The sequence below is a fragment of the Phenylobacterium kunshanense genome (assembly GCF_003254525.1).
GTDB lineage: Bacteria > Pseudomonadota > Alphaproteobacteria > Caulobacterales > Caulobacteraceae > Phenylobacterium > Phenylobacterium kunshanense.
Window position 1 is genome coordinate 1 of sequence record NZ_QFYS01000010.1, and the last position, 55,798, is coordinate 55,798.

Below are 55,798 nucleotides of genomic sequence, written 5' to 3' on the forward strand. Positions count from 1 at the left end.
AACAACGGCTCGATCAGCCGCCACTCCGCCTCGCTCAGATCGTAACGCGCCATACCAAGGCTCCTTTCGGTAGCCTTGAATCAAGCGTCGCCCCACTCAGCAAGGGTTATGAGTACAGACCCTAGGCCTTGCGCTTCTGCGCCAGGGCCGTGCAGCTCGCCGAGCCGAGGGGCCCCTGCTCGTCGTGGACCAGGCACTCGCCGATGGCCACGCCGTCCGTGGCGCCGTGGTTGAACACCTCGAAGCCGATCCACTCGGTCACCGGCTCACGGTGGAGGTATAGTGTTAGGTCGGTATTGATGTAACCGAGGCCCTGATCGCCCGCGTTGGCGAAGGGGCTGGCGAAGTCGGCGGCGACCGCGACCCGGGCGAATGGCGTGAGCGGCTCGCCCTCGACCAGGTCGCGGACTTCGGCCATCCAGATCCTGCGCGGCATCTCGAGCGTGCCGAAGCCGCCTGAGATGGGCTTCACCTTCCACATGCCGCCCATCGGTCCGGCGGGCGACTGCTCGATGGCGTCGGGCTTCGGCGCGTCCCAGGGGTCAGGCCTCCAGACATTGCCGGACGGATTCTCGGTGCGACGCAGGAGCTGGCAGGTGGCGCGGCCGGCGCTCTGGCCGCCCGAGATGAACTCAGCGTCGATCACCTTGATCCGGTAGCCGTCCTTGACCACGCGGGTGACCACCTCGACCGGCGACAGGTCGGGCAGCTTGTACATGTCGACGGTCAGGCGGGCCGGCATGTAGTCGGGCGAACCGAAGCGGCGTTCGATCTCTGCGCCCAGCAGCCCGATGATGACGCGACCGTGCAGACTGTCGGCGACCCAGGGCCCGATGCCCGCGCGGGTGGGGACGAAGAGGTCTCCGTCCTTTCGAAAGAAGGGTTCATTCGGCATGGCGCGGGACCATGCCCGAACCGCTCAAGCTTGGGTAGCCGGAGCCTCGCGTTCGCCTTTCGAGACGATAGCGGTCACCGCCATGTCGCCGGTCACGTTGCCCAGCGTGCGGAAGATGTCGGGCACGACCTCGACCGCCAGCAGGATCGGCAGCAGCTCGATCGGCAATCCCAGGGTGATGCAGATCGGGGCGACGCTGATGATGAAGGAGACCTGGCCGGGCAGGCCCACCGAGCCGATCGCCACCGCCAGCGCCACCAGGACCGCGCCGGAATACTGCAGCATCGTCGGCTCGATGCCGTAGACCTCGGCGATGAACAGGCAGACGGCGAGGTTCACCGCCGGACTGGTGAACCGGAAGATCGCCACCGCCAGGGGCAAGACGAGGCCCGCCACGCGCGCCGGGACGCCGAGGTCGTCGCGCGAGCGCTCGATCATCGCGGGCAAGCACGCGAGAGAGGACTGAGTGGCGAAGGCTGCCACCAGGACCGGCGCCGTGGCCTGGGCCCAGGTCGCCAGAGGGACACGCCCGACGGTCACCGCCAGCACATAGCCGATGACCGTGATGGCGACGCCGGCCGACGACGCGACCACGATGTAGTGACCCAGCACGCCCGCCGCGCCGACGCCCGCGCGCAGACCGACGCCGAGGCCAAGGGCGAAGACACCGATCGGCGCCACGACCAGCACCCATCGCACGATCACGATCATGGCGTCGCCCAGCGCCTGGAAGAGATCGACCAGCGGCCGCCCGCGACCGTCCGGCAGGCGGATGAGCGCGAAGCCCACAAACACTGCGAAGACCACCACCGGCAGGACGGCATCCTCTGTCGCGGCCTTCAGGGGATTGGAGGGCGCGAGGCTGCGCAGCCAGGCGCCGAAGTCCGGCGTGGTGGCCATGTCGGCGGCGGGCGCCTGAGCCCCCGCGCGCAGAGCCGCCGCCGCCGCCTCGCCGACCGGCCAGGCGCCAAGGATTCCGTTCACCAGAAGGATCGACGTCACTGCCGACAGCAGCATCAGCCCCACGAACCAGACCACCGCGCGCACCGCCAGCCGGCCCGTCGAGGCGGCGTCCGACACCTGGGCGATGCCGGTGACCAGCACAGCGAAGATCAGCGGGATCACCGTCATGCGCAGGGCGTTGAGCCAAAGGCCGCCAACGGCCTCCACCCCCTCAACGACGCGCCGCGCGCCGTCGCCGCCGTACGCCGCTGCGAGCGCACCGACGGCAAGACCCAGGGCCAGGGCGATCAGCACCTGAACGCTCAGGGATCGGAGGAATTTCAAGGGCCAGCTCCAAGGCGAAGGACTGGCGATCTGGCCTGCGCCGAGCCGGGTCGGCAAGACCTTAGGTCAGGCGGAGCGTCCCTGATAGCGGACCGCCAGCGACACGGGCGCCGTGCCGTCGGCGCCGCGCAGCCTGTCGGCCACGTCGCTGAGCGCGGTGTCCTGATCGTCGAAGCGCGCGAGCTCATGACCCTCGCGGCGGACGACCCAGGCGTCCTCTTCCTGCACAACCTCGAAACGCATGCGCGGCCACTACGGCCGACCGCCCGACTCAACAATTGCGCGCATCGTCGCAGCGGGTTCACCGGACGCGCGAACGGACCTCCACATCGCAGATGCTGAAGGCGGCGCCGTTCGCGCGCTTGAGCGACTCCACGTGCTCGCGGAAGGCCCGCCCCCGCTCGTCCAGGATCTCGAGGCGCGGACGTTCGCTTTCCGGCAGGTCGGCGGCCACACGCACCTTCAGCATCAGGTCCGGAACCTTCGGGGGCTCGCCCACCGCCAGGCCCTGAACCGCTTCGCCGCCCGCCACGACGCGCCCCACCACCGTGTACTCATGGTCGAGCCGTCGCGCCGCCGCACGCATCACGAAGATCTCCGAGTTGGCGCTGCCCGGGTCTGCCTGTCTGCCCATCCCGACGACGCCAGGACAGTACGCGCCCCAGCCCCGGAGCCGCGGATCTGGTCGCAGGGCCTGTTCGGCCGCGGACACCGCCTGGAACGGCGTCGCGCCGACGAAGCCCTCTCGTGCATCGCTACGCTCCACCACGACCGTGGCCGCCGCCGCCGGAATGCGGAAGCTGAACTCGGGCGGCAGGTCGGGATGGCGGGAGGTTCCGCCGTCCCGGTTATTTGGGTTGCCCGTCTGGGCGACGAAGCCGTCGATCACCCGGTGGAACTGCAGGCCGTCATAGACGCCTTCACGCGCGAGCAGCTTGATCCGCTCCACGCCCTTCGGCGCGAACTCGGGACGCAGCTCGACCACGACGCGCCCCTTGGTGGTCTCTAGGACGAGGGTGTTCTCCGGGTCGAGCGCCCGCCAGTCGGCCGGCGCGGCGCCCATCAGCCCAAGCGCCGCGGCTGCGATCCCAAACGTCCTGAACATGCGTCAGCCTCCTGTCGTCAGAGGGACAGGAGGCCGACGCGGCGGTCAATACTTGCGGCAGAGCAGGTCGCGCAGAACCGACGAGCGGCCGACGATCTGGCCTTCCGGGCCGATCGCCTCGCGGGCGCGCTCGCTGGAGTCGTACCAGACGGCCGAGCCGAGGCCCTGGCGGCGACAGTAGACGTCGGCCCCGCGGTCGCCCGCCGCCACGTCGTACCCGTCCACTGTCGGACGGGGGAAGAAGACGGTGCGCGCTCCCTCGACGCCCCGCGAGCCAACGCCCGGCCGGCTCGGGCCGACGGGGTCGGGTCGCGGGCGGCCCGCCGGTTCGAGCGAGGAGACCTGGGCCATGAGGCCGTAGGCATGCAGGTTGGGCACATCGCCCCGCACTTCCTGGCAGCGGCCCCGGAAATCGTCGTGCTCACAGATCAGCCAACGCCCCTCGAACCGCGCGCTCTGCGCCCGGTCGTTGAAGCGCCACTTGCCGAGGTCGGGCGCGGATTGGGTGATGGTGACCGAATTGCCCTGGAAGTTGGGCTGGTCGTACAGCGTCGCAGTCCCGCCGCGGAAAGGCTGCGCGTCGGCCGCGCCGGCCAGGGCGACGAGCGCAAGCGCCGCGATGTGGGGGAACTTCGTCATGACAGCCTCCTCAGCGTTCGAGGCGCATCCAAGCGCCACCGTGATGAACCGGGCCTGAAACACCGCGCTCGCCCTGGTTCAGCTACGGGCAGCGCTTCCAATTCAGAAGCAATCTTATGCACGGAGACCAATTTATCCCCGATGCGGCGACACTATCTTTCCGACCGAACGCGGCCCAGACGGCCGCCGGGAGACGAACCATGATCGACCGCAGACCCTTCGCGCGCCTGGGCGGCGCGGACCATGGCTGGCTCAAGGCCCGCCATCACTTCTCGTTCGCCAACTACTATGACCCGGAAAACATGGGCTGGGGCCCGATCCGGGTGTGGAACGACGACGAAATCGCGCCGAACTCCGGCTTCCCGCCCCACCCCCACGCGGACATGGAGATCGTGACCTATGTCCGCACGGGCGCGATCACGCACCAGGACAGCCTGGGCAACCAGGGGCGCACGGCGGCGGGCGATGTCCAGGTGATGAGCGCGGGCTCGGGGATCCGTCATGCCGAGTATAATCTCGAGCCGGAGACGACGACGCTCTTCCAGATCTGGATCGAGCCCAAGGAGCGTGGCGGCAAGCCGGGCTGGGGCGCCAAGCCCTTTCCCAAGGGCGACCGCGCCGGAAAGTTCGTCACCCTGGCCAGCGGCCTGCCGGGGGATGTCGACGCCCTGCCCATCCGAACCGACGCGCGCGTGGCGGGGGCGACGCTGAAGGCCGGAGAGACGACCGAGTACGTCCTGGGCAAGGATCGGCACGCCTATCTGGTGCCGGCGGTCGGCGCCGTGGACGTCAACGGGGTCCGACTGAACGCCCGCGACGGGGCGGCGGTGAAGGACGAGGAGGTCCTGCGGGTCACGGCGCTGGAGGACTCCGAGATCGTCCTCGTCGACGCGGCCTGACGGACGGCGACGGATGCGATTGGGCCCGCGGCTGGGGCGGCCGCGGGCCCTTTTCGCACATCCGCTATCGAAGGGAGAGCTAGCGGGCGGCGAAGGTCTGGGAGGCCTGGACGAGCTGGGCGGCGCGGGCGACCGCGACCTTCTCGTCGAGTTCGGCCTTCACGGCGACGCGGCAGGTCGAGCGTTCGATCAGGCTGTAGACGTTGCCGCAGTAGGTGCGGGCGGCGGTATCCGCACGCTTGGCGAAGGCGGCCTGGCCCTCGGGGGAGGAGAGGTTCAGGTCGGCCACCTTCACGCTGGTGGCGGCGAGCGACTGAGCCGGCAGGGCGGCGATGGGGAGGGCCGCGAGCGCCAGCATGGCGACGCCGGAGATGCGAGTGGCAAAGTTGGTCATGGTCGTTTCCCTCGAAGCGGTTGGTGCTTCCGACGGTGTTGTCCGCCGGCAGGGAAACGAATACTTCGAATGACCCATTACTTCCCGTGAATAGGGAGTAATGACAGAGATTTAAGATAGTTACAGCGACTTAATGTCTTACTGGCGCGTAATGGATGATCAGTGGAAGCGCGTCGGCTCGACAAGTGTCTGCCGCCACTCTCCATCCTCGTCGCAGATCAGGACGGGCCAGGGTTGCTCGATCAGCCGCATCCAGTCACCGGCCGCGGCCAGCGCCTCGTCCCGAGTCTCGTAGGCGCCGAGCTCGCCGGCCTCGGCGTCCTGCAGGATCCAATGCCCGCTACGGGCCCGAACGGTGAAGTCGAACATGGCTTATGCCTCAACCAGGAGGCCATGTTCCCCGATCAAGGTTTCCCATTCGCGAAGACCAGGAGTCGCACGCGGTGCGACGTGTGGGCGCAGGGAACCAAAGCAGAGCTTCCGTCGTTGAGGCGCAAAGGGAAGTATGGGGGAAGGCCCGGTCCATGTATTCGGCGAACCTGGGGGTAGGCTCATCCGCCCCGCGACAACCGACGCCCTATCCACTACACATGACTCGCCCCGGTCTGGCGTCCCCCAACGCCGGCCCCAGGGCGTGGGAGTTCCGGCCATGACCACAGCCACCCTCGAAGGGCTCCGAGTCCTCGTCGTCGAGGACGAGATGATGGTGTCCATGCTGATCGAGGACATGCTGAGCGACCTCGGCTGTACGGTTGTCGGCCCGGCGTCGCGCCTGGACGAGGCGATGGAGCTGGTCCGGGAGGCCGAGCTCGATTGCGCGGTGCTGGACGTGAACCTTGGCGGCCAGCCAATATTCCCCCTGGCCGATCTCCTGAGGGAGAAGGGCGCGCCATTCGCCTTCGCCACCGGCTACGGCGATGCAGGTCTTCGCGAAGTGGATCGAGGCTCGCCGGTCCTGCAGAAGCCCTTCCGCGAGGGCGATCTGGCGCGCGTGCTGGGCGAGCTGCGCCTGCGCGACTGACGCCTAAAGGTAGGGGAAAGCCCGGCCCGCCCAGTCGCTCAGCAGCAGGCTCACCGAGCCCACCAGCGTCGCCAGGGACAGCAGCAGTTTCACGGTCGTCGTCTCCACGTCAGCCGGTTCGTTCGCCGGCGGACGTGCAGATAGGGTCTGGCTTGCGCTGTGAGTAGTTACCTTTTGTGCAGAATAGTTCTGCGCATCCGGAAAGGCGCCTCGACCGTGCGCCCTACCACCCCTTGGCGATCAGCCCCGGCAGCAGCTTGTCGGGCGTGATCGGATAGTCGCGCACGCGAACCCCACAAGCATTGTAGATGGCGTTGGCGACCGCCGCGCCCGCGCCCGAGTTGCCCAGTTCGCCGACGCCCTTGATCCCCATCGGATTGGCCTTGTCGTCGACCTCGTCCAGCATGATGGCGTCAAGTTCGCCGACGTCGGCCTGCACGGTCACGAGGTAGTTCCCGAGGTCCTGACCCAGCAGCGAGCCATAGCGCAGGTCGGGCGCATTGCCCTCGTGAAGCGCGGACGCCACGCCCCAGATCATGCCGCCGGTGAGCTGGCTCCTGGCCGTCTTGGCGTTCAGGATCCGGCCCGCGGCGAACACGCCCAGCATGCGACGCACGCGAACCTCGCCGCTGACAGGGTCGACGCCGACCTCGCAGAAATGGGCGCCGTAGGTCTGCTGGCTCCACTTCTGGGCGTCCTGAGCGGGACGGATCTCGCCCTCCACCGTCAGCCCTGCCGGCGCGGCGCGGCGGACCAGCTCGGCCAGCGTCTCGGACCGGTTCTCCAGCGCGACGACCCCGTCCTGGAAGGTGACCGCGTTGGGATCGCCGCCATGCAGCGGCGATCCAGGATCCGCCACCGCAAGCTCGGCGATCGCCTGACGCAGGTTCATTCCCGCAGCCAGAGCCGCGGAGCCGGCCGTAGCGGCGCCGAACTGGCCGCCCGAACCGGGCGCCGGGGGCAGCTCGGAGTCGCCGATCTCGACCACCACCTTGCCCAGCGGCACGCCCAGGGTCTCGGCGGCGATCTGGGCCAGTACGGTGTAGGTGCCGGTGCCGATGTCGGTCATGCCCTGGCGCACGGTGATCACGCCGTCGGCGTCGACCGAGAAGCTGCACTTGGCCGGCAGCAGGAAGTTGCCCCGGATGGCCGCCGCCATGCCCAGGCCGACCAGCCAGCGGCCGTCGCGGACCTGGCCCGGCGTCGGCAGGCGCCGGTCCCAACCGAATAGCTGGGCGCCTTCCTTCATGCAGCGCACGAGCTGGCGCATGGAGAACGGGCGGCCGTTCTCGGGGTCGACCTCGGGCTCGTTGCGGATGCGCAGCTCGATGGGGTCGAGGCCCAGCTTCTCGGCCAGTTCGTCCATGGCGCATTCGAGGCTGAGCGTGCCCGACGCCTCGCCCGGCGCCCGCATCGCCCCCGCATGCGGCAGGTCGAGCTTCACCAGCCGGTGCCCTGTCAGGCGGTTGGGCGCCGCATAGAGGTTGCGGGCGAAGTTCGAGGCATGCTCGGTGAAGGCCCCGTCGCGCTGGCAGTGGGTCCACGTCATCAGCGACATCGCGTTGAGCCGTCCATCCGCGCCCGCCCCCAGGCGGACCCGCTGGATCGTGGCCGGCCGGTGGATGGTCCCGTGCATCATCTGCTGGCGGGTGAAAGCGACCTTCACCGGCCGCCCCAGCGCCCGCGCGGCCAGCGCCGCCAGGGTGAGATCGTCGTAGGTCTGGCCCTTACCCCCAAAGCCGCCACCGATGTAGCGGGTGAGGAGATGCACGTCGTCCCGGCCGATGCCCAGCGTCTCGGCCAGCCCGTGCTGGGCTGGTTTCACCATCTGCACGGAGGTGTGGGCGATGCACTTCCCACCTTCCCACCAGGCGACGGACGCACAGGGCTCCATCTGGCAGTGGTTCTGGATCGGGGTGGTCCAGGTTTCGTCGAGCTTCACGTCCGACGCGGCGAAGCCGGCCTCGAAATCGCCGATCTCGGTGTCCTGTTCGCCGGGCGGCATGCCGGCCGCGTCGAGCCGGTGGGGGAAGTCCACGTCGGGATCGGCCGCCGTATAGGTCAAGCGGACCAGCTTCGCCGCCGCGGTCGCATTCTCCAGCGTGTCGGCGACCACGAAGGCCACCGGCTGGCCGAAATAGGTGACCCGATCGCTCTCGAGGGCAGGCCTCGAGCCGCTGGTGCTGCGCGGGTGGGCCTTCGTCCCGCGTGGCGGTTGAGCCGGGACGTTGCGATGCGTCCAGACAGCGAGCACACCAGGCGCAGCCTCGGCCTCGACCGTATCGACGCCGGTGATACGGCCGGTGGCGATCTCGGCGCCGACCATCACGCCGTACGCCGGCGGGGACGGCGGCGTCACCTCGTAGGCATAGGGCGCCGCGCCCGTCACCTTGAGCGGTCCCTCGTAGCGGTCGACGCCCTTGCCAATCAGGCCCGAGCGATTGTCCTTCACCGGGTTGGGGGCTTCCCAGTCCTGCACCGAGCTCATTGCGCGGCCTCCCGAAGCGTGGCGGCCACCAGGCGGGTGGCGAGCGGGACCTTGAAGGCGTTTTCGTCGCGGAGCGTGGCGTCCTTCAGCTCCACGCCCATGGCCTCTTCCGCCGTCGCGCCCGAAGCCAGCGCCGCCTCGGCGTCAGCGGCCCGCCAGGGCTTGTGGGCGAGGCCACCGAGGGCGATCCGACCGCCGACCACCGCGACACTGGCGTGCGCCGTGGCGTACGAGGCGCGATCACGGGCCTTGCGGTACTGCTGTCCGCCCTCGGGGAGCGGGGGAAGGACTACGGCGGTGATGAGTTCGCCGGGGATCAGGTGGGTTTCCAGGTGCGGCGTCTCGCCGGGCAGCCGATGCAGCTCCATCAGCGGGAAGCTGCGCGTCTCGCCCGACGGTGTCAGCGTCTCCACCGAAGCGTCCAGGGCGACGAGCGCGACCGCCATGTCCGAGGGATGGACGGCGATGCAGGCGCGGCTGGCGCCGAGGATCGCGCTCTCGCGGATGTGGCCTTCGAGCGCGGCGCAGCCGGCGCCTGGCTGGCGCTTATTGCAGGGCTTGCTGGTGTCGTAGAAGTACGGGCAGCGGGTCCGCTGCAGCAGGTTGCCGCCCGTGCTGGCCTTGTTGCGCAGCTGGCCGGAGGCGCCCGAGACGATCGCCTGCGACAGGACCCGGTAGCGGCTGCGCACCCGCGCGTCGGCCGCGACCTTGGTGTTGCTGGCCATGGCGCCGATCCGCAGGCCACCGTCGGCGGTGTCCTCGATCGTGGCCATCGGCAGGCGGCCGACGTCGATCAGGTGCTGCGGTTGCTCGATTTCGAGCTTCATCAGGTCGAGGAGATTCGTGCCGCCCGCGATGAAGCGCGCGCCGGGCGTCTCCACGGCGGCCTGCACCGCGGCCTTGGCGTCGGAGGCCCGCTCGTAGGTGAACGGCTTCACGGCAGGTTCCCCGCGGCGTCGAGGATCGCATCGACGATCTGGGGATAGGCCGAGCAGCGGCAGATGTTGCCGCTCATACGCTCACGCACCTCGTCGGCGGTCAGCCGCGCCTGCGCGCCGACATCACCGGCGTGGCTCGGGATATCCGCCTTGATCTCGGCGAGGACGCCGACCGCCGAGCAGATCTGGCCAGGGGTGCAATAGCCACACTGGAAGGCGTCGTGGGTCAGGAAGGCCTGCTGCATGGGGTGCAGGGCCTCGGGCGCGCCGAGCCCCTCGATGGTCGTCACCTCGTCCCCGTCGTGCATCACCGCCAGGGACAGGCAAGCGTTGATCCTGACGCCATTCACCAGGACCGTGCAGGCGCCGCACTGACCATGGTCGCAACCCTTCTTCGTGCCGGTCAGCGCCACCTTCTCGCGCAGGAAGTCGAGCAAGGTCGTTCGCGGGTCGAGGTCGAGCGACCGCGCCTCGCCATTGACGGTGATGGTCGTCCGCAACCCGTCCCTCCCACGTTGTCGTCGGCCGCACCGGGCGGCTCTATTGTCAGTTCAGCCTCAGCCTTCGCCGGGCGCCAGCGCCTTCACCGAGAGCGCATGCACGGGCCCGGCGAGTTCCTCGGCCAGGGCATGGTAGACCATCCGCTGCCGGGCGACCCGCGGCGTGCCGGCGAAGGCCGGCGCCTCGATCGTCACATTGAAGTGGCTTTCCCCGCCTTCGCGCGCGCCGGCATGGCCCGCATGTCGGGAGGAGTCGTCGACGATCTCAAGCCTGGTGGGCTCGAACGCCGCCGTCAGCTTGTCTCGGATTGCCTCAAGTATGGCGCCCATCGGTCGCATCTTCAATTCTTGCAGGGAAGTTTCTCCCCACCATACTTGGCCCATGCCCGGCGCGTTTCAATACAAGCCAAAATTCGTCGACATCCGCGTGCGCCCGCCCTCCAAGGACGACGCGACGAAGGAGGACGTGCACGCCCTGAAGCCCGGCGAGCGGCAGTGTGACCACCCCGGCTGCCGGCTCGCGGCCACCGCCCGCGCGCCAAAGGGCCGGGACATGCTGAACGAGCACTATTGGTTCTGCCAGCCGCATGCGGCCGAGTACAATCGCAACTGGAACTTCTTCGCCGGCATGTCAGAGGGTGAGGTTCGCCGCCGCCAGCAGGAAGAGGCGATGACGGGCGGCCGTCCGACCTGGGAAATGAAGGCCGGCCGCCACAGCCGGGAGGCTGCGGCGTTCACGGCAAAATTCGGATCCGGTCAGGGCTATCGCGACCCCTTCGGCATGTTTGGCGGCGGCGGCGCCCGGAAGCCGGAACCCGAGGCCCGTCGGCTTGGAAAGATCGAGCGCAACGCCCTGGCGGATCTCGACCTGGACGAGGACGCCGACGGCCCGAAGATCCGCGCGCGCTACACCGAACTGGTGCGCCGCCTGCACCCCGACTCAAATCAGGGCGATCGGTCCGGGGAGCACCGGCTGCAGCGCGTGATCAAGGCCTATCAGGCGCTGCGCAAGGCCGGGATGGTCTAGGCGGCGCGGGCCCTCGACGCGCCCGGCCGGGCGGTGGCGGCCGCCCCCACGGTGAAGCCCGCCATCAGGCGCGACAGGTCGATGCTCTGCGCGTTGAGGGCATGCGTCGCCGCGGTGGTCTCCTCGACCATGGCCGCATTCTGCTGGGTGAGCTGGTCCAGCTGGCTGACGGCGTTGTTCACCTCGCTGAGGGCCCGGGTCTGCTCCTGGGCCGAGGCCGCGATCTCGCGGATGAGGCCATCGATGGCCGTCACCCGTTCGGCGATCGCGGCCAGCGCCTGACCTGTCTCGCCCACCAACGTGACGCCGGATTTCACCTGGGCGCCCGACTGAGTGATCAGGGCCTTGATCTCCTTGGCGGCTTCGGCCGAACGCTGGGCCAGGGCCCGGACTTCCGAGGCCACGACCGCGAAGCCCTTGCCCGCGTCGCCGGCCCGAGCGGCCTCGACGCCGGCGTTCAGCGCCAGCAGGTTGGTCTGGAAGGCGATTTCATCGATCACGCCGATGATCTGGCTGATCTGGCTGGACGACCCGTCGATTTCGTCCATGGCGCCGATCGCCTGCTCGACCACGGCGCCGGACCGATCGGCCTCCGCCTTCGCCTGAGCAACGGCCTCGCTGGCCACCAGCGCGCCCTCGGCGCTCTTGCGGACAGTGGTCGTGATCTCCTCAAGCGCGGCCGCCGTCTCTTCCAGGTTGGCCGCCTGCTGTTCCGTGCGGCGCGAGAGGTTGCTGGCCGCGGTCCCGATCTGATCGACGCCCTCACCCACCACCTGGGCGGCGTCCGAGGCCGAGCCGATGGCCCGCTCCATGGCGTCCATGGCGCTGTTGAAATTGGCCTTCAGGCTCGCGAACTCCGGCGACAGCTCGACGTCCATTCGCGCCCGGAGGTCGCCGTTCGAGACCCGCGCCAGAGCGTCGCTGATCGCCTGCATGGCCGCGTTCTGGTGATCTTCGGTTTCGCGCCGTTCAGCCTCGAGCCTCTGCCGCTCGTTCTCGAGCGTGTCCAGATAGACCGAGATGGCGAAATCCATGTCGACCATCATGGCTTTGACCAGCGAGGTGATCGCGTCGGCGGTCTCCGCCGCCCCCTTCCCGCGCCCGCCGAGGCCCTTCGGCCAGCGGGCCTCCACCAGCCGGCGCAGCAGGGCCTCCGTGATGAGCGCGTAGCCGGCGATGTACCAGCGCGGCTCCAGGCCGATGCGGGCATGGGTCTCGCCGATCCGCCGAACCCCGTTGACATAGGCGTCGTCGAACTGGCCGTCGGCGATGACGTTCCAGTGCCGCGCCTGTCCGTTCTGGGCGCCCTGGATGTGCCGCTCGTCGCTGAAGAAGCCGCGGACCCGCGGGGTCTTGCGGAGCTTGGCGTAGAAGACTTCCAGCGCCGGCTGGATCTCCGCCTTGATGAACGGGCGCAGGGCGCGCAGGCTGTCGCGCGCGCCCTCGTCCAGTCCGATGAAATCCAGTCGTTCCTTGACGGCGAATTGGTCGGCCACGGTATCCCTCTCTTTCATCCGAGAGGTGCGCAGCCGGCAGTTAACGTTACTTTGCGGCAACGCAACCTGAGGCTGCGTCAAATTGGCCTCTTGCGGCGCCGAAGTCAGGCCGCGTTTCGCGCCCGCGGGAGCGAGGCCGGCGCACCAGTTCCGACGCTGAAACCGGACATGACACGGGAAAGGTTGCTGCTGCGGCCGCTCAGGGCGTTGGTCGCCGCGGTCGTCTGCTCGACCATCGCGGCGTTCTGCTGGGTGAGTTGGTCGAGCTGGTTGACCGCGATGTTCACCTCGCCAAGCGCACGGGTCTGCTCGCGGGCCGACAACGCAATCTCGGCGACCAGGGTGTCGATGGCCGTCACGCGTTCGGCGATCGTCATCAGCGCCTCCCCGGTCTGACCGACGAGGCCGACGCCGGCCTTCACCTCGTCCTCCGACTGGGCGATCAGGGCCTTGATCTCCTTGGCGGCCTCGGCCGAGCGCTGGGCCAGGGCCCGCACTTCGGACGCGACCACGGCGAAGCCCTTGCCGGCGTCCCCGGCCCGCGCGGCTTCCACGCCGGCGTTCAACGCCAGCAGGTTGGTCTGGAAGGCGATTTCGTCGATCACCCCGATGATCTGACCGATCTGGCTCGACGAATGGTCGATCTTGTCCATGGCGCCGATCGCCTGCTCGACCACGGGCGCCGAGCGTTCGGCGGCGGCGCGAGCCTCGGCGACGACCTGGCTGGCGGTCTGCGCCCCTTCCGCGCTCCGGCGGACGGTGGCCGTGATCTCCTCCAGGGCGGCGGCGGTCTCCTCCAGGTTGGCGGCCTGTTGCTCGGTGCGCCGTGAGAGATCGTTGGCCGCCACGCTGATCTGGCCGACACCCTCGCCGACCACCTGGGCGGCTTCCGCCGCCGAGCCGATGGCCCGCTCGAGGGCCGCGATGGCCTCGTTGAAGTCGCTCTTCAGCCCCTCGAACTCCGGAGCGACGCGCGCATCCACGCGCGCGTTGAGCTCGCCCTGCGCCAGGCGGGACAGGGCCGCGCCCAGCGCCTGGACCGCAGCAGCCTGGTCCCGCTCGGCCACCTCTCGCGCAGCCGCCAGCTTCCGGCGATCCGCGTCCAGGGCTTCGAGGTAGGTGGAGATCGAGAAGTCCATGTCCAGGATCATCGCCTTCAGAAAGGCGACGATGCCGTCCGCGACCTCCTGGCCGCCCTTGGCGCGGCCACCGAAGCCTTTCGGCCACTTCGCCTCGATCATCCTGCGCACCAGCGCCTCGGTGATCACGGCGTAGCCGGCCATGTACCAGCGGGGCTCCAGGCCGATCCGGGCATGGGTCGCACCGATCGTCCGGACACCCTTCACGTAGGCTTCGTCGAACCGACCGTCGACGATCGTCGCCCAGTGCCCCATCTGTCCCTTCTGGGCGGCCTTGATGTGGCCGTCGTCGCGGAAGAACGCGCGCGTGTGCGGATTGGCCCGGACGCGGCCGTAGAAGACCTCGAGGGCCGGCTCCAGCTCGACCTCCAGGAATGGGCGGAGCCGGCGCAGCGCCTCACGCCCGGCTTGGTCGAGGCCAATGAAATCCAGCCGTCCCGCGACGTCGTAGGTGTCCGTCATGCCCAATCTCCCGCACTGGTCGGCAGGTCGCATGAGGAATGTTAATCAAGACTTTCCGACGACCACATTGTCGCAGGCTCCACGTCGAATGTGCATGTATTGAGGAAGAATACGGCAACACAGAATCAGGCCGAACGCTCGGACTGAGAGTGCATCTCAATTCAAATTGACGTAACGCTGTGATCGTCAGGCGCCGTCTATGCCTCGAAGTTGCACACTAGAGTTGCGATGCGATCCCAAGTTGCAAGAGGACTCCTGACGCAGGGGCAGGCTGGCGGCGACCGCTAGCCCAGGTAAGCTCCTGTCAGGCGCCGGAACGAGCGCCGAGGGATGGAAACATGGGTGACTTGATCAGCGGCGGGCGGCGTCTCGCCCTGGCCGACGTGCAGGCGCGGGCCGCGCGCGCGGCGAGCGGGCTGGCCAGCCTGGGCATCGGGCGCGGGGACCTGGTCGCTCTCTATCTGCGAAACGACTTCCCGTTCTTCGAGGCCAGCTTCGCCGCCGGGCTCGTCGGGGCCTATCCGACGCCCGTGAACTGGCACTACACCGCCGACGAGGCGGCCTATCTGTTCGAGAACTCGGGCGCGAAGGCGATCGTCATTCACGCCGACCTGATCGAGCCGATCCGCAAGGCCCTGCCCCCCGGGGTGCCGGTCCTGGTGGTTCCCACGCCGCCCGAGATCGCCGAGGCCTATGGCATCGACGCCGCGCCCGTGCCCGCGGGCTTCCTCGACTGGTCGGCATGGCTGGAGGGATTCCCGCCCATCGAGGCCACCGACGCCGAGGCGCCGGGCACCGTCATCTACACCTCCGGCACCACGGGCCACCCGAAGGGCGTGCGCAGGCGCCCCCCGACGCCCGAACAGTCGGCGATCACCGCCTCCGTCCTCGCCCGGGCGTTCGGCTTCGCGGGCTTCGGTCCGCCCGACGAAATGGTCACCGTGGTGACCGGGCCGATGTATCACTCAGCGCCCAACGCCTATGGCCTGGCCTCGGCGCGGCTGGGCGCGACGGTGATTCTGCAGCCCCGCTTCGATCCGGAAGAGCTGCTGGCGATGATCGACCGCCACAAGGTGACGCACCTGCACATGGTGCCGATCATGTTCCACCGGCTGCTGAAGCTTCCCGACGAGGTGAAGGCCCGCTACGACCTGTCATCCCTTCGCTTCGTCGTTCACGCCGCCGCGCCCTGCCCGCCGCCGATCAAGCGCGCCATGATCGAGTGGTGGGGACCGGTGATCAACGAATACTACGGCTCCACCGAGACCAGCGCCGTCGTCTTCTGCACCTCCGAGGACTGGCTGAGCCACCCGGGAACAGTGGGCAAACCCTGGCCCGAAGCCGACGTCCGAGTGATCGACGCCCAGGGGGAAAGCCTGCCGGCGGGCGAAGTGGGCGAGGTGGTCGCCAGGATCCGCGGCATCGCCGACTTCACCTATCACGGCGACGATCAGAAGCGCCGCGACAGCGAGAAGGCCGGGCTGATCGCGCCCGGCGACATCGGCTACTTCGACAAGGACGGGTTCCTCTACCTGTGCGACCGCGCCAAGGACATGATCATCTCGGGCGGCGTGAACATCTACCCGGCCGAGATCGAGGCCGAGCTGCTCAAGATGCCGGGCGTCGCCGACTGCGCCGTGTTCGGCATCCCGGACGAGGAGTTCGGCGAGGCGGTCTATGCCGTGGTGCAGCCCAGCGAGGGCGCCGACCTCGGCGAGACCCAGGTGAAGGCGTACCTGCGTGAGCACGTGGCCGGCTACAAGGTCCCCAAGCGGGTCGACCTGGCTGTCGACCTGCCGCGGGAGGACTCCGGCAAGATCTTCAAACGGAAGCTGCGCGAGCCCTTCTGGGCCGGACTGGAACGGCGGATCTGAGGGGGATGGCAGGATGAAGGATCTCGCGGGCAAGACCGCTTTCGTGACCGGCGGCGCGTCGGGGATCGGCCTCGGAATCGCCAGCGCCCTGGCCCAGGCCGGTGTGAAGGTGATGCTGTGCGACATCGAGCAAGGGGCGCTGGACAAGGCGCTGGCCGGCCTGCGCGCCACCAACGCGGACGTCGCCGGCGTGGTCGCGGACGTGTCGCTCAAGGATGAGCTCAGGAAGGCGGCCCAGGCGACGCTGGACACCTATGGCGACGTCCACATCCTGGTGAACAACGCCGGGGTCGGCGGTGGCGGCAGCTATGGCGCCTGGACCGACGCCAGCTGGGACTGGACCATCGGGGTGAACCTGATGGGCGTGATCTGGGGCGTGGAGATCTTCGGCCCGCTCATCGAGCGCCACGGCCAGGGCGGCCACATCGTCAACACCGCCTCGATCGCCGGACTGATCTCCGGTTCCGGCAACGCCTACAACGTGACGAAGTACGGCGTGGTCTCGCTGTCGGAAGGACTTCGGGCCGAACTCGCGCCGCGGAACATCGGCGTCTCCGTTCTCTGCCCAGGCTTCATCCGCACCCGCATCGTGGACTCGGCCCGCAATCGCCCGGACCGCTTCCCCGACCAGCAGCAGGTCCGCCCGAGCGCCGAGGCGGAGTGGCTGGAGACCGTCCGCGCCCGTGTCGAGACGGGTATCGATCCCCGCTACGTCGGCGATCTGGTGCGCGAGGGGATCGAGGGCGACTGGCCCTACATCTTCACGGACGCCGAGTTCGAGCCCGTGGTCGACGCCCGCTTCGCCATGATCAAGCAGGGCTTCGACCGCATCCGCGACCGGACGCCGCCCGCCGGCTGAGCCGTCTACTCGCCCGGCATCCGCTCGGTGTCGACCGAGGCCTGGAGCTGCGGCGAGTAGCGCGAGCCCACCACGGTCTCGCCGTTCACGGTCGCGTCCACCCGGGCGATGATCTCGGGCGACAGGACCACCTCGGCCGCCGCCGCATCCTCGCGCATGTGGTCCGGGTTGGTCGTCCCGGGGATCGGGATGATGTCGTCCCCCTTGGCCAGCAGCCAGGCGAGGCAGAGCTGCGCGGGCGTGCAGCCGGCGTCCCGCGCGATCGCCTCGAAGCGTGACAGGAGTTCCAGGTTGCGGGCGAAGGCCTCGCCCTGGAACCGCGGCATCCCCCGCCGGAAGTCTCCCTCCTCCAGCCTCGCCGCATCACGCACGCCGCCGGCCAGGAAGCCACGGCCCACAGGCGAGAAGGCGACGAAGGCCACGCCCAGCTCCCGGCAGGCGTCCAGCACCGCGATCTCGGGATTGCGGGTCCAGGGCGAATATTCCGTCTGCAGGGCCGTGATCGGATGCGTCGCGTGCGCCCGCCGCAGGGTGTCGGCCGAGACCTCCGACAGGCCGATCGAGCGGATCTTGCCCGCCTGCACCAGGTCGGCCAGGGCGCCCACGCTCTCCTCGATCGGCACCCGCTGGTCCCAACGGTGCAGGTAGTAGAGGTCGATGACGTCGGTGTTCAGCCGGCGCAGGCTGACGTCACACAGCGCCTTCAGCGTTTCCGGCCGGCCGTCGATGCCGCGCTGCGTGCCGGTGGCGTCGGTGATGCCGCATTTCGAGGCCAGGACGAACTTGTCCCGGTGCGGCCCAAGCACCTCCCCGACCAGGGTCTCATTATGTCCGAGGCCGTACACCGCCGCCGTGTCGAAGAAGGTGTAGCCGGCATCCAGCGCGCCCAGCAGCACCGCCTCGGCCCGCTCGCGCGGCGGCGGGGCGCCGTAGGCGTGGCTGAGGCTCATGCACCCCAGGCCGATGGCCGACACTTCGAACTGACCCAGCTTGCGCGTCTGCATCGCCATCTCCCGAAACAGCCTGGGAGTGACGATGCCGGGAGCCCTTCGTCAAGCACCCAGCAGCCGACCTACGCCGCCTTGGCCGCCCGCGCCTGGAACCACGGGACCATCAGCCGGATGGCCTGCTCGATCTCGGGCGTCGAGACGGCGAAGCTCATGCGGATGAACCGGCGCCCTTCCACGGGGTCGAAGTCGATGCCCGGCGCCGTGGCGACCCCGGTGTCCTGGAGCAGCTGCTTGCAGAACGACAGGCTGTCGTCGGTGTACCGGCCGACGTCGGCCCAGATGTAGAAGGCGCCGTCGGGCGGGGCGATCTTCTCCAGCCCCAGCGCGGGCAGGGCCTCCAGCAGCAGCTCGCGATTGCGGCGATAGGTGGCCAGGTGGCCCTCCAGCTCGTCGCGGCTGTCCATGGCGACCAGGGCCGCGTGCTGGGCCAGCGAGGGCGCGGTCAGGAACAGGGCGCCCATGTAGGCCACTGCCTGCGAGGCCTCGGCCCTGGGGACCAGCAGCCAGCCGAGACGCCATCCCGCCATGCTGAAGTACTTGGAGAAGCTGTTCACGACGATGGCGTTCGGCTCGAACTCCAGCATCGAGTGGGTCCGCTCGGCGTAGCTGAGGCCGTGGTAGATCTCGTCGGAGATGATCCGGATGCCCCGCTCGCGGCAGACGCGGGCGATGGCTTCCAGCTCCGACCCCGGGATCACGGTGCCGGTCGGGTTGGCGGGGCTGGCCAGGATCACGCCGGCCGGCGCGGGCTCCGCCTTCGCCAGCATGTCGGCGGTGAGCTGGTAGCGGCTCTCGGCCCCGCACTCGATCTCCAGCGGGACCATGTGCAGCGCCTTCACGCTGTTGCGGTAGGCCACATAGCCCGGCCGGGCCATGGCGATCACGTCCCCGGGGTTGAACGTCGCCGACAGGGCCAGCACCAGCGCGGGGGAGGCGCCGCAGGTCAGGGTGATCTGCTGCGGCTCGACCGTGACCCCGTAGGCCTCGGCGTAGTGGCGGCAGATGCGGGCCTTCAGCGGGGCGCTTTCCCAGTAGCCCATGGCCTCGGCGTCCAGCACCTCGTGGGCGCGGGCGATGGCGGCCTTCGGCGCGCCGGTCGAGGGCTGGCCGAACTCCATGTGGATCACCTGGCGCCCCTCGGCCTTGAGCCGCTGCGCCAGGCCGCTGATCGAGATGGCGTAGAAGGGATCGATGTCGGCGGTCATGGTCCCGCCCTAGCGTCAATCGCGCCGGAACGCCATGCGACTTGACCGTCGGGGCCCGCGGCTTCAAGCCGAAGCCAACGAGGGGACAGCAGACGTGGCTTCAGTTCAGACCGGCGCCGGCGGCGCCTCCACCCGCCGCGTGCTGACGGCGAGTCTGGTCGGCACGGCGGTGGAGTTCTACGACTTCTACATCTACGCCACGGCCGCCTCGCTGGTGTTCCCCAAGCTGTTCTTCCCGGCCGCGTCGGACTCGGCCCAGCTCATGCAGAGCTATGCGACCTTCGCCGTGGCCTTCTTCGCCCGGCCGGTCGGCGCGGCCTTCTTCGGCCACTTCGGCGACCGCATCGGCCGCAAGTCGACCCTGGTGGCCTCGCTGCTGACCATGGGTCTGTCGACCCTGCTGATCGCTTTCCTCCCCACCTACGCCATGGTCGGCTGGGTGGCCCCTGCCCTGCTCTGCCTGCTGCGGTTCGGCCAGGGCTTCGGCCTGGGCGGCGAATGGGGCGGGGCCGCGTTGCTGGCGGTGGAGAACGCCCCGCCCGGCTGGCGCGCGCGCTTCGGAATGTTCCCCCAGCTCGGCGCTCCGGTCGGCTTCATCGCCGCCAACGGGCTGTTCCTGCTGCTGGGCCTTGGGCTATCGGCCGAGGACTTCCAGGCCTGGGGCTGGCGGCTGCCGTTCCTGGCCAGCGCGATCCTGGTGGGACTGGGCCTCTGGGTGCGCCTCAGGATCGGCGAGACGCCCGCTTTCCAGAAAGCCCTGGAAGAGGCCGAGCCCAGCCACGTGCCCATGGCCGAGGTGGTCCGGCGGCACGGCGGCGCCCTGCTCGGCGGCACCTTCGCCGTCGTGGCCTGCTTCGCGATCTTCTACATCTCGACCGCGTTCGCATTGGGCTACGGCACGACGAAGCTGGGCTACAGTCGCGAGACGTTCCTGGCCGTCCAGCTCGGCGCGATCCTGTTCCTGGCGGCGGGCATCCTGGCGGCCGGCTGGTGGTCCGACGTCGCCAACCCACGTCGCGTGCTGATGGCGGGCTGCGTTGGCACGGTCGCGGTCGGCGCCGTCATGGGGCTGATGATGGGCGCGGGATCGTTGCCGTTGATCTGGCTCTGGCTATCGCTGGCCTTGCTGATGATGGGCTTCGTCTATGGCCCTCTCGGCGCCTTCCTGCCGAGCCTGTTCCCGCCGCGCGTGCGCTACACCGGAGCCTCGATCGCCTTCAACGTCGGCGGGATCATCGGCGGCGGCCTCGCGCCCATCGCCGCGCAACTGCTCGCCGACCGCGGAGGCCTTGCGCCGGTCGGGCTCTACCTGGCGGCCGCCGGCCTGCTGAGCTTCGTCGGCCTCGTGGCGCTCAAGCCTCGCTATGCGGAGTAGCATCGGCGCCGCATGATCGGCGCCATGATCATCGAGACGCCCGAACAGCTCGCCGAAATCTACAGCCCCGCCCCGGTCGCCGCCTCCACGGTCAAGGAGACCGACCACATCACCCCGCACTACCGGGCGCTGATCGAGGCTTCGCCGTTCGTGGCCCTGGCGACCGTCGGGCCCGAGGGCCTGGACTGCAGCCCCCGCGGCGACGCCGGCGCCGCCGTGCGGATCGACGGCCCGAGAACGCTGGTGATGCCCGACCGGCGCGGCAACAATCGCATCGACAGCCTATCGAACATCGTCCGCGACCCGCGCGTGGCGCTGCTGTTCCTGATCCCCGGCTCGGGTACGACCTTCCGGGTCAACGGCCGCGCGGTCATCTCCGCAGATCCGGACCTGCTGGCCTCGCTCGCGGTGGACGGCCAGGCGCCGCGCACGGCCATCATCATCACCGTGGAGCGCGCCTACTTCCAGTGCGCCCGCGCGGTCGTGCGCTCCCGGATCTGGGATCCGGCGACCCACGTCGATCCGGCCTCTCTGCCCACGCCCGGGGATATTCTCGCCGCCCTCAGCGCCGGCGAGGTGGGCGGCAGGGCCTACGACGAGGAGTGGCCGACTCGCGCCGCCAAGACCCTCTGGTAGTCCGTCAGACCGGAACCTCGCCCGCCACGGTCGTCCGGTGCATCACGCGCAGGTGGCCGTCGTAACCGCCCTCGGCGAAGTGCATGGTGCAGCGGTTGTCCCACATCAGCAGCATCCCGGGCTTCCAGGTGTGGCGCAGCCGGTATTTCTCCTGCAGCAGATGCTTGTAGAGGAAGCCCAGGACCGCGTCGGACTCCATGTCGGTCAGGCCCTCGACGCCCACGGTGTAGACCGGGCTGACGAACAGCGCCTTGCGGCCCGTCACCGGATGGGTCCGGACCAGGGGATGCGGGTGGGTCTTGTCGGCCTCGGGCGAGGAAATGATCTCCATCGTCCGCTTCTCGGTCTCGCGGGCGAACATCCCCTGCGCCCCGTAAGGACGCCCGGCGGAGTGGATCGCCCGGAGCGGCGCCAGCATGGCCTTCATGGTGTCGGACAGGTCGTCGTAGGCCCGCGCCGCGTCGATGAACAGGGTGTCCCCGCCCACCGGCGGCGTCACTTCTGACCGCAGGATGGTCGCCGAGGGCGGCGCGGGCTGGAAGCTCCAGTCCGAGTGCCAGCCGCCGCCGAAGTTGGGCGCCTTCTCGTCCGGCTCCCGGCGCAGTTCCAGCACGTTCGGCCGGCCTGGCATCGGCTTGATGAACGGATCCTCGCCGAAGGGCCCGATCTGCAGCGTAAAGGCCTCCAGCTCGTCCAGGCTCAAGGGCTGGTCCGGGAAGGAGAGCACCGCGTGGCGGGCGAAGGCGTCGCGGACGGCCGCGAGGGCGGCCGGCGGCAATGGCTTCGACAGGTCCACGCCGGTCACCTCGGCGCCGAAGCCGCTCTCGCGCGGGCGCACCTGAATGCCGCCGCCTGCTGCTCCATCCGCCATGGGGTTGCTCCTTCGCTGGATCACGCCCCGAGGGCGCGGGTGTAGGTGGCGAGGTCGAAGTAGTCGCGCCAGACCTTGATCTTGCCGCCCGACATCTCGAACACCCCGCAGCAGGGCAGGTCGACCGGCTTGTCTCCCACGCGGGTTCGGTCCAACCGCTCGGCGATCACCACATCGCCCGCCTCGACGATGTTGAGAACGTCCCACTCAGTGGCGGTCCAGTCCTTGATGAAGCCGGCGATGAAGGCCTGCACGGCGGCGCGACCGGCGACCGGGCGGGCCGGCATGTTGTGATAGACGCCGTCCTCGGCGAAGAACGCCGCCAGCTCGGCCGCGTCCAGCCGCGACCAGGCGGCGATGAAGTCCCTGATGATGCGCGCATTCTCGCTCATCGGCGTTTCCCCTTGTCCCGCACCAGTTCTGAGCTGGTGGCCATTGCCGACAAAACACCTGTTTGCGTCCGCCACGGCAAGCCTGTAATCGAACCGCGTCATGGCCGCTTTCGACACCGACGAAGACAAGCTCATCACGCTGGCTCCGGACCGGGAGGTCTCGACGCGAGAGACCTTCGGCGTGGACTTCGACATGAAGGTCCCGGCGTTCTCCGACCGCGATCCGCACGTGCCGGACATCGATCCGGCCTACAAGTTCGACCCGGAAACCACCCGGGCGATCTGCGCGGGCTTCGCCTACGACCGCCGCGTGATGGTCCAGGGCTATCACGGCACCGGCAAGTCGACGCACATCGAGCAGGTGGCCGCGCGCCTGAACTGGCCGCTGATCCGGGTGAACCTGGACAGCCACATCAGCCGCATTGACCTGGTCGGCAAGGACGCCATCGTCCTCAAGGACGGCAAGCAGGTCACCGAGTTCCGCGAAGGCATGTTGCCCTGGGCGCTGCAGCGCCCGATCGCGCTCGTCTTTGACGAGTACGACGCCGGCCGGCCGGACGTGATGTTCGTGATCCAGCGCGTGCTGGAGGCCTCGGGCAAGCTGACGCTGCTGGACCAGAACCGGGTCATCCGGGCCAATCCGTACTTCCGCCTGTTCGCCACGACCAACACCATCGGCCTCGGCGACACCACCGGCCTCTACCACGGCACCCAGCAGATCAATCAGGCGCAGATGGACCGCTGGTCCATCGTCACCACCCTGAACTACCTGGCCCACGACGTTGAGGCCGAGATCGTGCTGGCCAAGGCCCCCGGCTACCAGACCGCCGAGGGCAAGCGCACGATCAACGCCATGGTCCGCGTCGCCGACATGACCCGCAACGCCTTCATGAACGGGGACATCTCCACCGTCATGAGCCCGCGCACGGTCATCACCTGGGCCCAGAACGCCGAGATCTTCGGCGGCGACATCGGCCTCGCCTTCCGCATGACCTTCCTGAACAAGTGCGACGAGCTGGAGCGCGGCACCGTCGCCGAGTTCTACCAGCGCGCGTTCGGCCAGGACCTGCCGGAAAGCACGGCGCGGGTTCGGGTGGCGTAGGCGGGCGACTGCCGCCCGCCATCCTCCCCGCCGGCCCGGTTTCGCCGACGGCGAAGACCGGGCCCCGACCCGCTGCGGCGGCCTACTTCAGCGCGTAGGCCACCACGTAGTCGCCTTTCGGCGCCAGCGGCGAGCCCATCGCCCCGCCGGCCACCGTGACCACGTACTGCTTGCCAGTCTTGGGGGAAACGTAGGTCATCGGCGTGCCCGAGGCGGCCACCGGCAGCTTGCCCCGCCACAGGACCTTGCCCGTCGCGTTGTCATAAGCCCACAGGTATGGGTCGGTCGTCGCGGCGCGGAAGGTGACCCCGCCGGCCGTGGTGATGGGCCCGCCGATGCCCAGGGTGCCGATCGGCAGCGGCAGGCCCGACTCCAGGCCCAGCGGCGCCTGCGCCTCGGCCGTGCCGGCGGGGACCTGCCAGACGATCTGGCGCGACTTCACGTCGATCGCAGTCAGCATCCCGTGCGGCGGCTGCAGGCAGGGCGCGAAGACGGGGCTCAGCATCCAGTTGTTGTCGGCCTCGTAGGCCACGGCCTTCAGGCTGGGCTTGGGGCGATCCTTGGTCTGGGTCGGGTTCAGCAGCGCCTTGGCCGACCGCTTGAGCGCCACGAGCTGGGGCATCCGCACATCGCTGACGATCAGCAGCCCGCGGCGCGGGTCGTAGGCGCCCGAGCCCCAGTTCATGCCGCCCGCGTTGCCAGGGAACTGGATCGAGGGGGTCTTGCCGCCGGGCGGGGTGAAGTCGCCTTCGTAGCGCGCTCTCTTGAAGATGATCCGACAGGCGAGCTGGTCCAGCGGCGTCGCCCCCCACATCTTCGCCTCGGTCAGCCGCTCGACACCGACGGTGGGCATCTCCACCGAATAGGGCTGGGTGCGCGAGGTCCACTCGCCGGGCTGGGTGCCGGAGGGCACGGTCACCTCGACCACGCGGGTCAGGGGCGTTCCCGTCCGCCGGTCGAGTACGAAGATCTGCCCGCGCTTGGTGAGTTGCACCAGGGCCGGGGCCGTCCCGTCCTTGACCGGGAAGTCTATCAGCATCGGCTGGGACGGCACGTCATAGTCCCAGAGGTCGTGGTGGACGGTCTGGAAGGTCCAGCGCATCCGGCCCGTGGCCACGTCCAGCGCCACGACCGAGGACGAATAGCCCTCCGCCGCCAGGGAGCGGTGCGAACCCCAATAGTCCGGCGTGGCGTTGCCCGTCGGCAGATAGATCAGGCCGAGGTCCGGGTCGAAGGCCGGAGTCGACCAGACGTTGGGTGTGCCGCGGGTGTAGGTCTGCCCCTCGGGCGGCAGCTTGGTGATCTCGTCATTACCCAGGTCCCAGGCCCAGACCAGCTCGCCCGTCCGCACGTCGAACGCGCGGACCACGCCGGACGGCTCGGCCAGTTCCTGGTTGTCCATCACCCAGCCGCCGACGACGATCCTGTCGCCGATGACGGTAGGGACCGAGGTCTGGAAATAGAAGCCGCGCTTGATCGGCCCCATGCCGGCGGCGAGGTCGACCATGCCGTCCTTGCCAAAGCCGGCGCACCGCCGGCCCGTCTCGGCGTCCAGCGCGAAGAGCTGGGCGTTGATGGTGGTGGAGATGATCCGGCGGCGGCAAGGCGGGCCGTCGGCCGGTTCGGCCGCGAGGGCGGCCTGCGCCGGCTTTGGCGTGGAAGGGGTGGCTTTTCCAGCGCCGGCCGCGGTCTTACCCGCAGGCTTCGGGGCCGACGCTGCCGATCCCGCGACAGCGACCTTGGGCTGGGTCCCGTCCCAATAGCCTACGCCGCGGCAGCGGTTCCAGAAGAACGGCTTCACCTTGGGGTCGTGGCGCCATTTCTCCCGGCCGGTGTCGGCGTCGAGCGCGATGATGACGTTGGTGGGCGTGCAGACGTAGAGGCTGTCCCCCACCTGCAGCGGCGTGTTCTGGTCCTGGCTGCCCTTGTGGGGCTTCTCGCCCGTGCGGAAGGTCCAGGCGACTTTCAGGTTCTCGACATTCTCGCGGTTGATCTGGTCGACGGGGGCGTATCGCGCGCCCCCGGGGTCACGCCCGTAGTAGCGCCAGTCCGATGCCGCCACCGCCGGCGGCGCCGCGCCGCGCAGGCTGGCCGGCGCCGGAGCCTGGCCCCAGCGGTACAGCGCCGGGATGGCCGCCCCCAGCGTCCCTAGCGTCAGGAGCGAGACCGCCGCCAAGGCCAGCGTCGCCTGGGTGCGGAGCCGGCTCTTGGGCGTCGTCGGGATGACAAGCAGGATGAACAGACCCAGCACCGCAGGCGCCAGCAGGCGCGGCAGCAGCGGCCAGAACTCGAAGCCGCCCTCCCACAGCCCCCAGATCAGCGTCGCGAGCAGGGTGGCGGCGTAGACGAACCCTGCCGCGAAATGCCGGCGGATCAGCAGCACGCCGGTCGCGACAAGCGCGGCGCCAGCCAGAAGATAGTAAGGCGAGCCGTCCTTCCAGATCAGCAGGCCGCCGCCGAGGAAGAGCGGCGCCCCGACCAGCGCGACCAGCCCGCCGCCGACCCATGCCCAGATCCGGGCCGGCCAGCCTGCCGTCTTCTCCGCCGCCATCCGCGCTTCCCCCACCATTCTGGGGCGCGACCTTAGGGCCGAATCGCCACGCGCATGAAGGGTGCTGGACCGCCCCTCCGGAGCACGCCATGATCATACGCAAGTTTCGAAAAACTGAGACGCTGATCGAAGGGGAAACCGAATGACCGCTCGACTGCTCGCCTTGGCCCTCGGCGCCGCGTTGACCGCCGGCGCCGCCCAGGCCCAGACGGCCCATCCGAAGAACGACTACAGCAAGCCGGAAGCGTGGCTCTGCTGGCCGGGCAAGGCCGGCGACGCCTGCGCGATCGACCTGACCGCGACGGTCATCAACGCCGACGGCTCATCCAGGGTGGAAGCGTTCAAGGCCGACCCCAAGGCCCCGATCGACTGCTTCTACGTCTATCCCACCGTGTCCAACGATCCGGGCGTGGTCTCGGACATGACCGCCAACGCCGAAGAGCTGAACGTGGTGAAGCAGCAGCTCGCCCGCTTCGGCTCCAAGTGCCGTATCTTCGCGCCGATCTATCGGCAGTTCACCCTGACGGCCCTGCGCTCCATGACCATGGGCCAGCCGATGCCGGGCGCCATGGACCCCGCCGCGCGCCAGGTCGGGTATGGCGATGTGGTCGATGCGTGGAACCACTATCTCGCGACCGAGAACAAGGGGCGCGGCGTGGTCCTGATCGGGCACTCTCAGGGTTCCGGCGTGCTGCAACGGGTGATCCCGGCCGAGATCGAAGGCAAGCCGATCCAGAAGCAGCTCATATCGGCGCTGATCCTCGGCTCCAACCTGCCGGTGGAAGCGGGCAAGGACACCGGCGCCTTCAAGACGATTCCGCTCTGCAAATCGTCAAGCCAGACGGGGTGCGCGATCAGCTACGTCACCTTCCGCGACACCGATCCGCCGCCGGCGAACAGCCGGTTCGGGAAGGTCGCTGCTCCCGGGATGCAGGCGGCCTGCACGAACCCCGCAGCGCTGGGCGGCGGCGCTGCGCCGCTGAAGGCCTACCTCTCCAATGGCATGAATATCGCCAGCTCGTCCGCCCCCACGCCCGAGTGGGTGAAGGGCAAGCCAAATCCGACCACGCCGTTCGTGGCGGTTCCCGGCCTGATCACGGCCCAGTGCGTCTCGAAGGACGGCTTCAGCTATCTGGAAGCCAAGGTGAACGCCGACCCCAGCGATCCGCGCACCGACATCATCGCCGGTGACGTGGTCGGCCCGGGAGGCGTCGTGGCGAAGGACTGGGGCCTGCACCTCATCGACGCGAACATCGCCATGGGCGACCTGGTCGAGGTGGTCGGCCAGCAGGCGAAGGCCTATCTCGCGAAGAAGTAGTCGGCGCCGGGCGGGGCCAGGCCCCGCCCGGTCCGAGCCTACCGGCCTGTAAGCTTCCGGCCGGCGAAGACGCCGAGGGCGAGGAACAGCAGGAAGCCGACGACGGCGACAAAGAACAGCAGCTTGGCGATACCCGCCGCAGCGCCGGCGATGCCGCCGAAGCCCAGCGCGGCTGCCACGATCGCGACAATCGCGAAGATCAGGGCCCACTTCAGCATGACGTCTCTCCTTGGGTCATGAACCTGAGCCGTCGAAACGCCGGGGCCGCCGGCCCGTTCCGGCGCGCACGATTCCTTGTTTCCCGTGGCGTCACGCCTGATCTATGACCGACTGACATGGCGAAGAACCCGGAAAGCCCCCTAGAGCCCTTCAAGCGCGCGCTGGCGCATGCCGCGCGGTCGCTGGCCGAGACGCCCGACCTGGAGATCGTCTACTCGGGCGAGGGTCCGCAGCTTTCCGGCAACCGGGCCGTCCTGCCTCACCCGCCGCGCGACCTGACGCCGGAGGATGCCGCCCGCATCCGCGGCCTCGCCGACCAGATGGCTTTGCGGATCGCGCACCACGACCCGGCGGCGCATTCGAAGACCCGGCCGCACTCGGGCCCCGGCCAGCCGATCTATGACGCCCTGGAACAGGCCCGGATCGAGGCCATCGGCGCCAACGCCATGGGCGGCGTGCGCGAGAACCTCAAGGCCGTGATGAACCACGCCTGGCAGCGCAAGGCGTTCAACGAGGTCGAGGCCCTGGCCAACCCGCCGCTGGCAGACGTGGTCAGCCTGATGGTTCGCGAACGGCTGACCGGCGAGCCGCCGCCGCCGATGGCCCGCGCGCTGGTCGACCTGTTCCGGGCGGACGTCGAGGCCAAGGCGGGCGGGGACCTCGACCGGCTGGTCGAGGCCGTCGACGATCAGAAGGCCTACGCCCGGATCGCCCGAACGATCATCCGCGACCTCTCCATGGGCGACGACCTGTCGGACGCGCCCGAGCAGCCGGACGAGGACCAGGAGGGCGGCGAAGAAGGCGAGCCCGAAGAGTCCAACCAGGACGACGACAGCGACGGCGAGGCCCAGTCCCCGCAGCAGTCGGCCATGGACGAGGACGAGACCACGGCGCGCGAGGCCGAGGACGCCGACAGCCAAATGATGCAGTCGGAGCAGGACCCCGACGCCGAGGACACCGACGAGCCGCCCGACATGGGCGAGGGCGAACAGCCGGCCCGGCCAGATCCGTCGGGCGACAACCGCGCCGTGACCTACAAGGTCTTCACCACCGCCCACGACGAGATCGTGGCCGCCGAGGAGCTATGCGATCCCGAGGAGCTGACGCGGCTGCGCGCCTACCTCGACCAGCAGCTCGCCTCGGTCTCGAATGTCGTTTCGCGTCTCGCCAACCGCCTTCAGCGCAAGCTGATGGCTCAGCAGAATCGGTCGTGGACCTTCGATCTCGAGGAAGGGCTGCTGGACGTGGCCCGCCTGACGCGAGTGATCGTCGACCCCACCGCCTCGCTCGCCTTCAAGGAGGAAGACGACACCGAGTTCCGGGACACCGTCGTCACCATCCTGATCGACAACTCGGGCTCGATGCGCGGCCGCCCGATCATGGTCGCCGCGGTGTGCGCCGACATCCTGGCCCGCACGCTGGAGCGTTGCAGCGTGAAGACGGAGATTCTCGGCTTCACCACCCGCGCCTGGAAGGGCGGCTCGTCGCGCGAGGACTGGCTGAAGGCCGGCAAGCCCGCCCAGCCGGGCCGCCTGAACGACCTGCGTCACATCATCTACAAGGCCGCCGACGCGCCCTGGCGCCGGGCGCGGCGCAATCTCGGCCTGATGATGCGCGAGGGGCTGCTCAAGGAAAACATCGACGGCGAGGCCCTGATGTGGGCGCACCAGCGCCTGATCGGCCGGCCCGAGCAGCGCCGGATTCTGCTGGTGATCTCGGATGGCGCGCCGGTGGACGACAGCACCCTGTCGGTGAATTCCGGCCACTACCTCGAGCGCCACCTCCGCGAGGTGATCGGCGAGATCGAGGGCAAGAGCCCGGTCCAGCTCATCGCCATCGGCATCGGGCATGACGTAACCCGCTACTACAAGAACGCCGTGACCATCGTGGACGTCGAGCAGCTCGCCGGCGCCATGGTCGAGCAGCTCGCCGACCTGTTCGACGAAGAGCCTCGCCGGGTGACGCGCAAGACGGCGGGCCTGCTGGCGCCGCCGCCGAACACCCAAGGGCCCCAGGGGCCGGCCCGCGGCTCGACGTTCAAGGAAGTGCGGAAGGTCTCTGCGTGAGGCGGCTGGCGGGCCTCGCCGCCGTCGCCCTGTGGCTCACGGGCTGCGTCACCGCACCCGTCGCGCCGCTGCCAAAGGCGCCGGTTCCAGCCGGGCCGGCGATCGCGATCGAGACGACCCCCGCCGAACCCACCCGGACCGCGTTCGGCGCCTTCGTCTTCGCGGGCGGCCTGGTGCTGACCTCGGCCCAGACGTCCCGGCTCCACGGCCTGTCGGACGTCGTGCTCGGCCCCGGCCGCACGCTTACCGCGGTCAGCGACTCGGGTGGCGACCTGGTCAGGATGCGGCTGGTCCTGGATCGCGCCGGCCGCCTGGCCGGCGTCGATCGCGCAACATTGTCGGACCAGGTCAACGAGGCCGGGCGGCCCCTGGGCGGCCCGGAGGGCGATGCCGAGGGATTGGCGGTCCTGGCCAATGGCGACCGGCTGGTGAGCTTCGAGCAGGTTCCCCGCATCCTCCTCTACCCCGCCACGGGGGGACCGCCCCGGCGGGCGCCGGCGCCGACCGACATCAAGGGCGGCAATGACGGCATGGAGGCGCTCGGCGCCGATCCCGACGCCGGCCCCGACGCCTATATCGTCGGCGAGGAATATACGGGACGGACGTGGACGTGCCGCGTCTCGGCCGCCTGCGCGCCTGGACCGACGATCCCGCTGACGGCTCCACAGGCGATCACCTCGGTCAAGCGGCTGTCGGGCGGCCGGACGGCCTGGCTGATCCGCGCGTTCCACTATGTCGGCGCCTACAGCGTGCAGCGCGTGCGGATCCTGGACGGGAGCGGCGCCGTGGTGGACGAACTGGTGCTGGACAGTCGCGAGGTGAAGGATCGGCTCGCGCCAGGGTCCGCCTTCGTCGACAATTTCGAAAGCCTGGCGGCCGAGGAGCGGGCGGACGGCTCGGTGCGATTCTATCTGCTGTCCGACGACAATCTGGGCGCCAACGGCCAGCGCACCCTGCTGGTGGCGTTCGACTGGACGCCGTCCAGATAACGGGACGCCAAATGAAAAGGCCGCCCTCGCGGGCGGCCCTCTCGGAACGACACTCGTCGGGCGCTTAGGCGGCCTGCTCGGCGAGCTTGGCCTTCACCTGGCGCTTGATCTTGAGCGCGCGGGGCGACAGCACCTCGTCGCGGGCCTTCAGCAGGACGGGGTCAAGACCGCCCTTGAAGTCCAGCGTACGCAGCGCCGCATTCGTGATGCGCAGGCTGAACGACTGACCCAGCGCTTCCGACTGGACCGTCGTGGACACCAGGTTCGGCATGAACCGGCGCTTGGTCTTGATGTTCGAGTGGCTCACGTTGTGACCGACCATCGGCCCGACACCCGTGAGTTCGCAACGACGCGACATGGCGAGATAACCTTCGCAATAAATCTGGGACGCGACGGGCCAGGACCCGCGCGAAGAGCGGGCGATGTAGAGGAACCACCCCGCCCCGTCAAGGTGACCTGGCGCATCGCTCGATCCATCGCGCCCGCGCGCGACGCTTCGTTGTGCCTCGAAGCAAATCAGCTACAATATCTCGTAGGGAACAGAAGCTGAATCGCTGGGTGTCAGCGATTCGGTCACGATTCGTTTTGCGCGCGTTCCTGCACATCAACATTCGCGCCTTGGGCTCTGCTGTCGGAGGTCCGCATGTCGTCTCCAGAAGAGAAGCGCGCGCGATTCCGCGCCCTGCACGAGACCGGTTGTTTCGTGATCCCCAACCCGTGGGACGCCGGCAGCGCGCGAATGCTGCAGACCCTGGGCTTTCCGGCGCTGGCGAGCACCAGTTCAGGCATGGCCTGGGCCAGCGGCCGGCTGGACAACGAGGTCCCGCTGGAAGACTCCCTCCACCATCTGTCGATGCTGGCCAGCGCGGTCGACCTGCCGATCAACGCCGATTTCGAGAACGGCTATGCGGACGCCCCCGAAGATGTCGCAGCCAACGTCCGCCGCGCGCTCGGGACCGGGATCGCCGGCCTTTCGATCGAAGACATGAGCCAGGACGCCGGTAAGCCGCTCTACGAGACGGCCGTGGCGGTCGAGCGCGTCCGGGCCGCGGCCGAGGTCGCGCGAGAGACCGGCGCAGTGCTGGTGGGACGGGCGGAGGGTCTGTTGGTCGGCCAGATGGATGTTGGACAGACGTTGGACCGGCTCGTGGCCCTCGCCGAGGCAGGCGCGGATTGCCTCTACGCGCCAGGGCTTCGAACTGCCGACGACATCGCCGCGGCCGTGCGTGCGGTGGCCCCAAGCCGCTGAACGTCCTGATGTGGGCGCCCGGCCTGCCGGTGGCGCAGCTCGCTGATCTGGGCGTGCGCCGGATCAGCCTGGGCGGGGCGCTCGCCCGGGCGGCCTGGGGCGGATTCCTCCGGGCCGCCCAGGAGATCGCCGACGCAGGGACGTTCGACAGTCTCGGCGAGGCTGCCACGGGCGCCCAGCTCAAGGCGCTGCTGACGCCTTAGTCGGCCGCTATCTCGACCGGCTGGTACTGCGCTGTGATCACCTTGGCGGCGTCGATGCGCACGCCGCGCCGGTCGATGATCTCCAGGTGCACATGATCGGTCATGCCGCCGGGGTACATGCGCTGGAGCGACTTGGCGGTGCCAATAGGGCGGCCCATGGCGACCGGCTGGCCGACCTCAACCTTGGGATTCACATAGAACACCCGTGCTGCGATCCGCAGGGCGGGATTGGTGATCTCGATGAACCGCAGGTTCGGCGCGTCGGCGTAGGCGTAGCCAATCTTCGTCACATAGCCCGAGATCGGCGCACGGACGGCCTGGCCGGCCCTGGCCGCGTAGTCGACGCCCTCGTGCCGACGCGCACCGCCGTCCCTCCGAGCGCCGAACTCGCCCTCGCCGTAGGCGTCGATGCTCCGCGGTTGGTGGCCTGTGGGATTGGCGAAATCGCCGCGTCCGTCGCCGTCGAGATCCTTTCCGACCCAGACAAGCTCGTAGGTCAACTCCTCGACCGGGGGCGCGACCGTCTCCGCCGCGCGCTGGACGGCCGTGCCCATCACCGCCCGGCTGACCGGTTGGCTGAACGGCGCAGCGGCGGCCGCCGTCGCCGCCACGAGGCCGGCGACTGTGAGGATGGCGAGGGGCCGCTGCTCGGCCAGCTCGCGAAGACGCATACGAAACCCCGACGTCATCAGGACCCTTACTCAAAGATGCGCCTTCGCCGGACGGATCGCCGGCTTCAAGGCGGATTGACTGAGGCGCCGCTACCGGGAGGGGGGCGCGGCGAGATGTGGTCCTTTGGCTGCGGACCGGGGCAGGAAATAGGCGCCGAGGGTTAATCCCCCATGTGGCGGTTTGACGCCCGGGCGAAAAATATCGCCGTTGCGCGACTTTGCCGCATGCGTTACTAACCGGCTGGTCAGTTACTTAAGAAGGGTCGCGCCATGGATGGCGGTGAGCCGAAATTCCGCCGGCGCAAAGACGAACGGCCGGCCGAGATCGTCGAGGCTGCGCTCGCGGTGTTTGCGGAGAAAGGCTTCGCGGCCGCGAAACTGGACGAGATCGCGCGGCGAGCCGGCATGTCGAAGGGCGCGGTGTATCTCTACTTCGAGACCAAGGAGGAGATCTTCCGGGCGGTGGTGGTCCGGGCGATCGCCCCCAACGTCGCGGCCGTCAAAGCCATGATCTCTACGCATCCGGGCCCCCTGCCCGACCTGCTGCGCGGGGTGGCGAGGCATGTGGCGGGGGTGATCGAGACGACCCCGATCGGGGCCGTGCTCAAGATGGTGGTGGGCGAGGCGCGGAATTTCCCCGAGCTTGCCCGGGTCTGGCACGATGAACTGGTGGCCCAGGCGCTGGGGGCCCTTACCGACGCAATCGCAGGCGCCCAGGCGCGTGGCGAAGTCCGGCCCGGCGATCCCCGCGCCTACGCCCTGCAGCTCATCTCGCCGATCCTGGTCGCCGTGCTTTGGCGCGAGACCTTCGTTCCCGTGGGCGCCCAGGGCTTCGATGTCCGCGCCCTGATGGCCCAGCACATCGACACCATCCTCCACGGCATGGCGCTGGAAGGAGCCCGATCTTGAAACGCCAGCGTCTTCTGATCGCCGGCCTGGCCGCCGCTGCGGCCGCGATCGTCGGCGTGCTGGTGGGCCTGCCACGCCTGGCTGAGCCGCATGCGCTGTCCGGCTATGTGGAAGGCGAGGCGCTCTACCTCGCCGCGCCCGTGTCAGGGACGGTGCGCGCCGTTCACGTGACGCGGGGCCAGGAGGTCGCCGCGGGGCAGTCCTTGTTCGTGGTCGATCCCGCCCAGCTCCGCGCTCAGTACGACCAGGCTTCGGCCGAGGCCGCCGCGGCCGCCGCCCAGGCTGACGACGCCCGCAAGGGACAGCGTCCGGCGGAGCTGGCGGTCTACGAGGCCAACATCACCGCCGCCGAGTCGCACACTCGCGACGCTCAGGCTGACCTGCGCCGGATTCAGCCCCTGGTGCGCCAGGGCTGGTATGCGCCCTCGCGGCTCGACGATGCCCGCGCTGCGGCCGAGACCGCCGAGGCCCAGCTCCGCGCGGCCCGGCGACAGCGCGACGCCGCAGCTCTCGGCGCCCGCGACGACCAGGTCCGCGCCGCCGACGCCCGACTGGTCCAGGCGCGAGCCGCCGCTGCGGGCGCGAGCGCCCGCCTGATGGACGTGGCGCCCATCGCGCCGACCCGGGCTCGGGTCGAGGACGTCTTTTTCCACGCCGGCGAATGGGCGCCGGCGAACCAGCCGATCCTGTCCCTGTTGCCGGATGACCGGATCAAGCTGCGCTTCTTCGTGCCGGCGCAGGATCTCTCGGCCTATCGTGTCGGCCGCGCGGTCCGCTTCGCGTGCGACGGCTGCCCGAAGGGGCTTACGGCCCGGATCGACTTCATCAGCCCGCGCCCGGAGTTCACGCCGCCGGTGATCTACAGCCGCGAGGCCCGCGATCGGCTGGTCTATCTGGTTGAGGCGCGGCCGACGGCGCGGCTCAATCCTGGCCAGCCCGTGGACGTGGAACCGCTGACGTGACCCTCGCCATCGACGTCCGCGGCCTGAACAAGTCCTTCGGCGACAAGCATGTGGTCAACGACGTCTCGATCCAGGTGGAGGAAGGCCGCATCTGCGGCTTCCTGGGGCCCAACGGCTCGGGCAAGACCACCACGCTGCGAATGCTGTGCGGCCTCCTGACTCCGGACTCCGGCGAGGGTCGCGCCCTGGGGTTCGACATCATCCACGAGGCCGACGCCGTGAAGCTGCGCACCGGCTACATGACCCAGAGGTTCTCGCTCTACGAAGACCTGACGATCGTCGAGAACCTGCAGTTCACGGCCCGGGTCTATGGCCTGGACCGTCGACGCGAACGCGTGGACGCGGCGCTGGAACGCCTGGGCCTGTCGTCCCGCCGCCACCAGCTCGCGGGCACGCTCTCCGGCGGCTGGAAGCAGCGGCTGGCCCTGGCCGCCGCCACCCTGCACGAGCCCCGCCTGCTGCTGCTGGACGAACCCACCGCCGGCGTCGACCCCAAGGCCCGCCGCACGTTCTGGGACGAGATCCACGCCCTGGCGGCCGACGGCCTGACCGTCCTGGTCTCCACCCACTACATGGACGAGGCCGAGCGCTGCCACGAGATCGCTTACATCAGCTACGGCCGGCTGATGGCGCGCGGAACCGCGGCCGAGGTGATCGCGGCCTCGGGCCTGGTGACCCTGCATGGCGAAGGGCCCGACGCGGACAGGCTGGCCCAGGCGCTGGCGCGGGTCCCTGGCGTGGAGACCGCGGCCGCGTTCGGCGCGGCGATTCATGTCAGCGGCGCCGACAAGGTCGCCCTGGAAGCCGCGGTCGCGCCCTACCGCGATCGAGGTTACCTCTGGCGCGAGGTGACACCGACGCTGGAAGACGTGTTCATCCAGCTCATGGGCAAGAGCCAGGACAACGTGCAGTGAGCGCCCTGTCCTGGACCCGCGTCCTGGCCGTGCTGGTCAAGGAGTTTAAGCAGCTCACCCGCGACCGGCTGACCTACGCCATGATGCTGGCGATCCCGGTCATCCAGCTCACCCTCTTCGGCTACGCCATCAACACCGAGCCGCGCCATCTGCCGACGGCGGTGCTGGTCCAGGAAGACAGCCGCTATGCCCGCTCGCTGATCGCCGCGCTGGAGAACTCCCGCTATTTCGACTTCGTGGCGGAGGCGCGCACGCCGAGCGAGTTGGACGCCCTCCTCCGTACCGGCCAGGCGCAGTTCGCGGTGACCATTCCCGGAGACTTCAGCCGCCGCGTGGCGCGAGGCGAGAAGCCGCAGATCCTGGTGGAGGCCGACGCGACGGATCCCTCGGCGACCGGCGGCGCCGTGGCGGCCCTGGCCGCACTCCCCGATCGCGCGCTGGCCCATGACCTCAAGGGCGCGTTGGCCGCAAGGGGTCAGCCCGCGGCGCCATTCGAGGTGGTCATTCACCGGCGCTACAACCCCGAGGCCATCACGGCCTACAACATCGTGCCCGGGCTCCTGGGCATCATCCTGTCGCTGACACTGGTGATGATGACCGCGCTGTCGGTCACCCGCGAGACCGAGCGCGGGACGATGGAGACCCTGCTGTCCACCCCGCTCGAGCCGATCGAGGTGATGATCGGCAAGCTGGCGCCCTATGTGATGGTGGGGCTTATCCAGACGGCCATCATCCTGGTCATGGCCGCATCGCTGTTCGAGGTGCCGATGGCCGGCGGGTGGCTGGGGCTCACCGCCGGTGTCGCCCTCTTCATCACCGGCTCGCTGGCGCTGGGCTTCCTTATCTCCACGGTCGCCCGCTCACAACTGCAGGCGATGCAGATGAGCTTCTTCTACATCCTGCCGTCGATCCTGCTGTCGGGCTTCATGTTCCCGTTTCGCGGGATGCCGGCCTGGGCGCAGTGGATCGGCGAGGTGATCCCCGTCACTCACTTCCTGCGCGTGGTCCGCGGCTCGCTCCTGAAGTCACAAGGGATCGGCGACCAGTGGCGGGAACTGGCCGCCCTGGCCGCCTTCGTCTGCGTGGTGACGGCGCTGGCCATGGCCCGCTACCGCCGCACGCTGGACTGATCCTCAGCTCGCGAGCCGCATGGGAGCCTGCTCGCCCACGGCCCGCGTCCCGGCCTCCGGGTGGACCTTGAACTGGGCGATCAGCCGGGCCAGCTCGGCCGACTGGCGCGAGAGCGTGTGGCTGGCCGCCGTGCTCTCCTCGACCATCGCGGCGTTCTGCTGGGTGACGGTGTCCATCTGGTTCATGGCGGTGTTGACCTCGCCCAGAGCCGACGACTGCTCGCGCGCGGACGAGGCGATCTGGCTGACCAGAGTCGCCACCTGGTCGAACTGCTCGAAGATCTGCTGCAGTGACTGACCGGTCTGGGCCACCAGCTCGACGCCGGCTCCGACGTGGCCGGTGGAGGCGTTGATCAGACCCTTGATCTCCTTGGCGGCCTCGGCCGAGCGCTGGGCCAGGGCCCGGACTTCCGAGGCGACCACGGCGAAGCCCTTGCCGGCGTCACCGGCTCGCGCCGCTTCGACCCCGGCGTTCAGCGCCAGCAGATTGGTCTGGAACGCGATCTCGTCGATCACCGCGATGATCTGGCCGATCTGGCTGGAGGAAGAGGATATCTCGTCCATGGCCGCCACCGCCCGGCCGACGACATCGCTGCTGCTCTCGGCGGTCGCGCGGGCCTGGGTGACGACGCGGTCCGCCTGCTGGGCGCCCTCGGCGGTGCGCCGCACGGTTGCGGTGATCTCGTCCAGGGCCGCTGCCGTCTCTTCCAGCGTCGCGGCCTGCTGCTCGGTGCGGCGGGCAAGGTTGTCCGCGGCCTGGCTGACTTCGCTGGCGCCCGACGAGATGCCGGCGGACTCGTCCACGATCTTGCCCAGGGTGCGCTCGAGCTTGGAGAGCGCGCCGTTGAAATCGGACCGGAGCTGTTCGTACGAGCCGCTGAACTTGGCGTCGATGCGGGTCGTCAGGTCGCCCGCCGACAGGCGCGAGAGCCCCTCGGCCAGGGCCTGCACGACGGCCTGTTGTTCGGCCTGGACGGCGGCGCGTTCCTTCTCGCTGGCCGCGCGCTGTTCGGCCGCGGCCTGTTCGGCGGCCTTGGCGTCACGCTCCAGGCGGACGCGCTCGAGGGCGCCCTGTTTGAAGCTCAGCACGGCCTGCGCCATCGCGCCGACCTCGTCGCGCCGCTCGGTCGCCGGAATGTCCACGTCGTTGTCGCCGGCGGCCAGCTTCCGCATGACGGCGGTCATGGCCCGCACGGGATTGCCGATCGCCCGGGCCAGGATGACGCCTGCCACGGAGGCCAGGGCGGCGAGGCCAGCAATGCCCACGACGAGGCCGATGGTGACCTGCTGCAGCGCGCGGGCCTGGTTGGCGGCCTCGCGCTCAAGGGCGGCCGACGCGGCCTTCTCGATCTCTTCCAGCGCCGTCTCCACGTCGCCGATCGCGGCGTCGGCGGGACCATCCGGGCTCACCAGCGTCACGGCCTGGGCGCGCGTGGCCGGGTCCCGGCCCATGGCGATGCCGACCTGCAGCGCCGTCTTGTCGTAGTTCGCGAAAGCCCGCTCGACGGCAGCCACCCGCTGGAGGGCCTTGGGATCGTCCTTTTCGAGCGCCTTGATCTCCTTGAGGGCCGCGAAGAACTTCGGCTGGTGCGCCTCGTTGATGCGCTTCACGTAGTACTCGTCGCCCGACAGCAGGTAGCCACGCAGGGAGTTTTCCTGGCGCGCGAGGCGGAAGGTCGCGTCCACATTGGCCGACAACACCTTCTGCGCGCGATCCGTCCGGGCGATCGAGGCCGACAGCGCGGCGTTGTTGAGGTGCAGCGCGACGCCGCCTGCGGCGATGGTGACCAGCATGGCCGAAAACACCACGACGAGCTTGGCCGAGATGTTGAGATCCCTGAAGTTCACGGTAGCCCCTAGTTCCAATCCAGCTTGCGCCAGGATTGCGGGCTCGACCTGCTAACCAATTAACCGAAGCCGTTCCGCAGTGAGACGGAACGTCGCAATCCTGACAGTTGCATCTGCAACCAAAGCGCGGCCATGGACGCGCCGCCGGTCCGGCCATAGTCTCGCTCGTCCCTCGACCCGACCGGGACACCTCCTCGCCATGACCGACCTTGCGCCGCCGACTGTCGCCCATGAGCTGCGGCGCCTCCTGGCGTCCAGCCATGCGCCCTACTCCGGCGTGCACGTGGCGGCCGCGGTCGAGGCCGCGGACGGCAGTGTCCACTATGGCGTCAATGTGGAGAACGCCGCCTACCCACAGGGCGTCTGCGCCGAGGCCAGCGCGATCTCCGCCGCGGTGACCGCCGGTCACAACTCCCTGCGGCGGGTCTGGGTCGCCTCGGACCTCCCCGGCCTCATCTGGCCCTGCGGTGGTTGCCGCCAGAAGATCTGGGAATTCGCCGAGCCCGGGTGTGAGGTGATCAGCGTGCCGGCCGAGGGGGCGGCGGAGAGCCACACGATCGAGGCTCTCCTGCCGCTCGGCTTCCGGCTGCCCCGCTAAGCCTTGCGGCTGGCGGCGACATAGCGGTCGATCACGCTCTCCAGCACCGACAGGGGCGTGCCGCCGGTCGCGACCACGGCGTCGTTGAAGTCGCGCAGGTCGAAACCGGCGCCAAGGCTGGAGCGCGCCTTCTCGCGTAGGCGCACGATCTCATTGTGGCCGGTCTTGTAGGCGCACGCCTGGCCGGGGCTGGCGCAATAGCGGTCGACCTCGCTCGTGATGGCGCTGACCGAACGGCCGGTGGCCGCCACCATCCAGTCGATGGCCTGCTCGCGGCCCCAACGCTTGTCGTGCAGGCCCGTGTCGACCACGAGGCGCGCCGCCCGGAAACGCAGGGCCTGGAAGTAGCCCAGGCGTCCCATGGGATCGTCGGCGTAGAAGCCGAGCTCGTCGGCGAGCTGCTCGGCGTAGAGCGCCCAGCCCTCGGTGAACGCGCCGAAGCCGATCAGCGAGGAGATGGTGTGGATCTCACCTGCCCGCTCGGCCAGGTAGGCTCCCTGCCAGGCATGGCCCGGGATCGCTTCGTGCGTGGTCAGGCTGGCCAGCGTGTACCGCGGCCAGGCTCCCGTATCGCGCAGGTTCACGTAGTAGATCGCCGGTCGCGAGCCATCGAGGGCGGCGAAGTTCATATAGCCCAGGCTGGCGCCGGCCTCGATCTCGGGCGGGACCCGCTTCACCTCGACCGGCGCCTTCAGGCCCAGTTTCGAGAATTTCGGGATGTAGGTCCGGATCGCGGCGATGCGGCCCTCGATGTACGAGATCAGTTCCCGCCGGCCGGCGTCGGTGTTCGGATAGACGAACTTAGGATCCTTGGTCAGCGCAGCCATGCGCTCGCCGACCGAGCCCTGAGCATAGCCCTGAGCCTTGAGGATGCGGTCCATCTCGGCGTCGATGGCTGCGCCCTGTTCCAGGCCGGTCTTGTGGATCTCGTCCGGTGTGCGGTCGGTGGTCGTGTGTAGCTTGAGCGCCCAGCGGTAGTAGTCGGCGCCGTCGGGGAACTTCCACACGCCCGCGTCGTGGCTGGCGCGCGGTTGCAGCGACTGCAGCATCGCCGCCTGACGTTCCAGCGCCGGGAACACTTTCTGCGCGACGATGGCGCTCGCGCGCGCCCGCCAGTCGCCCGGGAGCCCCTTGGCCGCCGCACGTTCGGTCAACGAGGTCACGAGACGCGTCGCGGCCGCGTCCTGGGCTCGCAGGTCCTTGACCTGCCCCAGCGCCGTGGTGAGCAGGAAGTCGGGCAGGATCACACCCTTGGCGGCCGCATCCCTGATCCGGTCGGTCTCCTGGTCCAGCGCCGCGCCCACCTGGTCGAGGCGAGCGAGATAGGCCTCGGCGTCGTCCGCGGTCTCGATGAGGTGCTGGGCGTTCAGGAACTCGCCCGTGTTGGCGACCGTGCCGTCCTGCTGGCTGACCACGTAGGGGACCGCGAAATCCTTGCCGTAGCCGAACCGCCCCCCTTCGGCCCCGACGCCCATGGCATAGAGCACCGTGTCGTAGGTGGTGAGGTCCTTGCCGGAGAGGCTGTCGCGGGGGATCGCCTGGAGCCGCTTCACCCGGTCGGCATAGCCGGCGAACTCCTTGGTCCGGCCGCCCGACGACAGGTCGTTCAGACGCCGACGCAACGCGGCGCGGGGGCCCTTGTCCATCCCCAGGCTGGTGGCGCCTTCCGGGCTCTCCGCGAGGATCTCCTCGACGAACGAGTCCAGCAACTTGGCCAGTCGAGGATCGTTGACGGCTGCAGCCTCGGCGGCGAGCGCGGCGAGCGGCGTCGCGGCAAGGCCGAGCGCAGCGCCCGTGAACAGCAGATGGCGGCGAGAAAGGTCCATGCCTGGCGGTCCCCAAGAAATTGTGGAACGGGACCCTAGCGGCCGGCAGCCACCGCGCAATTCCTATGCTGCGAACGGCGATCTTCGGGGCGCCAGCTTGCCGCGCTTGCCCGACTCCCTTGCCCATCCCACCTTGAGGGCATGAGCGATCGGCCCTCCGGCGCGGCGCCATCCCGCCTCGTGGCGGTCCTGGGCCCGACCAACACCGGCAAGACCCACCTGGCGGTCGAGCGGATGCTCGGCCACGCCAGCGGCATGATCGGCCTGCCGCTCCGCCTGCTGGCGCGGGAGATCTACGACCGCATCGTCAAGGCGCGCGGGCCGCGCTGCGTGGCGCTGATCACAGGCGAGGAAAAGATCGTACCACCCCGGCCGCAGTATTACGTCTGCACCGTCGAGGCGATGCCGCTCAGCGTCGAGGTTGAGTTCCTGGCGATCGACGAGATCCAGCTCTGCGCCGATCCCGAACGCGGCCACGTCTTCACCCACCGCCTGCTGCATGCGCGCGGGAGAGCCGAAACCATGCTGCTGGGCGCCGGAACGATGGCGCCGCTGGTCCGCCGCCTGCTTCCGCACGCCGAGATCCAGACCCGCGACCGCTTCTCGTCCCTCACCTATGCGGGCCCCAAGAAGCTCACCAAGCTGCCGCGGCGCTCGGCTGTGGTCGCCTTCAGCGCCGACCAGGTCTACGCCATCGCCGAGTTGATCCGTCGCCAGCGCGGCGGTGCGGCGGTGGTCATGGGCAGCCTCAGCCCCCGCACCCGCAACGCCCAGGTGGCGCTCTACCAGTCCGGCGAGGTGGACTTCCTGGTGGCCACCGACGCCATCGGCATGGGCCTCAACATGGACGTCGACCACGTGGCCTTCGCGGGCCTGCGCAAGTTCGACGGCCGCCGCACCCGCTATCTCCACCCCCAGGAGATCGGCCAGATCGCGGGCCGCGCGGGTCGCTATCAGAAAGACGGCACGTTCGGGGTCACCGGCGAGGCAGAGGACATGGATCCCGACCTCGTGGAGGCGGTGGAGCACCACAGCTTCGAGCCCGTCGCCGGGGCCGAGTGGCGCAATGCGAAGCTGGAGTTCGACTCCCTGCCGGCGCTGATGCGAAGCCTGGCGAAGCTCCCGGACCGCCAGGGATTGAAATTGTCCGCCGAGGCGCTCGACGAGACGACGCTGAAGGCGCTGGCCGAGGACGAACTCGTCAAGACACGCACCCGCGACCGGACGAACCTGATGCGCCTGTGGGACGTCTGCCAGACACCGGATTTTCGCAAGGTGGCGACCGAGGAACACGTGGCCCTGGTGAAGGCCTTCTTCGTCCAGCTTACCGAGCGCCGACGCCGCATCGCCGACGACTGGATCGCCCGCCAGTACGAGCACCTGAACCGCACCGACGGCGAGATCGACACCCTGGCCACCCGCCTCGCCAGCGTGCGGACCCTGGCCTATGTCGCCAACCGGCCGGACTGGCTGGTCGATCCGGCCGAGTGGCAGCAGCAGACCAGTGGGCTGGAAGACAGGCTCTCGGACACCCTGCACGAAAAGCTGATGGCCCGGTTCGTCGACCGGCGGACCAGCGCCCTGATGCGCGGCCTGCGCGTGCGCGAGGAGATGCTGGCCGGGGTCGGCGCCGATGGCGCCGTGACCGTCGAGGGGCACTACGTGGGCCGACTCAGCGGCGTCACCTTCGAAGCCGCGAGCGGCGGCACGGTGCTGGAGGAAAAGGCCCTGCGCGCCGCCGCCCAGCACGCGGTGGGCCCCGAGATCGCCCGCCGGCTTGGCCAGCTCTCGGCCGCCCCGGACGCAGCCTTCGCGCTCACCCCCGACGGCGCGGTCCTCTGGGACGGCGTGGTCGCCGGCGTCATCTCGGGCGGCGAGCCGTTCTCGCCCCGCGTCCGGCTGCTGGGCGACCTCGGACACGAGGCGGCCCGCCAGCGGGCGGCGCGGCGGCTTGAGGCGTTCGTGGCCGCCGAGGCCGGGCGCCGGCTCGCCCCGCTCCGCCGGCTCGACGTGGCCATCGCCGAGGGTCAGGTGAGAGGACTGGCGCGCGGTCTCGCCTATCGCCTCGCCGAGGCCGGCGGCGTGCTGGACCGGGCTGAAGTGCGGACCGAGACCCATGCGCTCAGCCAGGTGGAGCGCCGCACCCTGCGCGGCCTGGGCGTGCGGATCGGCGCCCACTCGATCTTCCAGCCGGGCCTGCTGAGGCCCGAGGCCCAGGCCCTGCTGCAGGCGCTGGCCCGCCGCGAAGCGCCGGACTGGCGCCCTGTCGTCGACCTGCCGAGCCCTCTGCCGCATCCCCGGCCGTCGGCCCGCGCCCTCGCCGCCCATGGCCTGCGGGCGGTGCGGGCCTGGGCCGTCCCGGTGGCGCAGCTCGAGCGCCTGGCCGACCTCTTGCGCGCCGCGCCGAGGCTGAACGGCGGCGCCGTCCTCTCCGACGCGGCGCGGGAGGAGCTCGGCTGGACGCCCGCCCAGGCCCAGGACCTGCTGCGAGGTCTCGGCTACGCGCCAGCGAACCGGCCGAAGGATGGCGAGCCCGTGGCCTGGCGCCGCCGGGGCGAGAAGGCGGCCGCTGAAGCCGCGCCGCCGCGCCCACACTCGCCTTTCGCCGCCCTCGCGGTCCTGAAGGAGGCGCCCCCGCCCGCGCGTCGCCCCAGGCGGCGTCGGCGCAAGCCCAAGGCCGCCGCATCGTGAGCGAGGACATGGCCGTGGACGCCTGCCGCGCCGACGTCTGGCTCTGGCGCGCCCGCTTCTTCAAGACGCGCTCGATGGCCGCGAAATTCGTCGACCAGGGCCGAATCCGGATGACCCGCGGCGGCCAGGAGACCCGGCTCGACAAGGCCTCCCGCGCCCTCAAGGCCGGCGACCAGCTCGTCTTCGCCCTCGGCGGCCGGCTCATCGCGGTGCGGGTCGAGGCCATGGGCGAGCGCCGGGGACCGGCGACGGAAGCGCGCGAGCTCTACTCGACGTTGCTGGAAGGCTGAGCCACAGTTTCCGTGCGAACGGGGGTGCGGAGCATGAGCGATCGGATTCAGGAACTCGCCAGCGGAGGCGGGATGCCCGCCAAGCGCGGCTTCGGGGCGTGGATCGCCGGCCGATCCGGACGTCGCGACTATTGGCTTTGGGTCGTTCCTTGGTTCGTCGCCGCTACAGCGGCCACACTGGCGTCGCCGACGTTGGCCCTGCTGTTCGGTGTCCCTCTGTTACTGTTCTGGATTCGGCGCCTTCATGACCTCGGCTGGAGCGGCTGGCTGGCGCCCCTGATCAACATCGCCATCTCCATCGTGGGCTGGATCGAGATGGGCGTCGCCACCGCAGGAGGCGGCGGTAGCGGCCTGTTTCAGAGCCTCGTGGCGTTCGCCGCCATCATCGCCCTCCGCGTGATCCCGGGTCAGCCGCGGCGCAACGAGTACGGCCCACCCCCCGGCCGCAAGCCGGATCTGGCCGAGACTTTCACCTAGGCGCCTATCCCCGCTTCCAGAAATCCTGACGGTCCGTCGCATTGACAAGATGCTGCGGCGCCGCGAAAAACCCGCGCCGCCAGCGCCAGGAGTTCCGCGCCCGCCATGACCTACATCGTGATGGATCCGTGCATCAAATGTAAGTTCATGGACTGCGTGGAGGTGTGTCCCGTCGACTGCTTCTACGAGGGCGAAAACTTCCTCGCGATCAATCCGGACGAGTGCATCGACTGCGGCGTCTGCGAACCCGAGTGCCCCGTCGACGCGATCAAGCCTGACACCGAAGATGATCCGGACGGCAAGTGGCTTCGGATCAACGCCGAATACTCGAAAGTGTGGCCGAACATCACGGTCAAGGGCGAGCCGCCCGCCGACAAGGAAGCTTTCGAGCGCGAGACCGGCAAGTTCGAGAAGTACTTCTCCGAGAAGCCTGGCCGCGGCTCCTGACGCCATCCTCGCCCCGCGGGACCGCCGCGGGCCCAACCCTTTCTTTCCGCTGGTTTTTGTGTTAATGTCATAGCTGACACGACACAGAGGCGCTTGCCCGTGCCGGTCGAAATCAGAACAGCCGTCCGGTTCCCCCAGCCGGAGCGGGCGAAGGGTGTCTTAAGAGGTCAGCTTCCGAACCACAGCGATTTCGCAACCGCGCCTTTCTCGCGGAAGGGGTGGTTTTGTCGCATCCGGAAGCGCCTGACAGAAGTGCCGCGGGTTCGCGGACGCATATGAGAGGTATCTCGATGAGCAAGAGCGGTCACGAATTCTCGGTTGGCGATCACGTCGTCTACCCGGCCCATGGCGTGGGTCAGGTGCAAGGGATCGAAACCCAGGAAGTCGCCGGTCTGAAGCTTGAAGTGTACGTGATCACCTTCGACCACGAGAAGATGACGCTGCGCGTTCCCACCGCCAAGGCCAAGACGGCCGGCCTGCGCTCGCTCGCCGAGACCGGCGTGGTGTCGAAGGCGCTGACCACGCTGAAGGGCCGCGCCCGCGTGAAGCGCACCATGTGGTCGCGCCGCGCTCAGGAATACGAAGCCAAGATCAATTCGGGCGACCTGATTTCGATCGCCGAGGTCGTGCGCGACCTGCACCGCGCCGAGAACCAGCCCGAGCAGTCCTATTCCGAGCGCCAGCTCTACGAGAGCGCCCTGGACCGCATGGCCCGCGAAGTCGCCGCCATCGAGCGCATCGACCGCGAAGCGGCCATCGCCATGCTCAACAAGTCGCTGGTGAAGACCCAGGCCGCCGCGGCCTGATCCGTCCTCCCGACGTTGACCTCGAGACGCCCGGCCTCACCGCCGGGCGTTTTCGTTTCCACGCCCGCAGGGGACAGGCGACGGACCGCGCCGCCGTTTGCAAACCCGCCGCCATGCGCTACCACCGCCCCCGCGCAGCGGCCCGGTAGCTCAGCCGGATAGAGCAGGGCTTTCCTAAAGCCAAGGTCAGGGGTTCGAATCCCTTCCGGGCCGCCAGCGCAAGCAACCCGGCGTCGGACTCAGGCGCCGGCGGGAACCTCTTCCTCCGCGAAGCAGGCGGCGATCGCGCCCAGCAGGGCGCCCAGTTCCACCGGCTTGCGCACGAAGCCGTCGAAGCCTCGGCCGCCCTGCTCGCCGAAGCGCTCCAGGTCGTAGTCGGCCGAAAAGGCGAGGATGGCCGTGTCCTGGTTCGGACCGGGCTGGGCGCGGATGCGCAGGGTGGCGTCCGGGCCGTCCATGCCGGGCATGCGGATGTCCATCAGGATCACGTCGAACGGGCGGTCCAGGGCGACATCGATCGCCTCGTAGCCATCCCCGGCCTCGCTGACCTCGGCGCCGAACGGGGCCAGGATCGATTTCGCCAGCTCGCGGTTCACGGGGTTGTCGTCCACCACCAGCACCCGCAGGCCGCTGAGGTCCAGCGCCTGGACGGCCTCCTCCGCGGGACCGGGTTGGACGCATTGGGTGGTCGGGATCTCAAAGACGAAGTCCGAGCCCCGGCCCACCTTGCTCGACACGGTGATCGCGCCGCCCATGGCCTCGACCAGTCCGCTGCAGATCGCCAGGCCCAGCCCGGTCCCCCCGTGCCGGCGCGCGGCCGAGGCGTCGACCTGGGAAAAGCGCTTGAACAGCTTGGCTTGTTCTTCCGGCTCCATCCCGGGGCCGGTGTCGCGGACGGAGACCCGCAGCCGGCCGCTCACGCCATTGTAGCCCGCCGAAACGATGACCTCGCCGCGGTCCGTGAACTTCACCGCATTGCCGATCAGATTGAGCAGAATCTGCCGGACCCGGTCGGGGTCGATTTCAAGGCAGGCCGGCAGGTCGGGGGCGAGATCGAGCCGGGTCCGCAGCCCCTTCGCCGCGGCCTGGGGCTCGAAGAGGGCCAGGGCGTCGGACAGCGTCTCGAACGGAGACACCGGCTTGGGCAGAATCGGCATCTGCCCGGCCTCCAGCTTCGAGAAGTCGAGGATGTCGTTGACGATCGCCAGCAGCGCCTGGCCCGCCCCCGAGATGCGACCGATCTGATAGCGCTCCTCTTCGCCGAGATCCGCGCGCGCCGCCAGCAGTGAGGTGAAGCCCAGGATGGCCGTCAGCGGCGTGCGGATCTCATGGCTCATATTGGCCATGAACTCGGCCTTGACCGCCGCGGCGGCCTGGGCCGCGTCCCGCGCCTCCCGCAGTTCGTCCTCGAGCTTCACGCGGGTGGAAACGTCCCGCGTCAGGTCGACGAAGCCCGTTACGCGCCCCGCCGCGTCCCGCATGGCGGTGGGTCGGCTCTCCAGCCAGACCCAGTGACCGTCCTTGTGTTTCATCCGATAGGTGATGCCAAAGCCCTCGGGGGCTCGGCCGCGGATGATCTCCTGGTAGCCCGCGTGAACGCCGGCCAGATCGTCCGGGTGCACCAGCGGCAGCATGCTGACGCCGTCCAGCTCCTCGACAGAATAGCCGAGGATCTTCGTGACGCTCGGAGAGATGTAGAGGAGTTCGCCCGACAGCCTCGCGCGGGACACGATATCGGTCAGGTGCTCGGCGAGCATCCGATAGCGCGCTTCACTCTCGGCGAGGGCCTCCTCGATCGCCTTTCGCGCCGTGATCTCGCGAACGACGTCCTGGAATTCGACGAACGCCCCCGTCTCCGGGTCGTAGACCGCCCGAGGGTGCGCCTCGAGCCAGATCATGCGCCCATCCTTGCAATAGGCGCGGTATTCGAAGCGGAACGGCGGGGCGCTAGGTCCCGCCGCCATGTAGTCGGCGAACAACGTGCGGCCGCGGGCGAAGTCGTCCGGGTGGATGAATTCGCTGGTCTTCCGGCCGACCAGTTCTTCCGGCGCGTACCCCGTGACGTAGGTGACCGCCGGGGACATGTAGGTGAAGACCGAGTCCGCCCCGTAGCAGGAGATGATGTCGGTGGCGTTCTCGGTGATCAGACGGTAGCGCGCCTCGCTGCGCTCCAGCTCGCGCTGGGCGGCCACGCGCTCGGAAACATCGCGCAGCGGGGTGATGATGCCGGTGATCGCGCCCGACTCGTCCTTCAGGATGGTCGGGGCGCCTTCCATCCACACATAGCTTCCGTCCGCGGCGCGAAGCCGGAAGGCTTGCTCATAGGTGGGGCCGATCTCGCCGGTCTCGTACACCTCGGCCAGGATCGCCAGGACCCGGTCGACATCTTCGGGATGGACAAGGCTCAACCCCGGCTTGCCGATCAGTTCGTCTGGATCGTACCCGTACCGCGCCGCCGAGGGCGACACGTACTGGATCATGACGCCCGCGTCCGCCTTGAGGACCACATCGGTGGAGGAATCCGCCAGCAGCCGGTACCGGGCCTCGCTCTCCTCGATCTGGTGGAGGAACGTCTCCTCGTCGGTGATGTCGCGCACCACGCCGAACAGTGCGACCACGGCGCCGGTCGCGTCGCGCTGGCCCTGTCCCTTGTAGAGGAGGATCCGACGCTGGCCGTTGTCGGCGCGGCGGATCTCGACCTTGAGTTCCTGGGCCTCGCCGGTTGCGAACAACTGAGCGACCGTCTGCTGCAATCGCGCGCGGTCCTCCGCCGAGTAGAGGTCGACGGCGCCGCTGGCGGCGTTTCCAGGCCCGGAGTTCGCGAGGCCATGAAGTGCGAAGGCCTCATCCGACCATAGAGCCTCTTCGGCGTCTGCCTCTAGACGCCAGTAGCCGATGCCCGCGATCTGACTGGCCAGGCGGAGCCGCTGTTCCGCGAGTTCGGAGGCTTCGAGCGCCTGGCGCTGGGCGTCCTCCATCCGCCGGCCGTGCACCCGGATAGCCGTCAGCGGCAGCATGACCAGCGCCATCGACGCCAGCAGCGCCTGGCTGAGGCCCAGCTTCAGTCCAAGCCCACCTTCAACGAAGGTCGCGGGGCCAAGCCCGTTGACGGCGGCCAGGATTGAGACGGCGGCGGTGGCCAGCAGCGCCAGCGCGCCCCCCGCCGCGCCCCAGGCGAGGACGCAGTAGAGCAGAGCAGGCAGCAGGAGGAATGAGAGCGGATAGTCAGCCTGCCCGAAGACGACTCCCAGCGTGGCGACCAGTGTCAGGGCCGGCAGATAGCTACGGCCGGAACGGAACCTCTCGAGGAACCGGCCCAGCCCCCCCTCGCCCAGCGCCAGTACGGCGGGCGTGGTGAGCAGGATACCGAGGGATTCCGAGACGAACCATTGAGGCGCGGTCGGCCACCATGGCGCCCCCACCAGGAACCGCAGGACGAGCACGCCGGCCAGGCTCGCCAGCATGGGCGCGACGACGCCACCGGCAATGAGGAACGCCGGCAGATGGCGGGGGTTCGTCAGATCGACCCTTGGCTGAGCGACCATCCTCGTGACCAGGATCGCGCAGGTGAACATGGCCAGGACGTTGCTGGCCGCCATGCCCAACGACATGACGACGCCCTCGCCCGCAGCGAGATTGGCCGTGGCGACACCGATCGCCCCGGCGCCCAGGATGGCCCCCCAACGCGCGCGCGGCTGGCGCAGGAGCACGGCGATGACGATGCCGTCGGACAGCCAGACCGCTGCGGGGTTGTGAAGTTCCTTGGTCAGGAGAATGCAGGCGAACGCGGTCACGAACACCGCCGCCGCAAGGGCGGTCGCCCCCGCGATCTGGCCCGTCGCCCATGTCCGTCGCCCGCGTGTCAGCATTTCCCCGCCGGCCGGCGCACTGAGCGATCCGGCTTTGCCATTGGAAGGCATACCTGTGCCTCCAATCCACTAACCGTAATTGCGACAGTTCAGCGCGCCAAAGACCGGCGTTCCCAAAATGAGTATCAGCGCAGGAGTTTGAGAGGCCGGAGGACGATTCGGACCTGAAGTCCGTCGTCCTGCAGGTCCTTGCTGCCGAACAGCTCGACCTTGTTGAGGGCGTGCCCATAGGTGACCCGCGCCGACAGCGCCTCGGATGGCGTCCAGGCGAGCGAGGCGCCCACGCTGTAGATCTCCCGCTTAGGATGCGGCGGCCGGTCGTTGCGGACGTAGGCGCCGTCGGCGAAGGCCGAGACGGTGAAGGCGTCCCAGGTGAACCCGCCTGACCGTGCCTGCCCGCGGGCGAAGCTCAACGGTCGAGCGATTTCCACCGAGCCCACGAGACCATTGTCGGCGAGGATGAGGTTCTCGCGATATCCCCGCACGGTCGTCTCGCCCCCGGCCGAGAAGCGCTCGCCCGAGTAGAGGATGCTGTTGGCCACCTGGCCAGACAACCGCGCCCGCAACTCCAGGCCGTCGTCGGAAAGGCGCCGCGCGTAGTTCACCTGCGCCAGCAGGGCCATGAATGTCTGCTTCGGCGTGGCCAGGCCCGGAATATCGGACCGGGTCCCGTCGAGCCCCATGGTCCCCGTGATCGAGACGGCCATGACCTGGTCGACGTTGCGCACCACATAGTCGCCAACGGCGCGGATGGCGGTGTACTTGCTACGCCCGCGCACCGAACCGGGGCTGAAGGAGAACGGCTCCCCCAGCAGGAAGGTCTTGCCTTCCCGGTGGATCACCAGAACGCCGGTCGACAGGGTCCGCGCGGACGCCCACCGCCCCGGCTCGCCCGTCGGCAGCAGCGGGACGTCGACCAGCTTCCGGGTCAGGCCGACCTCCACGGACCGATCGCGCGCCTCGATATCCAGCGGAACCAGCGGCGTGTCGATCACGGCCGCATTGTTGTAGGCCCCCCGGATCGAAAGTGTGGTCCTGGGCGACAGGAAGGGCGTCGAGTAGTTGAGGGAAATATCCTCCACGCCTTCGGTCCAGCCGGCCTCGGCGCTGAGCACGGAGCCCGCCACCAGCACATTGCGCACGGACCCCGCGACCGCCAGGCGTTCCCCACCCACGGTCGGCGAGCGGTTGTTGGCGGCGGTCACGTAGAGGTCGTAGCGATCCTGCGGCACAAGCCGCACGCCCAGGCTGGCTTCTCCCGGCCGACTGCCGGGCCGGAGCTCGGCATTGACGGTCCGCAGGGCGGGATCCTCGGCCAGCAGGCGGAAATCGCGCTCGAGGTCGAAGGCGCTGAGCGGGCGTTGAAAGGCCGCCGGCATCCGCTCGCGCACGTAGCGTTCGGTCAGTCCCTTGGCGCCCCCGGCCCACGTCACCTCCAGCGGCGCGGCGCCTGGCGCCGACGCCGACAGCCCCCCGTACAGAACCCTGAGCTCCAGTTCTCCTGGGCGCGCGGCCGGCCGGACCACGACGCCCGAGTTGATGAAGCCCGCGCCGAGGTAGGCGCGGTTGATGAGCTGGACCAGCGCCAGCGCCTGCGCCACGCCGCCGGACGGACCGGGCAGGCCGTTCAGTTCGAATTGCCGACGCACCCAGGCTTCGTCCAGGCGCTCGTCCGGTCGATGATCCAGCCGGAACCCCTGCGCCTCGGGCGGGCGCCACCCTGACGGAGGCCGTGGATCGCCCGCAGGTCCCTCCACGGCCACGCGGATCTCGCGGAGCGGAACGCCGGGGCCGGCTGGCGGCGTCTCGGGCGCGGTGCGCTGGGGCTCCGAGGGAAGGCCGGGGCTGGCCTGCGGGTAAGCCGGCAAGGGCGGGGGCGAGGCGCGCGGACCGGTGCGCTCCTGCGCGCTGGCCAGAGCGGCGGGCGACAGCGTCAGGGCCAGGGCCGTGACGCGCAGCAGTCGGCTTCGGCGGGCGCTCAAGGGCAGCCCCCCTCGCCGGCCGACCTCACAAGGGATAGCGCCGGCAGGCCGATCGATGCCGGCTCGCGCGCATAGGGGCCCACCGGACGGGTGATGAGCTGGCTGACCTCGCCCGTGGAACGGACGGATGGGCACTGGCCTCGCAGGACCTTGGAAGCGTCGACCACCGAAAGGTTGCGGTTCACCGTGCCGCTGCTGACGTCATAGAGGCCCGCGGCCAGGACGAACTCACCATCCACGGCGACGACGTTCGTCCGGTCGGCCGAATTGATGAAGTAGCGGCTTTCGATCACCACATTGGCGCCACGCTGCTCACCGAGCGCCAGGATCGCGCCCCCGTTCGAGATGATCGCCCGGGGCGAGGTGATGACGATCCGCCCGCCCGTCCCCGCGCCAGATGAGGTCTGGATCGATCCGGGCGCGTCGGCGCCTTCCAGGATCAGCAGAGCGTCCGTCGGCATTTCGATGCCGATCCCGCCGGCCGCGCCGGCGAAAGAGTTGGTGGAGATGCTGGCCCCGTCGGCGATGCGTATCCGGCCGGCGACGATACCGATGTCGCCCGCGTCGCCCACCTCGCCGGCCGCATAGCCGCTCGCCACGTCCCCTGCTCGGTTCTCGCTCGTGATCACCGTGCCGTCGCCGGAGAGATCCAGCGTCCCGACGTCCAGCAGCACCGTGCCGGCCCGATTGGCGTTTCCGGACACGGTCGTGACCTTCGCGCCGCCTCGAAGGTCGAGAGCGTCAGCCTGCACCAGGACAATGCCAGCGGCGCCCGCCGCACCGGGGAAGGCTTCGGAGGTGATCGCCGCGGCGTTGTCCAGCCTGACACTGTCCGCGATGACCGCGACGTTCCCGGCTGGCCCGCTGTTGAAGGTGCCTGTCCGGATGCCCGCATTGTCGACCAGCAGATCGCCGGCCGTGACCGTGACGTCCCCCGCGCGCCCGCCGCCATAGGTGTCTGACGAGATGAGGGCGCCCTTCATCTGCAGGGTCCTGGCCTCGACCGTTACGGTTCCTGCGTCGCCCCCGAAGGCGTCGGAACTGATGTAGCTCAAGCGGCCAGGCTCACCCTCGAGGGTCAGCTTGTCGGCGGTGATGATCACGTCCCCGGCCTGACCGAGGCCGCCCAAGCTGTCAGAGGCCACATACGAGCCGCCCTGGATCGTAAGGCTGCCGGCGTTGAGCAGCACGGACCCTGCGTCCGAGTCGCCGCGGGTGATCGAGGAGACATAGCCGCGCCCGCGCAGGGTCACCGACCGCGCGTCGATCGTCACGTCCCCGGCCTTGCCCAGACCTATGGTGTCGGAGCTGATGTAGGTGAACTCTCGGTCGCCCCCGTCGAGCTCGATGCTGCCCGCGCGGATCGTCACGGCCCCGGCGTCGCCCAGCGACTGCGCATCGGAGGAGATGAAGGCGTCGGAGAGGGTAAGGCTGTCCGCCTCGATCTCCACCGAGCCGGCGTTCCCCGTCCCCGCTACGCCCTCGGACGTTATGGCCGCGCCGTTGAGCAACCGGACCGCGCCACCGGCGACCCGCACCGCCCCCGCATTGCCCGACCCAAGCGTGTCGGACGAGACCTTGGCCACGGTGTCGAGGACGATTGTGGAGCCTCGGAGCGAAACGTCGCCGGCGTCCCCCAAGGCCGTGGCGTTGGACGACACGACTGCATTGTCGATGCGGAGCGTCTGGCTTGCGCCCAGGTCGACGCTGCCGCCGGTCCCATCGCCCAGGGTGTTGGACTCAACCTGGACACCGTCCAGCGTCAGGTTGCCGGCTCGCGCGAAGATCGTCCCGCCACGTGCCGCCCCATAGGCGGTCGAGCTGATGCGGCCCAGGCGGACGAGGACATCGCCCGTCGCCACGAGTTCGATCAGGCCCGCCCGATCCGAGGCGGGTCCGAACGATTCCGCCACCATCTGGGTCTCGTCGAGCACGATGCGATCGCCGCGTACGCTGACCGTGCCGACGCTGCCGGCGCCGTAGGAGCTGGAGTTGATGTTGGTCTGCTGAAGGAAGATGTCGGGCGCGGTGATCGAGATCTCGCCCGCGCCGCCGTCGCTGTAGGTCACCGCGGTCATGAACACGCCGGCGGCCTCGAAACTGCGGGTCGCCTCGATGGTCAGGCGGCCGGTGTCGCTCGCCGCGCCGGGCGCCGAGCCCAGGACGGCGCCGCCGGACACAGCGATGGCGCCGCCGTCCAGGCGCACGTCGCCTGGCCGTCCGCCCTCGACGCTGCCGGTGACCACCGCTCCGCCCGCCATGGTGATCGCGGGTGCGGACAACGCCACGTCGCCGCCCTGTCCCGGGCCGAAGGTGAAGGCCGTGACCGTGGCCGACGTCAGGTCCAGCGCATCGCCCGCCGCGAACCGAACGAGCCCCCCGCGCCCTGCCGCCGAAGTGGTCGAAGCCACCGAAAGGCTGTCGCTCAGGGTGATCGTGTCGCCGGCGAGCGTGACATTCCCGCCGTCGCCCGGGCCCAGCGCGACGCTGAAGATCGATCCGCCAGCCCCGAAGATGCTCCCGGCGCTCAGCGCGACGTCGCCGCCGGCGGCCGCTCCGCGCGTGGAAGCGCCGAGCAGCGTTCCGTTCCGGAGCGTGAGGCTCTCCTGCGCCCGCACCTCCACGTCACCCCCGCGGAAGTCGCCGCCCGCGTCGCTCGTGATCAGCGCCGCGTCCAGGGTCACCGCCGAGCCCTCAATCCGGAGACCGCCGCCGGGCGCCCCTTCGGCCAGAGCCAGGAGCTGGCTGTTCACGACCTCCACCGAGCCAACCGCGTCCAGCGCCAGGCTGCGGAAGCGCAGGGAGCTGTCGGCGATCCTCACGTCCTGAGCGGCGAGGGAAAGGACGGCGCCAGCCCCCGCAAACGTGTCGCCGACGCCGCCCAGCGCGATGTCAGCTTCGCCGCCGAGGAAGCCGAAGCTCTGGGGCGAGGCGATGGACAGGGTCGAGCCATCCGGCGTCGCCGTGGCGAAGGCGTTTCCGTCCGCGAAGCGCAGCTCGCCCGCGGTCGAGAAGTGAGCGGCGGCCGGCACGTCGAGCCGCGCGCCCGCGCCGAAGACGATCCCCGCCGGGTTGACGAAGTAGAAGCTGGCGTTGGGCAGGGCTTGGGAATCGATGGTCCCGGCGATCTGCGAGGGTTCGCCCCCGGTCACGCGGTTGATCACATTGGCCACGGTCCCGCCGTCACCGGCGCCTCGCACCCACCGGGCCGTGTCGCCGACGCCCAGGCTGAATCGTTCGAAGCTGTGGAAGAGGTTGGCCCCGGCCAGCGTGCCGCCATCGATCGTATGGACAGCGCCCGCCTGAGTGATCGTCGTCCCCAGGCCTCGCGCCCCGCCAATGTCGGGCGTGATCGCGGTCTGCGCCGTGACGGCCGCCGGCCAGCCGCCCAGCGCGGCCGCCAGCACCAGCCAGGAGGCCCCGCCGCGCCTCATCGCCAGGCCCCCAGCAGCGTGAAGGCCGCCCAGATGTTCGGGTTGGCGTTCATACCGCCCGACTCGATCATTCGAAGCTGAGCCTCGCGCAGCGCCGCCGACTTGGAGCGCCCGTCGCGATAGAGCTGGTAGAAGGACTTCATCAGTTCGGCGGTGCCGGCGTCGTTCACCGGCCACAGCGAGGCGATGGCGCTACGGGCGCCCGCCTGCACCGCCGCGCCCGCCAGCCCCATGCTGGCCTCGTCGTCGCCGACCGCCGTCTCGCACGCGCTGAGGACAAGCAGGTCGAGCTCGTCGCCGCGGGTCCGGTTCTGGGCCAGGATCTGGCGCAGCTCCGACAGCAGGATCATCTCGCCGTTGGCCACGATGAAGGCCCGGTCCGAGCGACCGTTGAACGAGGCGTGGGTCGCCAGGTGCAGGACATCGACCTGCTCGCGGGTCAGGGCCTGGACGAGATCAGCCTTGCGGAAATTCTCGATCACCCACGACCTGGCGATGCGTTCTCCATCGGCCACCGCGGCGACGCGGGCTTCGGCGCCGGTGCCCTCCAGCTTCTCGAAGCTGCCGGCGGGGAGGCGAACTTCCATCTCCAGCGAGGCGGCCAGAAGCTGCTGGCGCGTCGTGTCGCCCGAGCCAGGCTCGGTGTAGGCCAGCGAGGGCGCCACCGAGACCCGCGTCTTCTGGATCAGAAAGCGGTTCTGGTCATCCAGCAGCACCGCGAACGGCAGGCTGCGG

At 69.5% G+C, this 55,798-nt stretch carries 50 protein-coding genes and 1 tRNA gene (1 of these 51 cut by a window edge); 24 read left to right on the top strand and 27 right to left on the bottom strand.

All coding sequences use genetic code 11. From position 1 onward, the window contains the following. Positions 1–121: 121 nt before the first annotated feature. The 5 genes from DJ019_RS17925 to DJ019_RS17940 all read right to left on the bottom strand — a co-directional run bounded on the left by DJ019_RS17925 (position 122) and on the right by DJ019_RS17940 (position 3,926). Entirely contained in the window at positions 122–895 is a 774-nt protein-coding gene (locus tag DJ019_RS17925; RefSeq protein WP_111277612.1) for an acyl-CoA thioesterase domain-containing protein, read from the bottom strand. A 24-nt stretch (positions 896–919) separates the two neighbouring features. Further along, entirely contained in the window at positions 920–2,182 is a 1,263-nt protein-coding gene (locus DJ019_RS17930) for a dicarboxylate/amino acid:cation symporter (protein WP_111277614.1), read from the bottom strand. A gap of 66 nt (positions 2,183–2,248) precedes the next feature. Then, entirely contained in the window at positions 2,249–2,425 is a 177-nt protein-coding gene (locus DJ019_RS21050) for a hypothetical protein (protein WP_165844066.1), read from the bottom strand. 58 nt (positions 2,426–2,483) lie between these two features. Then, on the bottom strand, positions 2,484–3,287 hold the full coding sequence (locus tag DJ019_RS17935; RefSeq protein WP_111277616.1) for a peptidylprolyl isomerase: 804 nt from the start codon (positions 3,285–3,287) through the stop codon (positions 2,484–2,486). A 45-nt stretch (positions 3,288–3,332) separates the two neighbouring features. Continuing rightward, positions 3,333–3,926, bottom strand: a complete 594-nt coding sequence (locus tag DJ019_RS17940) for a beta/gamma crystallin-related protein (protein ID WP_133255332.1) — start codon at positions 3,924–3,926, stop codon at positions 3,333–3,335. 200 nt (positions 3,927–4,126) lie between these two features. Here DJ019_RS17940 and DJ019_RS17945 point away from each other — a divergent pair, with 200 nt between their 5' ends. After that, complete coding sequence (locus tag DJ019_RS17945; protein WP_111277620.1) at positions 4,127–4,825, top strand: pirin family protein; 699 nt, start codon at positions 4,127–4,129, stop codon at positions 4,823–4,825. 79 nt (positions 4,826–4,904) lie between these two features. Here the strand turns inward: DJ019_RS17945 and DJ019_RS17950 are convergent, their stop codons facing one another. Together DJ019_RS17950 and DJ019_RS17955 are read right to left on the bottom strand one after the other, a co-directional pair. Then, on the bottom strand, positions 4,905–5,219 hold the full coding sequence (locus DJ019_RS17950) for a UrcA family protein (RefSeq protein WP_165844067.1): 315 nt from the start codon (positions 5,217–5,219) through the stop codon (positions 4,905–4,907). A gap of 159 nt (positions 5,220–5,378) precedes the next feature. After that, the gene (locus DJ019_RS17955; RefSeq protein ID WP_111277625.1) at positions 5,379–5,588 is read right to left on the bottom strand and encodes a hypothetical protein; all 210 of its coding nucleotides are present in this window, start codon (positions 5,586–5,588) and stop codon (positions 5,379–5,381) included. Positions 5,589–5,868: 280 nt separating this feature from the next. Between DJ019_RS17955 and DJ019_RS17960 the strand changes: the two genes are divergently transcribed. Continuing rightward, positions 5,869–6,240 carry a response regulator gene (locus tag DJ019_RS17960; RefSeq protein ID WP_111277627.1) on the top strand — a complete coding sequence of 124 codons (372 nt, stop codon included), beginning with the start codon at positions 5,869–5,871 and terminating at the stop codon, positions 6,238–6,240. 223 nt (positions 6,241–6,463) lie between these two features. On the opposite strand, the gene DJ019_RS17965 is transcribed toward DJ019_RS17960, so the two are convergent. Genes DJ019_RS17965 through DJ019_RS17980 form a run of 4 tightly spaced genes read right to left on the bottom strand, consistent with a single transcriptional unit; the run spans position 6,464 to position 10,496 of the window. Next, the gene (locus DJ019_RS17965) at positions 6,464–8,728 is read right to left on the bottom strand and encodes a xanthine dehydrogenase family protein molybdopterin-binding subunit (protein ID WP_111277629.1); all 2,265 of its coding nucleotides are present in this window, start codon (positions 8,726–8,728) and stop codon (positions 6,464–6,466) included. After that, on the bottom strand, positions 8,725–9,666 hold the full coding sequence (locus DJ019_RS17970; protein WP_111277631.1) for an FAD binding domain-containing protein: 942 nt from the start codon (positions 9,664–9,666) through the stop codon (positions 8,725–8,727). Before DJ019_RS17970 ends, DJ019_RS17965 begins: the two co-directional genes overlap by 4 nt. After that, a complete protein-coding gene (locus DJ019_RS17975) occupies positions 9,663–10,166 on the bottom strand; it encodes a 2Fe-2S iron-sulfur cluster-binding protein (protein ID WP_111277633.1) in 504 nt (167 codons plus the stop codon). The genes DJ019_RS17970 and DJ019_RS17975 overlap by 4 nt, the downstream gene beginning before the upstream one ends. A 57-nt stretch (positions 10,167–10,223) precedes the next feature. Next, entirely contained in the window at positions 10,224–10,496 is a 273-nt protein-coding gene (locus DJ019_RS17980) for a BolA family protein (RefSeq protein ID WP_111277635.1), read from the bottom strand. Positions 10,497–10,548: 52 nt separating this feature from the next. On the opposite strand from DJ019_RS17980, the gene DJ019_RS17985 reads away from it, so the two are divergent. After that, positions 10,549–11,193: a J domain-containing protein gene (locus DJ019_RS17985; RefSeq protein WP_111277637.1), complete on the top strand. Its 645-nt coding sequence runs from the start codon at positions 10,549–10,551 to the stop codon at positions 11,191–11,193. On the opposite strand, the gene DJ019_RS17990 is transcribed toward DJ019_RS17985, so the two are convergent. Further along, positions 11,190–12,689 (bottom strand): globin-coupled sensor protein, encoded by a 1,500-nt coding sequence (locus DJ019_RS17990; RefSeq protein ID WP_240606534.1) that lies wholly within the window; start codon positions 12,687–12,689, stop codon positions 11,190–11,192. The genes DJ019_RS17985 and DJ019_RS17990 overlap by 4 nt on opposite strands. 104 nt (positions 12,690–12,793) lie before the next feature. Beyond that, positions 12,794–14,290, bottom strand: coding sequence for a globin-coupled sensor protein (locus tag DJ019_RS17995; RefSeq protein WP_240606535.1), 1,497 nt, complete (start codon positions 14,288–14,290; stop codon positions 12,794–12,796). Between the two features lie 338 nt (positions 14,291–14,628). Here DJ019_RS17995 and DJ019_RS18000 point away from each other — a divergent pair, with 338 nt between their 5' ends. Next, entirely contained in the window at positions 14,629–16,164 is a 1,536-nt protein-coding gene (locus DJ019_RS18000) for an acyl-CoA synthetase (protein ID WP_111277643.1), read from the top strand. 13 nt (positions 16,165–16,177) lie between these two features. Beyond that, on the top strand, positions 16,178–17,023 hold the full coding sequence (locus DJ019_RS18005) for an SDR family NAD(P)-dependent oxidoreductase (protein ID WP_111277645.1): 846 nt from the start codon (positions 16,178–16,180) through the stop codon (positions 17,021–17,023). Positions 17,024–17,028: 5 nt separating this feature from the next. On the opposite strand, the gene DJ019_RS18010 is transcribed toward DJ019_RS18005, so the two are convergent. Then, positions 17,029–18,027, bottom strand: a complete 999-nt coding sequence (locus DJ019_RS18010) for an aldo/keto reductase (protein WP_111277647.1) — start codon at positions 18,025–18,027, stop codon at positions 17,029–17,031. Positions 18,028–18,095: 68 nt separating this feature from the next. Then, a complete protein-coding gene (locus DJ019_RS18015) occupies positions 18,096–19,238 on the bottom strand; it encodes a pyridoxal phosphate-dependent aminotransferase (protein WP_111277649.1) in 1,143 nt (380 codons plus the stop codon). 94 nt (positions 19,239–19,332) lie between these two features. Here DJ019_RS18015 and DJ019_RS18020 point away from each other — a divergent pair, with 94 nt between their 5' ends. Both DJ019_RS18020 and DJ019_RS18025 read left to right on the top strand, forming a co-directional pair. Continuing rightward, entirely contained in the window at positions 19,333–20,613 is a 1,281-nt protein-coding gene (locus DJ019_RS18020) for an MFS transporter (protein ID WP_240606536.1), read from the top strand. A gap of 24 nt (positions 20,614–20,637) precedes the next feature. Further along, entirely contained in the window at positions 20,638–21,249 is a 612-nt protein-coding gene (locus DJ019_RS18025) for a pyridoxamine 5'-phosphate oxidase family protein (protein WP_111277874.1), read from the top strand. A gap of 4 nt (positions 21,250–21,253) precedes the next feature. Here DJ019_RS18025 and DJ019_RS18030 read toward each other — a convergent pair whose 3' ends face one another. Both DJ019_RS18030 and DJ019_RS18035 read right to left on the bottom strand, forming a co-directional pair. Continuing rightward, entirely contained in the window at positions 21,254–22,120 is an 867-nt protein-coding gene (locus DJ019_RS18030) for a TauD/TfdA dioxygenase family protein (protein ID WP_111277653.1), read from the bottom strand. Between the two features lie 20 nt (positions 22,121–22,140). After that, entirely contained in the window at positions 22,141–22,512 is a 372-nt protein-coding gene (locus DJ019_RS18035; protein WP_111277655.1) for a limonene-1,2-epoxide hydrolase family protein, read from the bottom strand. Positions 22,513–22,612: 100 nt separating this feature from the next. On the opposite strand from DJ019_RS18035, the gene cobS reads away from it, so the two are divergent. Beyond that, on the top strand, positions 22,613–23,614 hold the full coding sequence (gene cobS / locus DJ019_RS18040; RefSeq protein ID WP_111277658.1) for a cobaltochelatase subunit CobS: 1,002 nt from the start codon (positions 22,613–22,615) through the stop codon (positions 23,612–23,614). Positions 23,615–23,696: 82 nt separating this feature from the next. Here cobS and DJ019_RS18045 read toward each other — a convergent pair whose 3' ends face one another. Further along, positions 23,697–26,165 carry a membrane-bound PQQ-dependent dehydrogenase, glucose/quinate/shikimate family gene (locus tag DJ019_RS18045; RefSeq protein WP_111277660.1) on the bottom strand — a complete coding sequence of 823 codons (2,469 nt, stop codon included), beginning with the start codon at positions 26,163–26,165 and terminating at the stop codon, positions 23,697–23,699. 142 nt (positions 26,166–26,307) lie between these two features. Here DJ019_RS18045 and DJ019_RS18050 point away from each other — a divergent pair, with 142 nt between their 5' ends. Beyond that, positions 26,308–27,483 carry a DUF3089 domain-containing protein gene (locus DJ019_RS18050; protein ID WP_111277662.1) on the top strand — a complete coding sequence of 392 codons (1,176 nt, stop codon included), beginning with the start codon at positions 26,308–26,310 and terminating at the stop codon, positions 27,481–27,483. Between the two features lie 38 nt (positions 27,484–27,521). Here DJ019_RS18050 and DJ019_RS18055 read toward each other — a convergent pair whose 3' ends face one another. Continuing rightward, positions 27,522–27,701 (bottom strand): DUF1328 family protein, encoded by a 180-nt coding sequence (locus DJ019_RS18055; RefSeq protein ID WP_111277664.1) that lies wholly within the window; start codon positions 27,699–27,701, stop codon positions 27,522–27,524. Positions 27,702–27,818: 117 nt separating this feature from the next. Between DJ019_RS18055 and cobT the strand changes: the two genes are divergently transcribed. Continuing rightward, positions 27,819–29,768 carry a cobaltochelatase subunit CobT gene (gene cobT / locus DJ019_RS18060; RefSeq protein WP_111277666.1) on the top strand — a complete coding sequence of 650 codons (1,950 nt, stop codon included), beginning with the start codon at positions 27,819–27,821 and terminating at the stop codon, positions 29,766–29,768. After that, on the top strand, positions 29,765–30,757 hold the full coding sequence (locus DJ019_RS18065) for an esterase-like activity of phytase family protein (RefSeq protein WP_111277668.1): 993 nt from the start codon (positions 29,765–29,767) through the stop codon (positions 30,755–30,757). The genes cobT and DJ019_RS18065 overlap by 4 nt, the downstream gene beginning before the upstream one ends. A 64-nt stretch (positions 30,758–30,821) precedes the next feature. On the opposite strand, the gene rpmB is transcribed toward DJ019_RS18065, so the two are convergent. Further along, positions 30,822–31,115, bottom strand: coding sequence for a 50S ribosomal protein L28 (gene rpmB, locus DJ019_RS18070; protein ID WP_111277670.1), 294 nt, complete (start codon positions 31,113–31,115; stop codon positions 30,822–30,824). 285 nt (positions 31,116–31,400) lie between these two features. Between rpmB and DJ019_RS18075 the strand changes: the two genes are divergently transcribed. Next, positions 31,401–32,006 carry an isocitrate lyase/PEP mutase family protein gene (locus DJ019_RS18075; RefSeq protein ID WP_276310039.1) on the top strand — a complete coding sequence of 202 codons (606 nt, stop codon included), beginning with the start codon at positions 31,401–31,403 and terminating at the stop codon, positions 32,004–32,006. Positions 32,007–32,014: 8 nt separating this feature from the next. Further along, a complete protein-coding gene (locus tag DJ019_RS21590) occupies positions 32,015–32,209 on the top strand; it encodes a beta/alpha barrel domain-containing protein (protein ID WP_276310040.1) in 195 nt (64 codons plus the stop codon). Here DJ019_RS21590 and DJ019_RS18080 read toward each other — a convergent pair. Continuing rightward, positions 32,206–32,880: a M23 family metallopeptidase gene (locus DJ019_RS18080; protein ID WP_111277672.1), complete on the bottom strand. Its 675-nt coding sequence runs from the start codon at positions 32,878–32,880 to the stop codon at positions 32,206–32,208. The genes DJ019_RS21590 and DJ019_RS18080 overlap by 4 nt on opposite strands. Before the next feature lie 270 nt (positions 32,881–33,150). On the opposite strand from DJ019_RS18080, the gene DJ019_RS18085 reads away from it, so the two are divergent. Genes DJ019_RS18085 through DJ019_RS18100 form a run of 4 tightly spaced genes read left to right on the top strand, consistent with a single transcriptional unit; the run spans position 33,151 to position 36,795 of the window. Then, positions 33,151–33,789, top strand: a complete 639-nt coding sequence (locus DJ019_RS18085; protein WP_111277674.1) for a TetR/AcrR family transcriptional regulator — start codon at positions 33,151–33,153, stop codon at positions 33,787–33,789. Continuing rightward, positions 33,786–34,751: an HlyD family secretion protein gene (locus DJ019_RS18090; RefSeq protein ID WP_111277676.1), complete on the top strand. Its 966-nt coding sequence runs from the start codon at positions 33,786–33,788 to the stop codon at positions 34,749–34,751. Before DJ019_RS18085 ends, DJ019_RS18090 begins: the two co-directional genes overlap by 4 nt. Further along, positions 34,748–35,665: an ABC transporter ATP-binding protein gene (locus DJ019_RS18095; protein ID WP_111277678.1), complete on the top strand. Its 918-nt coding sequence runs from the start codon at positions 34,748–34,750 to the stop codon at positions 35,663–35,665. Before DJ019_RS18090 ends, DJ019_RS18095 begins: the two co-directional genes overlap by 4 nt. Next, a complete protein-coding gene (locus DJ019_RS18100; RefSeq protein ID WP_111277680.1) occupies positions 35,662–36,795 on the top strand; it encodes an ABC transporter permease in 1,134 nt (377 codons plus the stop codon). The genes DJ019_RS18095 and DJ019_RS18100 overlap by 4 nt, the downstream gene beginning before the upstream one ends. Before the next feature lie 3 nt (positions 36,796–36,798). On the opposite strand, the gene DJ019_RS18105 is transcribed toward DJ019_RS18100, so the two are convergent. Further along, a complete protein-coding gene (locus tag DJ019_RS18105; RefSeq protein ID WP_240606537.1) occupies positions 36,799–38,643 on the bottom strand; it encodes a methyl-accepting chemotaxis protein in 1,845 nt (614 codons plus the stop codon). Between the two features lie 199 nt (positions 38,644–38,842). Here DJ019_RS18105 and cdd point away from each other — a divergent pair, with 199 nt between their 5' ends. After that, entirely contained in the window at positions 38,843–39,241 is a 399-nt protein-coding gene (cdd, locus tag DJ019_RS18110; RefSeq protein WP_111277682.1) for a cytidine deaminase, read from the top strand. Here the strand turns inward: cdd and DJ019_RS18115 are convergent. Next, positions 39,238–41,067 carry a DUF885 domain-containing protein gene (locus tag DJ019_RS18115; RefSeq protein WP_111277684.1) on the bottom strand — a complete coding sequence of 610 codons (1,830 nt, stop codon included), beginning with the start codon at positions 41,065–41,067 and terminating at the stop codon, positions 39,238–39,240. The two genes, cdd and DJ019_RS18115, sit on opposite strands and share 4 nt — an antisense overlap. Before the next feature lie 141 nt (positions 41,068–41,208). On the opposite strand from DJ019_RS18115, the gene DJ019_RS18120 reads away from it, so the two are divergent. The 6 genes from DJ019_RS18120 to DJ019_RS18145 all read left to right on the top strand — a co-directional run bounded on the left by DJ019_RS18120 (position 41,209) and on the right by DJ019_RS18145 (position 45,994). Next, entirely contained in the window at positions 41,209–43,758 is a 2,550-nt protein-coding gene (locus DJ019_RS18120; RefSeq protein ID WP_111277686.1) for a helicase-related protein, read from the top strand. 8 nt (positions 43,759–43,766) lie between these two features. Continuing rightward, complete coding sequence (locus DJ019_RS18125; protein WP_111277688.1) at positions 43,767–44,048, top strand: RNA-binding S4 domain-containing protein; 282 nt, start codon at positions 43,767–43,769, stop codon at positions 44,046–44,048. A gap of 33 nt (positions 44,049–44,081) precedes the next feature. Then, the gene (locus DJ019_RS18130; protein WP_111277690.1) at positions 44,082–44,525 is read left to right on the top strand and encodes a DUF805 domain-containing protein; all 444 of its coding nucleotides are present in this window, start codon (positions 44,082–44,084) and stop codon (positions 44,523–44,525) included. 105 nt (positions 44,526–44,630) lie between these two features. Then, positions 44,631–44,972, top strand: a complete 342-nt coding sequence (fdxA, locus tag DJ019_RS18135; RefSeq protein ID WP_111277692.1) for a ferredoxin FdxA — start codon at positions 44,631–44,633, stop codon at positions 44,970–44,972. Between the two features lie 290 nt (positions 44,973–45,262). Beyond that, positions 45,263–45,778, top strand: coding sequence for a CarD family transcriptional regulator (locus tag DJ019_RS18140; protein ID WP_111277694.1), 516 nt, complete (start codon positions 45,263–45,265; stop codon positions 45,776–45,778). A 139-nt stretch (positions 45,779–45,917) separates the two neighbouring features. After that, positions 45,918–45,994, top strand: a tRNA-Arg gene (locus tag DJ019_RS18145). Between the two features lie 23 nt (positions 45,995–46,017). Here the strand turns inward: DJ019_RS18145 and DJ019_RS18150 are convergent. The 4 genes from DJ019_RS18150 to DJ019_RS18165 all read right to left on the bottom strand — a co-directional run. Further along, positions 46,018–49,647 carry a PAS domain S-box protein gene (locus DJ019_RS18150; protein ID WP_165844069.1) on the bottom strand — a complete coding sequence of 1,210 codons (3,630 nt, stop codon included), beginning with the start codon at positions 49,645–49,647 and terminating at the stop codon, positions 46,018–46,020. Positions 49,648–49,772: 125 nt separating this feature from the next. Continuing rightward, positions 49,773–51,629, bottom strand: coding sequence for a ShlB/FhaC/HecB family hemolysin secretion/activation protein (locus DJ019_RS18155; RefSeq protein WP_111277698.1), 1,857 nt, complete (start codon positions 51,627–51,629; stop codon positions 49,773–49,775). Beyond that, the gene (locus DJ019_RS18160; protein WP_111277700.1) at positions 51,626–55,063 is read right to left on the bottom strand and encodes a two-partner secretion domain-containing protein; all 3,438 of its coding nucleotides are present in this window, start codon (positions 55,061–55,063) and stop codon (positions 51,626–51,628) included. Before DJ019_RS18160 ends, DJ019_RS18155 begins: the two co-directional genes overlap by 4 nt. Beyond that, a protein-coding gene (locus DJ019_RS18165) for a CHAT domain-containing protein (protein ID WP_111277702.1) crosses the window boundary here: on the bottom strand, positions 55,060–55,798 show its final stretch. The gene runs 1,664 nt beyond the window's last position; 739 of the gene's 2,403 nt are visible here — the last part of the coding sequence; its start codon lies off the right edge, out of view; the stop codon is at positions 55,060–55,062. Before DJ019_RS18165 ends, DJ019_RS18160 begins: the two co-directional genes overlap by 4 nt.

What these genes read in the sequence shown, in the direction of transcription:
- DJ019_RS17925 (WP_111277612.1), bottom strand. Translation starts at nt 895, where the DNA reads ATGCCGAATGAACCCTTCTTTCGAAAGGACGGAGACCTCTTCGTCCCC.
- DJ019_RS21050 (WP_165844066.1), bottom strand. Translation starts at nt 2,425, where the DNA reads ATGCGTTTCGAGGTTGTGCAGGAAGAGGACGCCTGGGTCGTCCGCCGC.
- DJ019_RS17935 (WP_111277616.1), bottom strand. Translation starts at nt 3,287, where the DNA reads ATGTTCAGGACGTTTGGGATCGCAGCCGCGGCGCTTGGGCTGATGGGC.
- DJ019_RS17940 (WP_133255332.1), bottom strand. Translation starts at nt 3,926, where the DNA reads ATGACGAAGTTCCCCCACATCGCGGCGCTTGCGCTCGTCGCCCTGGCC.
- DJ019_RS17945 (WP_111277620.1), top strand. Translation starts at nt 4,127, where the DNA reads ATGATCGACCGCAGACCCTTCGCGCGCCTGGGCGGCGCGGACCATGGC.
- DJ019_RS17950 (WP_165844067.1), bottom strand. Translation starts at nt 5,219, where the DNA reads ATGACCAACTTTGCCACTCGCATCTCCGGCGTCGCCATGCTGGCGCTC.
- DJ019_RS17955 (WP_111277625.1), bottom strand. Translation starts at nt 5,588, where the DNA reads ATGTTCGACTTCACCGTTCGGGCCCGTAGCGGGCATTGGATCCTGCAG.
- DJ019_RS17960 (WP_111277627.1), top strand. Translation starts at nt 5,869, where the DNA reads ATGACCACAGCCACCCTCGAAGGGCTCCGAGTCCTCGTCGTCGAGGAC.
- DJ019_RS17965 (WP_111277629.1), bottom strand. Translation starts at nt 8,728, where the DNA reads ATGAGCTCGGTGCAGGACTGGGAAGCCCCCAACCCGGTGAAGGACAAT.
- DJ019_RS17980 (WP_111277635.1), bottom strand. Translation starts at nt 10,496, where the DNA reads ATGGGCGCCATACTTGAGGCAATCCGAGACAAGCTGACGGCGGCGTTC.
- DJ019_RS17985 (WP_111277637.1), top strand. Translation starts at nt 10,549, where the DNA reads ATGCCCGGCGCGTTTCAATACAAGCCAAAATTCGTCGACATCCGCGTG.
- DJ019_RS17995 (WP_240606535.1), bottom strand. Translation starts at nt 14,290, where the DNA reads ATGACGGACACCTACGACGTCGCGGGACGGCTGGATTTCATTGGCCTC.
- DJ019_RS18000 (WP_111277643.1), top strand. Translation starts at nt 14,629, where the DNA reads ATGGGTGACTTGATCAGCGGCGGGCGGCGTCTCGCCCTGGCCGACGTG.
- DJ019_RS18005 (WP_111277645.1), top strand. Translation starts at nt 16,178, where the DNA reads ATGAAGGATCTCGCGGGCAAGACCGCTTTCGTGACCGGCGGCGCGTCG.
- DJ019_RS18010 (WP_111277647.1), bottom strand. Translation starts at nt 18,027, where the DNA reads ATGCAGACGCGCAAGCTGGGTCAGTTCGAAGTGTCGGCCATCGGCCTG.
- DJ019_RS18015 (WP_111277649.1), bottom strand. Translation starts at nt 19,238, where the DNA reads ATGACCGCCGACATCGATCCCTTCTACGCCATCTCGATCAGCGGCCTG.
- DJ019_RS18025 (WP_111277874.1), top strand. Translation starts at nt 20,638, where the DNA reads ATGATCATCGAGACGCCCGAACAGCTCGCCGAAATCTACAGCCCCGCC.
- DJ019_RS18030 (WP_111277653.1), bottom strand. Translation starts at nt 22,120, where the DNA reads ATGGCGGATGGAGCAGCAGGCGGCGGCATTCAGGTGCGCCCGCGCGAG.
- DJ019_RS18035 (WP_111277655.1), bottom strand. Translation starts at nt 22,512, where the DNA reads ATGAGCGAGAATGCGCGCATCATCAGGGACTTCATCGCCGCCTGGTCG.
- cobS (WP_111277658.1), top strand. Translation starts at nt 22,613, where the DNA reads ATGGCCGCTTTCGACACCGACGAAGACAAGCTCATCACGCTGGCTCCG.
- DJ019_RS18045 (WP_111277660.1), bottom strand. Translation starts at nt 26,165, where the DNA reads ATGGCGGCGGAGAAGACGGCAGGCTGGCCGGCCCGGATCTGGGCATGG.
- DJ019_RS18050 (WP_111277662.1), top strand. Translation starts at nt 26,308, where the DNA reads ATGACCGCTCGACTGCTCGCCTTGGCCCTCGGCGCCGCGTTGACCGCC.
- DJ019_RS18055 (WP_111277664.1), bottom strand. Translation starts at nt 27,701, where the DNA reads ATGCTGAAGTGGGCCCTGATCTTCGCGATTGTCGCGATCGTGGCAGCC.
- cobT (WP_111277666.1), top strand. Translation starts at nt 27,819, where the DNA reads ATGGCGAAGAACCCGGAAAGCCCCCTAGAGCCCTTCAAGCGCGCGCTG.
- rpmB (WP_111277670.1), bottom strand. Translation starts at nt 31,115, where the DNA reads ATGTCGCGTCGTTGCGAACTCACGGGTGTCGGGCCGATGGTCGGTCAC.
- DJ019_RS18075 (WP_276310039.1), top strand. Translation starts at nt 31,401, where the DNA reads ATGTCGTCTCCAGAAGAGAAGCGCGCGCGATTCCGCGCCCTGCACGAG.
- DJ019_RS21590 (WP_276310040.1), top strand. Translation starts at nt 32,015, where the DNA reads ATGTGGGCGCCCGGCCTGCCGGTGGCGCAGCTCGCTGATCTGGGCGTG.
- DJ019_RS18080 (WP_111277672.1), bottom strand. Translation starts at nt 32,880, where the DNA reads ATGCGTCTTCGCGAGCTGGCCGAGCAGCGGCCCCTCGCCATCCTCACA.
- DJ019_RS18085 (WP_111277674.1), top strand. Translation starts at nt 33,151, where the DNA reads ATGGATGGCGGTGAGCCGAAATTCCGCCGGCGCAAAGACGAACGGCCG.
- cdd (WP_111277682.1), top strand. Translation starts at nt 38,843, where the DNA reads ATGACCGACCTTGCGCCGCCGACTGTCGCCCATGAGCTGCGGCGCCTC.
- DJ019_RS18115 (WP_111277684.1), bottom strand. Translation starts at nt 41,067, where the DNA reads ATGGACCTTTCTCGCCGCCATCTGCTGTTCACGGGCGCTGCGCTCGGC.
- DJ019_RS18120 (WP_111277686.1), top strand. Translation starts at nt 41,209, where the DNA reads ATGAGCGATCGGCCCTCCGGCGCGGCGCCATCCCGCCTCGTGGCGGTC.
- DJ019_RS18125 (WP_111277688.1), top strand. Translation starts at nt 43,767, where the DNA reads ATGGCCGTGGACGCCTGCCGCGCCGACGTCTGGCTCTGGCGCGCCCGC.
- DJ019_RS18130 (WP_111277690.1), top strand. Translation starts at nt 44,082, where the DNA reads ATGAGCGATCGGATTCAGGAACTCGCCAGCGGAGGCGGGATGCCCGCC.
- fdxA (WP_111277692.1), top strand. Translation starts at nt 44,631, where the DNA reads ATGACCTACATCGTGATGGATCCGTGCATCAAATGTAAGTTCATGGAC.
- DJ019_RS18140 (WP_111277694.1), top strand. Translation starts at nt 45,263, where the DNA reads ATGAGCAAGAGCGGTCACGAATTCTCGGTTGGCGATCACGTCGTCTAC.
- DJ019_RS18150 (WP_165844069.1), bottom strand. Translation starts at nt 49,647, where the DNA reads ATGCTGACACGCGGGCGACGGACATGGGCGACGGGCCAGATCGCGGGG.
- DJ019_RS18160 (WP_111277700.1), bottom strand. Translation starts at nt 55,063, where the DNA reads ATGAGGCGCGGCGGGGCCTCCTGGCTGGTGCTGGCGGCCGCGCTGGGC.